Annotated in this window: 51 protein-coding genes and 1 tRNA gene (1 of these 52 running past the window's edge); 12 read left to right on the top strand and 40 right to left on the bottom strand. The window is 62.4% G+C overall.

Features of this window, described 5'->3' with window-relative positions:
* Window positions 1–149 carry the final stretch of an asparagine synthase (glutamine-hydrolyzing) gene (asnB, locus tag M3P27_11530; protein MDP9268938.1) on the top strand. It extends 1837 nt beyond the left edge of the window, so 149 of the gene's 1986 nt are visible here — the last part of the coding sequence; its start codon lies off the left edge, out of view; its stop codon occupies window positions 147–149.
* Window positions 150–179: 30 nt separating this feature from the next.
* Here asnB and M3P27_11525 read toward each other — a convergent pair whose 3' ends face one another.
* Window positions 180–1175, bottom strand: a complete 996-nt coding sequence (locus M3P27_11525) for an NAD-dependent epimerase/dehydratase family protein (protein MDP9268937.1) — start codon at window positions 1173–1175, stop codon at window positions 180–182.
* Between the two features lie 262 nt (window positions 1176–1437).
* Here M3P27_11525 and M3P27_11520 point away from each other — a divergent pair, with 262 nt between their 5' ends.
* A complete protein-coding gene (locus M3P27_11520; protein ID MDP9268936.1) occupies window positions 1438–5457 on the top strand; it encodes a hypothetical protein in 4020 nt (1339 codons plus the stop codon).
* 32 nt (window positions 5458–5489) lie between these two features.
* On the opposite strand, the gene M3P27_11515 is transcribed toward M3P27_11520, so the two are convergent.
* The 32 genes from M3P27_11515 to M3P27_11360 all read right to left on the bottom strand — a co-directional run bounded on the left by M3P27_11515 (window position 5490) and on the right by M3P27_11360 (window position 41643).
* Entirely contained in the window at window positions 5490–6464 is a 975-nt protein-coding gene (locus M3P27_11515; GenBank protein MDP9268935.1) for a GDP-L-fucose synthase, read from the bottom strand.
* A gap of 39 nt (window positions 6465–6503) precedes the next feature.
* Window positions 6504–7598 carry a GDP-mannose 4,6-dehydratase gene (gene gmd, locus M3P27_11510; protein ID MDP9268934.1) on the bottom strand — a complete coding sequence of 365 codons (1095 nt, stop codon included), beginning with the start codon at window positions 7596–7598 and terminating at the stop codon, window positions 6504–6506.
* A gap of 123 nt (window positions 7599–7721) precedes the next feature.
* Window positions 7722–8486: a glycosyltransferase gene (locus M3P27_11505; protein ID MDP9268933.1), complete on the bottom strand. Its 765-nt coding sequence runs from the start codon at window positions 8484–8486 to the stop codon at window positions 7722–7724.
* A 51-nt stretch (window positions 8487–8537) separates the two neighbouring features.
* Window positions 8538–9674, bottom strand: a complete 1137-nt coding sequence (locus M3P27_11500) for a glycosyltransferase family 2 protein (GenBank protein ID MDP9268932.1) — start codon at window positions 9672–9674, stop codon at window positions 8538–8540.
* 149 nt (window positions 9675–9823) lie between these two features.
* Complete coding sequence (gene rfbA, locus M3P27_11495) at window positions 9824–10687, bottom strand: glucose-1-phosphate thymidylyltransferase RfbA (GenBank protein MDP9268931.1); 864 nt, start codon at window positions 10685–10687, stop codon at window positions 9824–9826.
* Window positions 10688–10744: 57 nt separating this feature from the next.
* Window positions 10745–11344, bottom strand: a complete 600-nt coding sequence (gene rfbC / locus M3P27_11490) for a dTDP-4-dehydrorhamnose 3,5-epimerase (GenBank protein MDP9268930.1) — start codon at window positions 11342–11344, stop codon at window positions 10745–10747.
* Entirely contained in the window at window positions 11325–12272 is a 948-nt protein-coding gene (rfbD, locus tag M3P27_11485; protein MDP9268929.1) for a dTDP-4-dehydrorhamnose reductase, read from the bottom strand. Before rfbD ends, rfbC begins: the two co-directional genes overlap by 20 nt.
* 20 nt (window positions 12273–12292) lie before the next feature.
* Window positions 12293–13363, bottom strand: a complete 1071-nt coding sequence (rfbB, locus tag M3P27_11480; protein MDP9268928.1) for a dTDP-glucose 4,6-dehydratase — start codon at window positions 13361–13363, stop codon at window positions 12293–12295.
* A gap of 199 nt (window positions 13364–13562) precedes the next feature.
* Entirely contained in the window at window positions 13563–14462 is a 900-nt protein-coding gene (locus tag M3P27_11475) for a glycosyltransferase family 2 protein (protein MDP9268927.1), read from the bottom strand.
* Entirely contained in the window at window positions 14459–15754 is a 1296-nt protein-coding gene (locus M3P27_11470; protein MDP9268926.1) for a hypothetical protein, read from the bottom strand. Before M3P27_11470 ends, M3P27_11475 begins: the two co-directional genes overlap by 4 nt.
* A gap of 8 nt (window positions 15755–15762) precedes the next feature.
* On the bottom strand, window positions 15763–17004 hold the full coding sequence (locus M3P27_11465) for a Wzz/FepE/Etk N-terminal domain-containing protein (GenBank protein MDP9268925.1): 1242 nt from the start codon (window positions 17002–17004) through the stop codon (window positions 15763–15765).
* A gap of 107 nt (window positions 17005–17111) precedes the next feature.
* The gene (locus M3P27_11460; protein ID MDP9268924.1) at window positions 17112–17861 is read right to left on the bottom strand and encodes a class I SAM-dependent methyltransferase; all 750 of its coding nucleotides are present in this window, start codon (window positions 17859–17861) and stop codon (window positions 17112–17114) included.
* 18 nt (window positions 17862–17879) lie between these two features.
* Window positions 17880–19073, bottom strand: coding sequence for a glycosyltransferase family 4 protein (locus M3P27_11455; protein MDP9268923.1), 1194 nt, complete (start codon window positions 19071–19073; stop codon window positions 17880–17882).
* Window positions 19070–20002, bottom strand: a complete 933-nt coding sequence (locus M3P27_11450; GenBank protein ID MDP9268922.1) for an NAD-dependent epimerase/dehydratase family protein — start codon at window positions 20000–20002, stop codon at window positions 19070–19072. Before M3P27_11450 ends, M3P27_11455 begins: the two co-directional genes overlap by 4 nt.
* A gap of 3 nt (window positions 20003–20005) precedes the next feature.
* Window positions 20006–20896, bottom strand: coding sequence for a hypothetical protein (locus M3P27_11445; protein MDP9268921.1), 891 nt, complete (start codon window positions 20894–20896; stop codon window positions 20006–20008).
* A gap of 29 nt (window positions 20897–20925) precedes the next feature.
* On the bottom strand, window positions 20926–21462 hold the full coding sequence (locus tag M3P27_11440; protein ID MDP9268920.1) for an acyltransferase: 537 nt from the start codon (window positions 21460–21462) through the stop codon (window positions 20926–20928).
* Between the two features lie 83 nt (window positions 21463–21545).
* Window positions 21546–23093 (bottom strand): hypothetical protein, encoded by a 1548-nt coding sequence (locus tag M3P27_11435; GenBank protein ID MDP9268919.1) that lies wholly within the window; start codon window positions 23091–23093, stop codon window positions 21546–21548.
* Between the two features lie 23 nt (window positions 23094–23116).
* Window positions 23117–24544, bottom strand: coding sequence for an oligosaccharide flippase family protein (locus M3P27_11430; protein ID MDP9268918.1), 1428 nt, complete (start codon window positions 24542–24544; stop codon window positions 23117–23119).
* Window positions 24545–24648: 104 nt separating this feature from the next.
* Window positions 24649–25347, bottom strand: coding sequence for an acylneuraminate cytidylyltransferase family protein (locus tag M3P27_11425; protein ID MDP9268917.1), 699 nt, complete (start codon window positions 25345–25347; stop codon window positions 24649–24651).
* Window positions 25344–26393 carry a nucleotidyltransferase family protein gene (locus tag M3P27_11420; GenBank protein ID MDP9268916.1) on the bottom strand — a complete coding sequence of 350 codons (1050 nt, stop codon included), beginning with the start codon at window positions 26391–26393 and terminating at the stop codon, window positions 25344–25346. Before M3P27_11420 ends, M3P27_11425 begins: the two co-directional genes overlap by 4 nt.
* A gap of 71 nt (window positions 26394–26464) precedes the next feature.
* The gene (locus M3P27_11415; protein MDP9268915.1) at window positions 26465–27115 is read right to left on the bottom strand and encodes an acetyltransferase; all 651 of its coding nucleotides are present in this window, start codon (window positions 27113–27115) and stop codon (window positions 26465–26467) included.
* 8 nt (window positions 27116–27123) lie between these two features.
* Complete coding sequence (locus tag M3P27_11410) at window positions 27124–28368, bottom strand: N-acetyl sugar amidotransferase (protein ID MDP9268914.1); 1245 nt, start codon at window positions 28366–28368, stop codon at window positions 27124–27126.
* Window positions 28369–29043 (bottom strand): imidazole glycerol phosphate synthase subunit HisH, encoded by a 675-nt coding sequence (gene hisH / locus M3P27_11405; protein ID MDP9268913.1) that lies wholly within the window; start codon window positions 29041–29043, stop codon window positions 28369–28371.
* Window positions 29036–29905 (bottom strand): imidazole glycerol phosphate synthase cyclase subunit, encoded by an 870-nt coding sequence (locus M3P27_11400; protein MDP9268912.1) that lies wholly within the window; start codon window positions 29903–29905, stop codon window positions 29036–29038. The genes hisH and M3P27_11400 overlap by 8 nt, the downstream gene beginning before the upstream one ends.
* 104 nt (window positions 29906–30009) lie before the next feature.
* Window positions 30010–31209, bottom strand: a complete 1200-nt coding sequence (gene neuC / locus M3P27_11395; GenBank protein ID MDP9268911.1) for a UDP-N-acetylglucosamine 2-epimerase — start codon at window positions 31207–31209, stop codon at window positions 30010–30012.
* A complete protein-coding gene (neuB, locus tag M3P27_11390) occupies window positions 31206–32258 on the bottom strand; it encodes an N-acetylneuraminate synthase (GenBank protein ID MDP9268910.1) in 1053 nt (350 codons plus the stop codon). The genes neuC and neuB overlap by 4 nt, the downstream gene beginning before the upstream one ends.
* A gap of 49 nt (window positions 32259–32307) precedes the next feature.
* Window positions 32308–33474: a LegC family aminotransferase gene (locus M3P27_11385; GenBank protein ID MDP9268909.1), complete on the bottom strand. Its 1167-nt coding sequence runs from the start codon at window positions 33472–33474 to the stop codon at window positions 32308–32310.
* A 13-nt stretch (window positions 33475–33487) separates the two neighbouring features.
* Complete coding sequence (locus M3P27_11380; protein MDP9268908.1) at window positions 33488–34498, bottom strand: NAD-dependent 4,6-dehydratase LegB; 1011 nt, start codon at window positions 34496–34498, stop codon at window positions 33488–33490.
* 55 nt (window positions 34499–34553) lie between these two features.
* Complete coding sequence (locus tag M3P27_11375; protein MDP9268907.1) at window positions 34554–35147, bottom strand: UpxY family transcription antiterminator; 594 nt, start codon at window positions 35145–35147, stop codon at window positions 34554–34556.
* 212 nt (window positions 35148–35359) lie between these two features.
* Window positions 35360–37366, bottom strand: a complete 2007-nt coding sequence (locus M3P27_11370; protein ID MDP9268906.1) for an SLBB domain-containing protein — start codon at window positions 37364–37366, stop codon at window positions 35360–35362.
* A 504-nt stretch (window positions 37367–37870) separates the two neighbouring features.
* Window positions 37871–40489, bottom strand: a complete 2619-nt coding sequence (locus tag M3P27_11365; GenBank protein MDP9268905.1) for a phosphatase PAP2 family protein — start codon at window positions 40487–40489, stop codon at window positions 37871–37873.
* A 167-nt stretch (window positions 40490–40656) separates the two neighbouring features.
* The gene (locus M3P27_11360) at window positions 40657–41643 is read right to left on the bottom strand and encodes a hypothetical protein (protein MDP9268904.1); all 987 of its coding nucleotides are present in this window, start codon (window positions 41641–41643) and stop codon (window positions 40657–40659) included.
* A gap of 567 nt (window positions 41644–42210) precedes the next feature.
* Between M3P27_11360 and M3P27_11355 the strand changes: the two genes are divergently transcribed.
* Complete coding sequence (locus M3P27_11355) at window positions 42211–43239, top strand: hypothetical protein (GenBank protein ID MDP9268903.1); 1029 nt, start codon at window positions 42211–42213, stop codon at window positions 43237–43239.
* A 366-nt stretch (window positions 43240–43605) separates the two neighbouring features.
* Window positions 43606–43679, top strand: a tRNA-Gln gene (locus tag M3P27_11350).
* 70 nt (window positions 43680–43749) lie between these two features.
* Here the strand turns inward: M3P27_11350 and M3P27_11345 are convergent.
* Entirely contained in the window at window positions 43750–44769 is a 1020-nt protein-coding gene (locus tag M3P27_11345; GenBank protein ID MDP9268902.1) for a YncE family protein, read from the bottom strand.
* 95 nt (window positions 44770–44864) lie between these two features.
* Between M3P27_11345 and M3P27_11340 the strand changes: the two genes are divergently transcribed.
* Genes M3P27_11340 through M3P27_11330 form a run of 3 tightly spaced genes read left to right on the top strand, consistent with a single transcriptional unit; the run spans window position 44865 to window position 50222 of the window.
* The gene (locus M3P27_11340; protein ID MDP9268901.1) at window positions 44865–46082 is read left to right on the top strand and encodes a TolC family protein; all 1218 of its coding nucleotides are present in this window, start codon (window positions 44865–44867) and stop codon (window positions 46080–46082) included.
* Window positions 46083–46119: 37 nt separating this feature from the next.
* Window positions 46120–47157 (top strand): efflux RND transporter periplasmic adaptor subunit, encoded by a 1038-nt coding sequence (locus M3P27_11335; GenBank protein MDP9268900.1) that lies wholly within the window; start codon window positions 46120–46122, stop codon window positions 47155–47157.
* Entirely contained in the window at window positions 47154–50222 is a 3069-nt protein-coding gene (locus tag M3P27_11330; GenBank protein MDP9268899.1) for an efflux RND transporter permease subunit, read from the top strand. Before M3P27_11335 ends, M3P27_11330 begins: the two co-directional genes overlap by 4 nt.
* Before the next feature lie 29 nt (window positions 50223–50251).
* Here M3P27_11330 and M3P27_11325 read toward each other — a convergent pair whose 3' ends face one another.
* The 4 genes from M3P27_11325 to M3P27_11310 all read right to left on the bottom strand — a co-directional run bounded on the left by M3P27_11325 (window position 50252) and on the right by M3P27_11310 (window position 52129).
* Window positions 50252–50752, bottom strand: coding sequence for a DinB family protein (locus M3P27_11325; protein ID MDP9268898.1), 501 nt, complete (start codon window positions 50750–50752; stop codon window positions 50252–50254).
* A gap of 61 nt (window positions 50753–50813) precedes the next feature.
* Window positions 50814–51269, bottom strand: a complete 456-nt coding sequence (locus M3P27_11320; protein MDP9268897.1) for an SRPBCC domain-containing protein — start codon at window positions 51267–51269, stop codon at window positions 50814–50816.
* Window positions 51266–51628 carry a metalloregulator ArsR/SmtB family transcription factor gene (locus M3P27_11315; protein ID MDP9268896.1) on the bottom strand — a complete coding sequence of 121 codons (363 nt, stop codon included), beginning with the start codon at window positions 51626–51628 and terminating at the stop codon, window positions 51266–51268. The genes M3P27_11320 and M3P27_11315 overlap by 4 nt, the downstream gene beginning before the upstream one ends.
* Before the next feature lie 72 nt (window positions 51629–51700).
* A complete protein-coding gene (locus M3P27_11310) occupies window positions 51701–52129 on the bottom strand; it encodes a response regulator (protein ID MDP9268895.1) in 429 nt (142 codons plus the stop codon).
* Window positions 52130–52333: 204 nt separating this feature from the next.
* On the opposite strand from M3P27_11310, the gene M3P27_11305 reads away from it, so the two are divergent.
* Together M3P27_11305 and M3P27_11300 are read left to right on the top strand one after the other, a co-directional pair.
* Entirely contained in the window at window positions 52334–52957 is a 624-nt protein-coding gene (locus M3P27_11305; GenBank protein MDP9268894.1) for a hydrolase, read from the top strand.
* A gap of 76 nt (window positions 52958–53033) precedes the next feature.
* Window positions 53034–54407 carry a PLP-dependent transferase gene (locus M3P27_11300; GenBank protein MDP9268893.1) on the top strand — a complete coding sequence of 458 codons (1374 nt, stop codon included), beginning with the start codon at window positions 53034–53036 and terminating at the stop codon, window positions 54405–54407.
* Between the two features lie 10 nt (window positions 54408–54417).
* Here the strand turns inward: M3P27_11300 and M3P27_11295 are convergent, their stop codons facing one another.
* Complete coding sequence (locus M3P27_11295) at window positions 54418–54990, bottom strand: ATP-binding protein (protein MDP9268892.1); 573 nt, start codon at window positions 54988–54990, stop codon at window positions 54418–54420.
* 232 nt (window positions 54991–55222) lie between these two features.
* Complete coding sequence (locus M3P27_11290) at window positions 55223–55957, bottom strand: hypothetical protein (GenBank protein ID MDP9268891.1); 735 nt, start codon at window positions 55955–55957, stop codon at window positions 55223–55225.
* Between the two features lie 30 nt (window positions 55958–55987).
* Here M3P27_11290 and hpt point away from each other — a divergent pair, with 30 nt between their 5' ends.
* From hpt to M3P27_11275, 3 genes are all read left to right on the top strand, one after another.
* Window positions 55988–56545 (top strand): hypoxanthine phosphoribosyltransferase, encoded by a 558-nt coding sequence (gene hpt, locus M3P27_11285; GenBank protein MDP9268890.1) that lies wholly within the window; start codon window positions 55988–55990, stop codon window positions 56543–56545.
* Between the two features lie 127 nt (window positions 56546–56672).
* The gene (deoC, locus tag M3P27_11280) at window positions 56673–57326 is read left to right on the top strand and encodes a deoxyribose-phosphate aldolase (protein MDP9268889.1); all 654 of its coding nucleotides are present in this window, start codon (window positions 56673–56675) and stop codon (window positions 57324–57326) included.
* A gap of 62 nt (window positions 57327–57388) precedes the next feature.
* Window positions 57389–57671, top strand: a 283-nt coding sequence (locus tag M3P27_11275) for a serine/threonine protein phosphatase (GenBank protein ID MDP9268888.1), incomplete at its 3' end; no start/stop codon positions are given.

Raw genomic sequence — 57671 nt, 5'->3', positions numbered from 1 at the left:
TCGACCCTGCGCCGATCGTTAAGAAGTGGCGCGAGCATCTCGAGGGTGTGCACGCTTGGGAGTCTCAGCTGTGGAACGCGCTGATGTTTCAGTCCTGGCTGGCATCCCAGCGTGCCGGGGCGGTCCCGGAAATAGCCGCACGTGCCTGACAATCTCTGCGAGTGGGCAACCACATCGGTTTAGGCGCTGTGGAGGTTTGCGGGGGGCGTCGCCGCTTGTCCCTGCTGGTTTCCCCGCGCGGCCAGATATGCATCCGCTGTCGCTTGCAGCCCTTCGTGCAGCGTGCAAGGTGGAGTCCAGTGGAGCATCTGCCGGATGCCGGCGCTGTTCACCCGCAGTGACTTCAACAACCGTTCCGCCTCTTCTTGACGGCGCAACAGGGCTGCGACCGCCTCCAGCAGAAGCGGCGGGAACGGAATCAGTCTACTGCGACGCCCCAGAGACTTCGCCAAGAACGCGATGAGGTCAGGGGTAGAGACATCATCCCCATCGCTGACCAGGAACGTGCGGCCCGCAGCGGCCGGATGCTGCAAACACGCTCGGATCGCGTCGCACAAGTTGGTAACGTATATGAAGCTGCGCTGGTTCTTTACCGAGGCAAAGGGGAGGGGGAAACCCCGGTCGATGATCTTCAACAGGCGCATGAAGTTCCCCGGGGCGCCCGGTCCATAGACCAGAGGGGCCCGAAGCACCACAACCTCCAAGCCGGTCCGCTGCGCCGTTTGCCACAAGGCTTCTTCGGCTTGCCATTTAGAAATGCCGTAAAAGCCGCTCGGCTTGGGAACGTCAGACTCGGTAAATGCGAATCCCTTAGTCCGCTCTCCATTGACCTTGATGGAACTCATATAAACGAGCCGGCGCACCCCGGCTTCGGCAGCCATCATCGCCAGGCGGGAGGTCCCTTCGCTGTTGACCTGGTGGAAAGCGGAAGCGGGATCGGGGTGGTACTCGCGCATGACATGGACACGGGCTGCAAGGTGAACCACGGCATCCACGTCACGCAAGGCTTCCTTCCAGTCCGTTGCTCCGTCCACCGAGGGGATGGGTACCGTTTCCGTCCCCGGAAACGCAGAACCAGAACGGATGGCCGCTCGCACCGAGCAGCCGCTCTGCAGCAGATGCTCGCAGAGCGCGCGACCGATGAATCCATTTGCTCCCGTGACTAGAACCTTCATCTTTATGATCTACGATCTTCAATTCGATCGCTGTGCTGGAATACCGTTGCAACGTGCAAGTATAGCTCGGCTGAGTTGGACGAAAGCGCGGGCGCGACCGCCGCTCCCCGAGCTTCAGCCCTGCGATTGACACCACCGCCGCGCAGGACCATACTTCTATTCCCCCCAGCTCCCCCAGGATTCTGCGGTGTCGAGGTGAAGAGTGTCCCGAGGCGTTCGCACTCATACTTCTGTGTCCCCTGGTCTCCTCTTACTGGTCTTTGTGCTGAGCCTTCTTCTGCCGCTGTCTTCTTCCGCGCAGAAGGGCCGGGTGGAAGGCGATCCCGACGCGACGAACGCGAACCCCAAGGCTGGCCACAAGGACGATCCGGCGGCTCGCGCGGCGTGGTTCATGCGCGGCCGTACAGTGAAGGGTGAGATTCCTGCGACGCTTCTCCACCGCGCCTTCCGGCAGAAGATTCGGATGCGGCAGGCGGCGCAACAGGCGGCGCAACAAGCAGCGCAACAGGCAGCGCTGGGTCAGAGTGCTTCCTCCGGCACCACCTCCGCGGTCGCCCCCGGCGGCGGCCAGCCCATGACGCAGCCACAGCCGGTGTGGCAGAACCTCGGGCCGACGCCGATCACGGGAATGGGACAGTCCGGCGATGCCAGCGGCCGCATCACCGCCGTCACCATGGACCAGAACGATGCCACCGGCAACACCGTCTACATCACCGGCGCCGGTGGCGGTGCGTGGCGGTCCACCAACGCGGCCAATCCGAGTCCCGCGCTCGTCACCTGGGCGCCGCTTTTTGACACCGATCCCGCCGCCGCCACGCTCACCACCAACGCCATCGCGCTCCAGCCCGGCAACAGCAACCTTATCCTGGTCGGCACCGGCGAACCGAACAACGCCGGCGATTCCTACTACGGCATGGGGATCATGCGCTCCACCGACCACGGCGCCAGCTGGACGCTCATCACCTCCGCTGATTCCGGCGCGAATTCCTTCCGTGGCATGGGCGTGAGCAAGATCGCCTTCAGCACCGCGAATACCAACCTTGTCATCGCCGGCTTCTCCAACACCCCGCTGGGGTCCAGTCTGAATGCGGGTAGCAGCACCGCGCAGGGCATCTATTACTCCATCGACGCCGGCGCCACCTGGCACAAGGCTACTTCTCCCGAGACCATCTTCGGCTCGGTCAGCGACGTGGTCTACAACGCGAGCTTGGGAAAGTTCTTCGCCGCGCTTAGGAAAGAGGGTTTCTACTCCTCCACCGACGGGATCAATTGGACGCGCCTGGCGTTCCAGCCCGTCAGTTTCACTGCTAACTGCAACACTTCTGCCACCTGCGACATGCTGCGCGGCCAGCTCACCGTCCGCCCCGGCAGCGCTGACATGTATGCCTGGGCCGTCGGCAGTAACGGAACGACCAACCGCGGTATCTCGAAGACGGTGAATGGAGGCACCAGTGCATGGACTGTGCTCGCCGTTACCGGCATCACGAGCTGCGGTGACCCGCAGAGCCAAGGCTGCGGCACCGGCCAGGGCTTCTACGATCTCTACCTCTCGGCCGTTCCCAACGGGACGGGAACCGATCTCTACGCCGGCGCGGTCAACCTCTACAAGTGCAACATTCCCCTCGGTCAGGCCGGCACATTGTGCGGTACCACCATGGCCGGCGCGACCGTCAATAAATGGCTGAACCTCACGCACGTCTACGGCTTCAACTCGTGCAATGCGGGCTACCACTCGATCCATCCCGACCAGCACGGCATCGATTTTCTGCAGAGCAATCCGCAGATCATCTACTTCGGCAACGATGGCGGCGCCTACCGCACTTTGAACAGCGCCGGCATGACAGTCATCGCCTGCACCGCCGCGACCTCCAACCCGTTCGATGATCTGAACACATCGACCCTGGGTTCGCTCAGTCAGTTCGTCTCTTTTTCGCAGCATCCCACCGATGCCAACATACTTCTCGGGGGCACGCAGGATAACGGCTCACCCGCGATCGCTCCCGGGCAGAGCAATCCGTCGCTCGATCCACCCAAGTGGTACGAGGCTTGGGGCGGGGACGGTGGCTTCAACGAGATCGATCAGACGAATCCGAACAACTGGTACGTCACCAACACCGACGTCACCATCCAGCAGTGTACCGGCGGCACGGACTGCATCGAGCTGCTCGGGTTCAATCAGATCGTCGGCAGCGCGCAGGTCGGTGGTGACCATGGCGCGTTCTATACGCCCTACATCCTCGATCCCGCCGACCAGACCAAGATCATCGTGGGTACCTGCCGCGTCTGGCGCGGCCCGAACACTTCGGCCGGCTGGCCGGCAAGCGCTCTAAGTCAGAATTTTGAGACCGGCGCAGGCGGTGTATGCAGCGGCAGCGAAGTCAACCTGGTGCGCTCGCTCGCTGCCGGCGGCACTCCCGTAAGCGGGGTGTCGCCTGTGATCTATGCCGGGACCGATGGCGGCTCCGGCTCCGGCGGCGGCCACATCTGGGTAACGACCAACGCGAACGCTGCGACGCCGACGTGGACCGACGGGACTGCGGCCATCAATCCCGGCAACTTCCCCATCTCGTTCGTCGCCATTGACCCTACCGATGCCACCGGCCAGACCGCCTACATCACCGTGATGGGCTTCACCGGCAATCCCAACGGTGCCGGCCACGTCTTCTACACTACGAACGCTGGCGGGAGCTGGACCGACGTCGGCATCGGCTTGCCCGATGCGCCAGCGGACGCGATCGCGATCGACCCCGATGATCACACCATCGTCTACGTGACTATGGACGTCGGTGTTTTTGTGCGACAGAGCGGCATCTGGACCGAACTTGGTACCGGACTACCGAACGTGACGCCGTTGTCGATGCGCATTTTCAAGAACGGCGCCGTAAAGAAGCTTCGTGTAGCCACATACGGTCGAGGTTTCTGGCAGACCGACCTAGCTGGCACGCCTCCTGCGACAGCGCCCACGGCCGTATCAGTTACGCCCAGCTCGGGCAGCGGCGCGAGCCAGACGTTTTCCCTGCTCTACTCGGATGCCAACGGCTTTGCCGACATTGCTCACGCCTACGTGTTGATCAACACCTCGGCAGCATGGGCCGGAGCCTGTGCGATGTATTACGACAGCGCCAGCAATTCGGTGTTCGTCAACCAAGGCAGCGGAGGCAGCTGGAGCGGCCCGCAAGTCATCGGGCAACCCGGAACGCTCTCCAGCGGTCAGTGCACGGTCGATGTGGGAGCGTCATCGGTTTCCGGGTCGGGCACCGACCTGACGGTGAACTTTGCCATCACCTTCCAGCCCGGTTTTACCGGTGCGAAGACGGTCTTCATGTACGTGGACGACCAGGGTGGCCTGGCACCCTCCGGTTGGCAGACACGCGGCACCTGGACTCCCACCAGCTCTGCGACCGCGCCCACGGCCGTATCAGTTACGCCCAGCTCGGGCAGCGGCGCGAGCCAGACGTTTTCCCTGCTCTATTCGGATGCCAACGGCTTTGCCGACATTGCTCACGCCTACGTATTGATCAATAGCTCGGCGGCGTGGGCGGGCGCCTGCGCCATGTATTACGACAGCGCCAGCAACTCGGTGTTCCTCAACCAGGGCAGCGGCGGCAGCTGGAGTGGCCCGCTAGTCATCGGGCAGCCCGGAACGCTCTCCAGCAGCCAGTGCACGGTCAACATAGGAGCGTCATCGGTTTCCGGGTCGGGCCCCGACCTGACGGTGAACTTTGCCATCACCTTCCAGCCGGCGTTCGTAGGTGCGAAGACGGTCTTCATGTACGTGGACGATCAGGGTGGTCTGGCGACCCCCGGTTGGCAGACGCGCGGCACGTGGGTACCGGGTAATGCGGCGCCGCCCACGGCGGTCTCGGTGACGCCCAGTTCGGGCAGCGGCGCCAGCCAGACCTTCAGCTTCCTGTACACAGACGCCGACGGCTTTGCCGACATTGCGCACGGCTACGTGATGTTCAACACCGCGGTGGGTTGGGCCGGCGCCTGCGCCATGTATTACGACAACGCCAGCAACTCGGTGTTCGTCAACCAGGGGAGCGGTGCCAGCTGGAGCGGTCCGCAAGTCATCGGGACGCCGGGAACGCTCTCTAGCGGTCAGTGCACGGTCAACGTCGGAACCTCGTCGGTCTCGAAGTCGGGTAACAACCTGACGGTGAATCTTGCTATCACCTTCCAGCCCGGTTTTACGGGTGCGAAGACGGTCTTCATGTATGTGGATGACAATGAGGGGCACGGCTCCGGCTGGCAGACGCGCGGCAGCTGGACAGCGCCCTAGGACGAACGTCAGCCTTGTGTGTTGGTCAACGATCAGGGATGGTGGACCATTGTGCGCGCGAGGAACTCCTCGTACATCGCGCGCAGGCCCGCCTCGAGGCTGATGCGCGCGTGCCACCCGAGCCGCTGCAGGCGCGAGACATCGAGCAACTTGCGAGGCGTTCCGTCGGGCCGCGACGCGTCGAACACGACCCGACCCTGATATCCAACGATGGTGCGGATGCGTTCGGCCAGCTCGCGGATGGTCAGGTCCTCGCCCGTCCCGATATTGATAAGCGGCGGTCGGTCATCGGCTCGCACCAACTCATCGAAGTGGTCGTCCGGAAGCGACATCAAGAAGAGGCACGCGTCGGCGAGATCGTCGCTGGACATGAACTCGCGCCGCGGCGTGCCGGTGCCCCAGAGCACGACCTGGTCGTCTCCATTGATCTTGGCCTGGTGGATCCTCCCCAACACTCCTGGGATGACGTGCGAATTCTCCGGATCGAAGTTGTCACCGCGCCCGTAGAGGTTGCAGGGCATCGGGCATAGGAACCGGGTGCCGTACTCCCGATTCAGCGATGCGCACATCTCCACGCCGGCGATCTTGGCGATGGCATAGGCGCGGTTCGTCGGCTCGAGCGGCCCGGTCAACAGGTACTCTTCCTTGATCGGCTGTGGCGCAAGCTGCGGATAGATGCAGCTGGAACCGAGGAACAGCAGCCGCCGGACGCCCGCTTTCCACGCCGCGCGGATCACGTTCAGCTCGATCGCCAGGTTCTCGGTGATGAACTCCGCCGGGTAAGTGTTGTTGGCGACGACGCCGCCGACGCGCGCTGCCGCCATGACCACGTACTCCGGCTGCTCGCGATGGAAGAACTCTTCTACCGCGGCAGGGGCGATGAGATCGAGTTCGGCATGGGTACGCAGCAGCAGGTTCTCAAAACCGGCTTCCGACAGGCGCCGCGTGATAGCCGAGCCCACCAGCCCGCGATGCCCTGCCACGTAGATCCTTGCGCTTTTATTCATTTGCATCGGGGAACACTCTGTCGCACCAGGTGAAGCCGTCTAGCGGGTCGTCTCGGCGCGCGCGAAGCTGACATATCCGCTTCGCCGGGCCAGCGCTTCCCGCTCGGCGTGTTTCAGGTCCGCGGCCGCCATCTCCTCGACCAGCTGCGGGAAGGTCACCTTCGGCCGCCACCCCAGCTTCGTTCGCGCCTTGGTGGCGTCGCCGAGGAGCGACTCTACTTCCGCCGGGCGCATGTACCGGGGATCGATCGCGACGATCACGCGACCCTTCTCGTCCACCCCCTGCTCGCCCAATCCGGAACCGCGCCACGTCAACTTCATGCCCAACGCCGCTGCGCTGGCCTCGACGAACTCGCGCACGCTGTGTTGTTCCCCGGTCGCGATAACGTAGTCATCCGGCTTATCCTGCTGCAGCATAAGCCACTGCATCTCGACGTAGTCGCGCGCGTGCCCCCAATCGCGACGCGCCTCAAGGTTTCCTAGGTATAGGCATTCCTCCAACCCGACCTTGATTCGCGCCAGTCCGCGCGTCACCTTGCGGCTGACGAATGTCTCGCCTCGAACCGGCGACTCGTGGTTGAACAAGATCCCATTGCAGGCGAACAGTGAGTAGGCCTCGCGGTAGTTGATCGTGATCCAATGGGCGTAAAGCTTGGCCACGCCGTAAGGCGACCGCGGGTGGAACGGGGTCGACTCCGTCTGCGGCGCTTCTCGCACCATGCCGAACAGCTCGGACGTGGACGCCTGGTAAAAGCGCGTCTTGTCCTTGAGGCCCAGGATCCGGATCGCCTCCAGCATGCGGAGGGTGCCCAGGGCGTCCACGTCGGCGGTGTACTCCGGCTCCTCGAATGACACGCCGACATGGCTCTGCGCCGCCAGGTTATAGATCTCGTCGGGCTCAGTGTCTTTGATCGTCCGCAACAAGCTGGTCGCGTCGCTCATGTCGCCGTAGTGCAGGTGGAAGTGGCTGTTCTGCACGTGCGGGTCCTCGTACAGGTGGTCGATGCGATCGGTGTTGAACAATGAGGTGCGCCGCTTGATACCGTGCACCTGGTAACCCTTCTTCAGCAGGAACTCGGCGAGATAGGCGCCGTCCTGGCCGGTGACACCCGTGATTACAGCGACCTTCGTCATGTTGGACTATTGCAACCCTTCTTTACGGCTTGCGGAGATGCGCTTAAAAACAACAATAACATCGTTCGCGCCGCCACGTAAGGTCTCCGGACCCCGCTCCACGGAATGCATTCCCTGTCGGCCTCACACACGCGGCCGCTGCCAAAATTGCGGTGCACGGCTCATCAGCTTCTGAACCCAAAACACGATCGGGTTTCGCAGCTGGATGCCGTTCTTGACAGCCGCGCGCCGGATGGCGACATTCTGCTGCCAGATGGTCGACCACTTTGCGTTGGAGACACCCCCGAGAAGCATCCTTACGAGGACCTCGGGAAGATACGTGGTTCGAATCCCTTCCTGGCTCAGCAAACGGAACATCAATTCCACGTCTGCCGCAAGCGGATAGTCAAGGTCGAACGATCCGAAACGCCGGTAAAGGTCGTTGCGCACGAAGAAGGCCGAGTGGGGTGGAAACCATCCTTCGCGCAGAAGAGCAGGAGTGAACGGCCGCGACTTCCAATAGCGCACCACCCGCGACGGATCATCACGACCGACGAAGACGACTTCGCCGTAGCATGCATCACAGCCGCCCTCTTCGAAGGCTTGCACAACGCGCGCAATAACATCGTCATGAGCATAAACATCGTCGGAATTCAGGATGCCGACGATCTCCCCTTTCGCCAGCCCGATCCCTTTATTCATGGCGTCGTAAATACCGCCATCCCGCTCGCTGATCAGCTTGTTCACTCTGGTGCCGCTGCGACGAACGATCGCGACGGTCTCATCGCTCGAAGCCCCGTCGATCACGATGTGTTCCAGGTCAGGGTAGGTCTGAGCAGCCACGGAGCGAAGCGTTGCCTCGATCGTGGAAGCGCTGTTGAAGCAGACCGTGATGATTGAGACCTTCATGATGATGGGATGACCCTTTCAGGGTGGAGCGACTCGCGAAGCCGGAAGGTATCACCTGGTCGGTTGCTTGTGGATTTCGGCTGGTGACCCGCTGTCCGCGGCGCTCGTCGTTTCGGGGGAGCGCAAGTTGCGAGCGGGCGCTTCCAGCACCTTGACCTGTGGCTTTTCCGCACCATCTGGTTGGGCGCGGTTGAAAACGATCTCCCGCAGGATGTTGAGGTAGAGCCGCGCCGTTGCCGCGCGCGGCCGGCGGGCTTGCACCGCGGTGGAAGGCGCCGCCCGATACCGGCTGTTTATCGTCCCGATCTCTGATTGCGGGTCCCTGATGCAGAGGCTCGCGAGACGGAGCAGCATGTCGGCTGCCAAGATGCCCTTCAGCGCAGCGGTGTGCAACCATCCGTGACACCTGCGGTCAAAGTAAAGGCGGCTGCGGTTGTACTCCAGCAGCATCCGGTCGGAAGCGGTGCGCGTGCTCTGTCCGCCGAAGTGCACCACGCGTCCCTCCGGCAAGTAGTACACGCCAAAACCGTGTTGGTGGAGGCGGTAGCAGAACTCCGCTTCCTCGGAGTACATGAACATCCGATCGTCGAGCATGCCCACCTTCTCGAGCGCGGAACGCCGGACCATGAGGCAGGCCCCGAGCAGGAAATCCACCGGAGTCACGGCCTTGAGTTCGGTCAGCACGGCAAGGTTCCTGGACGAGAGCTTGGGCAAGAGCCGGCTGCGGCTGATCCTGTCGCGAACCCATCGCCGGTCGAGACGCAGCAGGTGCCCGAAATCTTTGAGGAGTGTCGGGAAGCCAAAATACGTAGGCTGCAAGGAGCCGTCCTCGTTCAGCACGCGGCACCCGCACGCCCCGGCAGAGACTTTCTCATCCATGAAGCGGACCATGCGGTCGATGGCGTTATCGAGCACCAAGGTGTCCGGATTCAGCAGTAGCAGGTACTCGCCTTGCGCGGCAGCGATGCCCTGGTTGTTGGCATGAGAAAAACCACCATTCACTTCGCTCTGGATCCAGCGCACCTGCGGAAAGCGGGCCGGCACGACCTTCGCGGTGTCGTCCGGCGACGCATTGTCCACCACGATCACCTCGTAGCCGGTCTGTGTCGGGGCCGCATACACCGACTCCAGGCACCCTATGAGGTAGTCCCGGCAGTTGTAGCTGACGATGATGATGCTTACGCGCACCGCTCCCACACACTCCTCCGCGTCCTGATCGCTAAAACAACGACCACAATCTGATGATACCTTAGGCGTCGATCGCTCGTACCACGACTAGTCCAAGGCAAAACTCGCTGGTGAGGGTCTTGCGCGGGGGAGCAAGGAATCGAGCAACGCTAGTCGAGCAGCCCTAGCAAGTAACGCCCATAGCTGCTCTTGCTGAACTCTTCTGCTATGGCGCGCAGCTGCTGGGCATCGATGTATCCCAGCCGATAGGCGATCTCCTCGGGGCACGCAATCTTAAAGCCCTGGCGCTTTTCCAACGTCTGGATGAACGACGAAGCTTCGAGCATCGAATCATGCGTTCCCATGTCGAGCCACGCCATGCCGCGGCCCAAGGTCACGACCTGGAGTTCCCCACGCTCGAGGTAGAGGCGGTTCAGGTCGGTGATCTCCAACTCGCCACGATTCGACGGCCGCAAGGTCTTGGCTAACTTCACCACATGCTCGTCGTAGAAGTACAAGCCGGTGACGGCGTACCGCGACTTGGGATGCTTGGGCTTCTCTTCGAGGCTGATCGCCCGACCATCGGCGCCGAACTCAACCACGCCGTAGGTGCTCGCATCCTGCACGGGATACGCGAACACGATCGACCCGCGCGTGAGCCCCGCCGCTTGGCGAACGCTCTGCGCCAGATCGTGGCCGAAGAAGATATTGTCACCCAACACCAGTGCCGAACGCTGGTCACCAATGAACTTCTCGCCGATCAGGAACGCTTGCGCCAGCCCCTCGGGCCGCGGCTGTTCCGCGTAAGCGATCTGGATGCCCCACTGCGAGCCGTCGCCGAGCAGCTGCCGGAAACGGGGCAGATCCGACGGCGTCGAGATAAGTAGGAGTTCGCGGATACCGGCCAGCATCAGCGTGGTCAGCGGGTAATAGACCATCGGCTTGTCGTACACCGGGATCAGCTGCTTGGAGATGGCGAGGGTCGCGGGGTACAACCGGGTGCCGGAACCACCGGCCAGGATTATGCCGCGCATGATCCAGCAGGCTTCACGCAGAGGTGGGAGGGCTCGATGACGATCACAATGCTCATCTCAGGCACGGCTTCCCGGACCATCGGGCATCGCCGCGCTGCGCGCCGGCCGATAGACCGGCAAATGTTCCGGCGCGACTGCGGCCAGACACGGATATGCCGAATCTCTTGCAGAGAGTAGCGGCTCCCGCAATGGCCAGTCAAGCCGGAGGGCCGGATCGCTCCATAGGATCCCGTGCTCATCCTCCGGATGGTAGAAGTCGCTGCACTGATAGAGGAAGTCGGCAGAGTCGGAGAGCACCTGGAAGCCATGGGCGAAACCGGCAGGAACGTAGATCTGTAAGCGGTTCTCGGCGGAAAGGATCACCTGGAACGCTTTGCCGAAGGTCGGCGAGCCGCGACGGATGTCCACCGCTACATCCACTACTTCGCCATGTGCAACGCGGCACAGCTTCGCCTGCGGATGAACAAGCTGGTAGTGCAGCCCGCGTAACGTGCCGCGGACGGAGTGTGATTGATTGGCCTGGACGAAGTTATCGCTGATGCCGGCCTCGCGCAGGCGATCGGCGCGATAGGTCTCCAGGAAGAAGCCGCGCGCGTCCTCGAAGACCTTGGGCTCGAGCAGCAGAACGCCAGGCAGATCAGTTGTTCGCGTTAGCAACGATTATTCTCTCCGCTGAGGTGTCGACGGCGCCGCACACCTGGCGCATGACCGAGCCCAGCTGCTCGCGCCAGCCGGGAAGCTCGACCCCGAATGTCTTCCGCACCTTGTCGTTCGCGAGCACCGAATTGGCGGGTCGACAGGCGCGCGTGGGAAATTCCGCCGAAGCGATCGGCGTGATGCGCCGCACGGCGAGCGAGGGATTCCCTTGCGCGCGCCGGAACTCTTCAACGATCGCTTCGGCGAAACCGAACCAGCTCGTGGATCCGGCTGCGCTAAGATGATAGACGCCTTGCCGCTCGCGCAGCTTGGCGATCAGGTCGCCACTCTTCAGCGTAGCGAGAATGGCCGCCGTGCCCGCCGCGATCATGCGCGACCATGTCGGTGCTCCGACCTGGTCGGTGACGACGCGTATCTCCTCGCGCGACCGCGCCAGCTCCAAGATACGCAGCATGAAGTTGTTTCCCTGAGCTGCGTACACCCACGAGGTCCGCAGCACCAGGTAGGCCGCGCCGCTCGCCGCCAGCGCCTTCTCGCCTTCCAGCTTGGTCCTTCCGTAGACGTTCAGCGGGCCCGTGGAATCCGATTCTACGTAGGCTCCTGCCTTCCCGCCGTCGAACACGTAGTCGGTGGAGTAGTGAACGACCCCTGCGCCCAACTTCTTCGCTTCGGCGCCGATCACGGCGAGCGCGTCGCGGTTGATGCGCGTCGCCATTTCCGGTTCATCCTCTGCTCGATCCACTTGCGTGTACGCGGCGGCGTTCACGATCAGCGCCGGGGCCAACTTGCGCAGGACGCTGCCCAGGGCATCGGCGTTGGAGAGGTCCGCTTCGGCGCGTCCCAGCGGCACGACCTCGCCGGCCGCCGCCAGCGTGCGCTGCAGCTGGCTTCCAACCTGCCCATCTTTGCCTAATAGGACGATCCGCATCGGAGTTGTTTGCGCCCGGGCTAGCCCAGCGCTCCGGAATACTGCGTCTTAATCCACTCCTTGAACTCACCCCCGGTAACGTCTTGCAGCCAGTGATAGTTATCGAGGTACCACTTTACCGTAGTGCGTACGCCGGACGCGAATGTCTCGTTCGGCTGCCAGCCGGTCTCACGCTGCAGCTTGGAACAGTCGATGGCATACCGCCGGTCGTGGCCGGGGCGATCCTTGACGAACTGAATCAGGCGCTCGTTCGGCGCGCCCGCGGGGCGGAGCTCGTCGAACACACGGCAGATCGTGCGCACAACCTCGAGGTTCGTTTTCTCCGTCTTACCGCCAACGTTATACGTCTCCCCGATACGTCCTTGCCGCAGCACCAGCCGGATCGCATCGCAGTGGTCGATCACGTAGAGCCAGTCGCGCACATTCAGACCGTCGCCGTAAACCGGCAGCGGCAGCCCGCGCATCAGCTGGGTGATGACCAGCGGGATCAGTTTCTCCGGGAGCTGGCGCGGACCGTAATTATTCGAGCAGTTCGTGATCGTGACCGGCAGGCCGTAGGTGTGGAGGAACGCGCGCGCCAGGTGGTCCGAGGCCGCCTTCGAAGCCGCGTAAGGGCTGTTTGGGGCGAACGCTGTCGTCTCCGTGAAGGCCGCGTCGGTGGGACCGAGCGATCCGTATACCTCGTCGGTCGAAATGTGGACAAAGCGGAAGCGCTCGCGGTCCGCGGGCGCCAGCTCATCGCAGTAACGGCGCGCTTGTTCCAGCAAGCGGAACGTGCCGCGGATGTTCGTCTGGATGAACGATTCCGGATCCACGATCGACCGGTCAACGTGACTCTCCGCCGCGAAGTGGACGATCGCCCGCGGCTTATGCTGCTGCAGGAGCCCGCGCACCAGTTCCGCATCGTTGATGTCGCCACGCACGAAGGTATGCGCCGCGCCCTCCGCGATCGGACGAAGGTTCGCCATGTGGCCCGCATAAGTGAGCGAGTCGAGGTTCACGACCGCGGCGCTCTCGCTCTCCAGCCAGCGCAACACGAAGTTCGACCCGATGAAGCCCGCGCCGCCCGTCACCAAGATGCAGTCTTGCATTCCCCTGATTCTTCCCTTCAAGCCGCAGCTCCCGCTCGGCGTCCTGGCCCAGCCTGCTGTCTGGATCCGTGAAGGTCAGACACTACGAAGGTGTGCTTTCGTGGGCTACCAGTTTCTGTTGTACCTTGTAACACAGCTCGGCCCCGCGGAAGTCACGCACTCACTCGGCGTGCTGCAGTGTGCGCGCACATGACAATCTTCATCGGGCGCGCTCCACGTAGGGTCCGTGCTTGCGCGCGGTGTAGTCCACCACGCCCCGCGCGATGGCCCGATAACTGGCCAGTGGATCCGGGTCCAGAAAGCCAATGAAGAAGAGCCGGAGGGTTAAGGCGATCACCGACTTGAGAACAAACCCCGGGAATTCCAGGAAGTACCGTTCCGCCATGTACAGGAAGTTTCGGTACATGTAGTAGCGCCGAACCGGCGAGTGAAGGGCGTAGTACCTGCGAGCGACGCGCGGCAGATCGAGGGAGTCGCCCAGTTCGTGCTGCATCAATGCGGCCGGCACGCGATGCACCGCATAACCAGCGCGACGGAGGCGCAGACAGAAATCGAAATCGATGTAGTCCACGAAGAAACCCTCGTCATATAGCCCGATCTCATCGAACAGGCTGACGCGCACGAGGTTCCCAGAGGTGATCGCGTAGGTGGTCGCCCCGCCCACCACGCCTTTCCCGCTGCTGTTCGTGGTGATCCGCGGTGTTAGACACACTCGGCTCGGATCCTCATCGACCGCTGCCCGATACGCCTCGATCAGGGAACCATCCACCACACTGTCCTGGTCCATGGTCAGCAGCCAGGTGCATCCGATCTGTCGCGCGCGCTGCACTCCGCGATTCAAAGCGCATCCAACGCCCCGGTTCTCTCCCAATCGCTCGACGGTGATACGCGGCTCCCGCTCCAGCGACGCCAGGACATCAAGCGACTCCGCATTCGAGCCGTTGTCCACGATGTGAACGTGCCCAACCTGCCTTCGGAGCGCGTCCGCGGTCTGCCTGGTTTTCTCGAACCCGTTGTAACTGACGACGACCGCCAGCACGTCCTCGAGATTCATGCGCCCTGGCGGTCGGACTGGAGCGGGTTCCTCGGCGATGATCACGTCGCCACTCCCGCTGCCAATCGGGGCTGATCGAATCCCTGCTGGAAGGTGGAGAGGTAGGGCAGCAGACCGACGAAAAAGAGGGTGTCGAATGACCCCAGGTAGGGATCGGAATACGCACCAACGAGCAAACAACCGAGCGCAATGATCAGTCCGAACGGGATAGCCGATCCATCCTTGAATCGCCGCAACAGCTTGAGAACGAACCAAAGGTAGATGGAAAACAGTGCCAGGAGAAACGTCGCCCCCACCAGCCCCGTGTTGAAGAGCAGGGTGTGGTAAGTCAGTTCGTATGTCCAGGGCCGTTGCGAGTTCCGCAGGTAGCCAGCATACCCACCGAAACCCACTCCGAGGATCGGCGATTCCATGAAGCCGTTGATCAAGTACGGCGCCAAGATCGTTCGCTCGTCCTTTGACGAGAAAGCGTACTTGAGATGTTCCACGGACGGAATATCCAATGCATCGTCCGGGAGTATGAACAACATGCTCAGCCCGATGACACCTGCGGCGGCGTAAGCGAGTAGAAAACGCCTTCGGCCTGCCTTCATCAAACCATAGCCGCCCGTAAGCCGAGACAGCAGAAGAACCGCGAACGGCGTGAAGGCGACCAGAAGCCACAACGCCCGCCGACCCGATATCGCCACCAGGATGAGCGACAGCACCAGCGCAAGCTTCGTGAGGATGGAGTTGGCCTTGGAGTCGCCTTCGTCAGTCCGGAACTGCATCGACAGGAGGTACGGTGCGATAAGGAACATGGCGCCGATATTGTGACTGCTTATCACGATCAAGTTGTCACCGATCCCGAACTTCATGGAGAGTTCCTGCCGCATGTCTTCTGAGATCAGACCCGCGTGGTTGATCTCACCATAGAGCCCCACAAAATTAATGATGGGGATCAGGATGCCGGCGATGACCATCGCGGCGTGAATGAGCCGCAGCGATGGCCCCACCCGGAGAAGCGTGTAGAGGACCACAAAAGCGGCGCTCCAAACAACGTAGAGCCTCAAGGCGTCGGTAGCGCCCTCAGCAAAGTTGTCAGGGTGAAGCAACCCTATGACCGCCCACACCGCAGCCGCCAGGCCGAGCCACAGATAGAACAACACTAGCCGGCGATAGACGACAACCTGGGGCCTCCTCAGCGTGATGGACAACAGGGAGGCGATAAGGAACAGCAGCAAGAAGAGGAGCTTGATGGCGACGTAGGAACGAAGCAGCGTCGCCATGGACGCAACGAACATTACGGCCGTCACGGTGGGCCATCGCTCCAGCGCGATAAAGCTTTTCAACTTCATCTGTTCTGCTACTTATGCCAGGCGGGACTTAAGAGGTAGAACTTAAGCAGCCGCAGACGGGCCACAAAATCGGGGTCTTCCCTGGCCTGCTCCAGGGCCTGGGCAAGAAATGCCACGGCAATCGCCACCAGCAAGGCCAGCAGGGTCACGGCCAACACAATGATGCTGCGTTTTGGCCATGAGCGAATCTCGGGCGGCACAGCCTTGTCCAACTGCTGCACCATGACGGGGTCTCGGCCTTCATCGATTCGCGCGAGCTCATATTCTTTCCACAGCAGGTCGAGCAGCGCCTCTTGATACTTCACCTCGCGCACCTTCCGGGCATACTCCAGTCCGGCGGCCGGCACGGTTCCCAGGGGCACTTCTGCGACACCTGCATATCCCCTTTGGCCGGATTCCAGCTTCGCCGCCTGCGCGCGCAACGCAGCCAGCTCCTGCTGGGCACGCTGTAGCTCCGGGTTCTCGGGGGCGGCATACGAGCGCATAGCCTGGAGGGCAACTTCCTTGGCGGCCAACCGCGCGCGCGTCGACGCCAGCGCTTCGATCATCGATTTGGACTGCTCGCTCAACAGGATGAGACCGGTCTTCTCTTGTGTCTCCTTCAGGGACTGCTCCGCCACTACCAGGTCCTCCCTGGACTTCTTCATTGACGCCTCAAAAAACAATCGTCGCTTCGACGCCTCTGATACGGCCAGGGTCTTGAACAGTTTCGACAGTTCATCCGTATACCCATTGGCGAGATCTGCGGCCCGCCGGGGATCGCGATCGGTCACCGAGATCGAGATCACGCCGTCTTTCCCGCTCATGATCATCGTCGCGGCCGCCAACCTGAGGCGGGCTTGCTCATGCAATTCCACCTTGTACACCTGGAGCAGAGAAAAGCGATCGATCAGCGCGTCTCCCACGGTGCGGCTTTGCAGCATCGTGGCGTAAAGATCGCTCCGCGCCTGGCCCATGCCAGACAAGGTATCCAGACTGACTCCCTGGCTCAACAGTCCCAGATTCAACGACTGGCGTTGCTCCGGCGGCATGATCTGCGCCTTGGCGGTGTAGGTCTTGGGTAATAGGAGGGAGAAGATTGCGGCCAAGATAGCGGCGGCCCCTACAAACTTGAGGATGAACGACTTCCGTCTTGCCAGAATGATCAACGGCTCGAGGAAGGATACGCCCGCTTCTTCGCCGCTAGACACCACGGCCACCGGCTCTTCGGCGACCCTAAACTTTTGTTCCGCTTTTTCGGGTTTTCCCATGGACTCCTAGATTCGCAATGAGAATCCCGGCGCGTAGCTGCTGTGCAAGTACGTCTCGCAAGGGTTCAATTTCGCCAAGCCTCAAAGTTCAGTAAAGATCGATCAGGTCAGGCGAATTTGCCAGAATCACCTGCACAAGCGGAGACCACCGATTCAAGGTTTCTGCGGAGTACAACAATAATCTCGTTCTGATTCTGCTCGAAATGCTCAGCATGAAAACCGCCGAGATAGGTTTGGGCGCGTGTAAAGAAATCGAACAGCGCCTGCCTGTCCCATACATGGAAGTGGATGCTATAGTTCGTGGCGACCATTTCCTGCACCCACTTTGCAGCTTTCTCTCCGCTAAACTTGTTGACCAGCGTTGCCCACTCCCAGTAATGCTGCTCGCGGCTCCACTCGGGGCCTTCCTTGTCATCCCGGACCAGATGCTCAAACGGCGTGACCGGCCGCTCACTGTCAAACGTCTGCGTCTTTTCAGGGATGGCATAGTAAAGTACGCCACCAATCTTGAGTTTAGATGAATGGTTGCGAATTGTCCCGAGAGGATTCTGACAATGCTCCAGCATGTGATTAGCAATGACAAAATCTAAGCTGGCGGGGGCGAGGCTAGATAACACTTCTCCATCATCCACCGCTTCAACGTTGGCGATGCGTCTCCACTTGAGCTCGGGATACCGCTTGCGGAGCTGGGCAGTAGTCTGATAGTCCACGTAGCGAACGCGAGACTTGCTGCCTACGGGCAATGCCCGCTGTAAAGCGCCGATTTCGATGCCTTCGCCGGCAAGGAACTGATCGCTGACCCTGCGCCGCGCGGCGCGGAACTCGAAGTGGCGCCGGGTTCTGGCTAGCAACGACAACCGGAGTTCCTCCCGCTGTTACAAGCTAGCATTGTTTATAAGCGACTCGTTGATGCGCACGATCATCTCGGCGGCCCGCCCCGGCGTCAGCTCAGCCACGTATTCGACGCCCACCCGCCCCATCTCGGCGGCAAGGACTGGATCTCGGAACAGACGGCAAACCGCATCCGCGATCTGTTGCGGCGAGCTTCCGTCGATGATGAACCCAGTCTTCCCGTCGAGGATGGCATCAGAAACACCGCCCGCATTGCCGCCAATCACAGGTTTGCCGTTCGCACTGGCCTCCAAAAAGACGGTGGGACACCCCTCGGTTTCGCGGGTTTTCGGCAGGAAACGGTGAGGCATCACGAAAACGTCAGAGATCTGGTAGAGGCACGCGAGCTCTCGGTCGTCGACCCCGCCCAAAAACAGGACGTGGTCCTGAAGACCGGCTTGGGATACGTGGTGGCGTAGAGTCTCCTCCTCGGGCCCTTGGCCCACAATCACATACCGAGTCTCCGGGAACGACTGCAAGATCTGGGGCAGCGCCTCAACCACCGAAGCATGCCCTTTGCGGTTTACCAACCGGCCAACGGTCAACAAGACACGATTGCCCTGCAAGCCGTGTCGGCGACGAACGGTTTCGATCTCATCGGCGCTCGCAACGATGACCTTTTCCAGGCCGACACTAGGCAGAACCTTGTGAATGCGCTGGGGCTGAACTCCCCGCTCGACGAGCAAGTCACGCGTGTAGTCGCAGACGGTGACCACCGCACCCGCGTTTCGCAGGATCCGAAGATAAAGAAAGTAGTGTATGGGCCGGGTGCTCAGATACGTGATCTCCTCGGCGTAAGTGTACACCAGGTAAGGAACGCCCAGGATCCGGTTCGCGACCAGCGCCGCCAACCCAGCGACGTTGTGCTCCCCGACGTGCACGACCTGCGGCGCCTCCCGCAGGATCAACCAAAAGGCAGCAACTGGCCAGAGGACATATTCCAGGAGACGACGCAGTTTGCCCACATCGTAGGCCTTCGCTACATGGATGATGAATCTGTGCCTGACGACGCGCTGGGGAAGCCCGCGGTCAAATGCCGGGGCGTGCTCCGGCTCTGCATCCGCGGTCTGCACGACCACGCTGTGCGGTGGCAGATGAGACACGATCGAGGACAGGTACTGGGAAGAACCAGCGGCGGCAGGCGGCGGAAAGCTCGCTGCGACAAGCAATATCTTCAAGAAAGCACCGACGCTCGCTGCAGGTTCATTTCCGCGAGCCAGCGGACGGTCCTTGCAAGGCCTTCTTCCAGCGAAACCTCTGGAGCGAACCCGATCTTGCGGATCTTAGAGATGTCCGCGTACCAGCGAAGCACCTCGCCCGGAAGTGGCTCGCCGCTGGGAGAGATGGGGATATCGGGCTGTCCCATCAAGCCCGCAACTTTCCGGGCCAGGTCGATGACCTTGACCGCGATCCCGCTGCCAAGATTGTAGTTCTCGCCCGGTTCCCCATGAGTAGCGATCCGAACCAGACCCCGAACAGCATCATCTATATACAGGTAGTCCCGGACCTGCGTGCCGTCTCCCAGAATCGAAAGCTCCGAGGGATTGTTCCGTAAGCGCTGCACCAGGTCGTAGATCACAAAGCGATTCATCCCTATGCCGTAAACGCTGAACATTCTCGCTACCTTCACATTGAGTCCGTACGATCGGTGATAGGCCGCGGCATAGGCTTCGCCGGTCGCTTTGCCGGCCGCATAAGGGGAGGTCGGACGAACATAGGCCGTCTCGGACAGGGGCGATCTGCTGCTCGGGTCGAAGACGGAGCCCGTCGAGGGAAAGATCACCTGGCAATCCGCCTTACGCACGGACTCCAGAACCTCGAACCAGGCGCAAACACCATCCTCAAAGTCGGCTCTTGGGCTGTGCACGGAGCGTGGAACGCTCCCCCCAGCAGCCAGATGAAATACTACCGTATGCTTGTCGAGCAGGTCGTCCAGCACTCCCTGCCGTGTCACATCCAGGACGTGTGCAGGACAACCAAGGTCCGGCAGTGGCCGCCGGCTGACAGCCACCACTTCCCTCGCTGTCCCTTTCAAATATTGGACCAGGGCGCTGCCGATGAAGCCACCTGCGCCGGTGACTACTGCTCTTTGAATGGACCTTTCCATCAGTTATACGGAAATGCCTAACTCCTTGATCTTCACCACGCGTCCATCATCGAGGCTGTAGACCTCCAGGTCTTCGATCGCTTTCAAGTTTGTCTGGAAATCTGCGAAGGTCAGCCTGCCGGCACGATCATGGGCTTCACGAAACTGGGAACGACGGTAGGCATCGGCAGGGGCGACGGGCAGATCCCCGGCCAGATCGTCGCGCACAAACAGCGCGTTATTGCCGGCCCGGTTCGAACCCACCAGCGAATACCCCTTCCGTCGTCCCAGGGCGTGGAGAGCTGCAAGCGAAGCACCGTAATAGAGGTGCGAGAAGTGCGCCTCTCTCCGCGTAAACGACGGAGTATAAGGGATCGTCACTCGCGCAGACCGGCCGAACAGGCTGTTGTACTCGCAAACCAAGATCCTGGGGGAAACGCAGTCGATGGCTTCCCACACCCAATAATCGTTCCCGTCAATGTCGATGGAAAGCAGGCCGATGTCGCCACTGATGCCATGTTGGGTCAGTAGCTCGTTTATATTCTCACGCGTCACAAACGAGCATTCTGCTTTCAGATTGTAGCCCCAGTAGATAGGGTCTCTGCGAATGAAGGCGACGTTCTCTGCGCTGCCATCCATGACCAGACCCGACCACTGCCGATTGACCAGAAGAAACCGGGTATTGGACTCGAGATAATTCTCCACCCCAAATTCCACGAACACTTTGTTTGCGATCGGGACCTTGTTCAGCAGAAACTCGATCAGCCCGTCCTCCCCCCATTGGGAGAACACGCGGAATTCCGCGTCGTTCAGTGTTGCCGGGGGCTGGGTGGCCAGCTGGCGGGCCTCGATCCGACCGAGTGCCTCCTGGACCCGTTGCAGACGCCGATGGTTGTCGCTGATGGTGGCGATCACCCGCCGAAGCCTCTGGACGATTGTCATGTCTAGATTTCGCGGATTCGAACCGCCGGAATACCCGCCACTATAGTGTAATCAGGAACATCTTTGGTCACCACCGCATTGGCTCCCACGATCGCGTTCCTTCCGACCGTGACACCGGGCAGGATGACCGCTCCGATCCCGATCCAACAGCCGGAGCGCAGCAGGACTGCACCCTTGAACGAGTCTCCCTGCTGCACGATGGGAAGATCCCGGTCGCCGAAGTTGTGATCTGCATCGCTGATGTAGACGCGATCGGCGATCAGCACGTGGTCTTCCAACACCACTTGCTGCCAGGCGTTGATGTGCGCGAAACGCCCGATGTAGGTCCCGCTTCCGATCACCAGCGACGGTCCGCCGTCGCTGCGTCTTCCTTTGCTGTTGAGCCACGAGTACTCACGGATGAGCACGTTGTCGCCAACCTGGATGCCGCCAGGGCCGACCACCGTCGCCGGTGGCCGGATACGCGATCTCTTGCCCCAACTCGCGACTCTGCGGCCGATCATCCAGCTGTAGAGCAACGTCATCACACGCGAGAACAATGTCCAAGTCCTCCTTCGAGGGCTACGGCTTCGCGCAGTCGTTGGTCGTTGGCGTCATGCGCCTCCGCCACGGTACCGCGGTGTCACTTCGCCATCGCTTTCGGTCTGCGGTGCTGGGGCAATTGCAGAAGGGCGATGGGAATATTCTCATCGATGGCGGTCAGCACGTCCTGAACGACTCCGCTCCTATACAACTCTTCGGGAGGCAGGTTCCCCCAGGCCGCGAAACTTTCGGGGCCGAAATCGCCCGCAACCCAGTTCGAGCACTGTGCGAGGTAGTAGCAGCACATGGCGGTCTCGGCTTGTTCGTTCGTCACTGGGTGCGCGCCGTGGATCGCCTGGCCCAGCATGTCAAAGTACTCTTTCCGGCTGCCTGCCTTAAGCACAAATCCCAGTGCGGCATAATACGAGTCCGAGGCGGTGAGGACCGTCTTCTTTATTGCCGCCGCTTCTATGCCCACCGTGGAGGTATGCACCAGGACCACCTTCGCGCGCTCCAGCAGCTCGTACGTGTTCACTGGATCCGACGGGGCCACAAACCTCAGGCGGGGATGAGCACCGACGCTGCTCGATAAGAGCTTGCGGTAATCATCACTGGTACGCGCGATCTTCAAGCGCTCCGCCGGGTGCTGTCGCACCACCACCGTTTCCTTCGTGTTCGCCAGCAACCACTCCACCGTCTCCACCAGCCATTGCGTGCTGTTCTCGAAGACCGGGTTCCGGCCGAGTGCCGATGTATCCCACGAGGAATTCAAAGCGATCACGACCGGGCGGTCATCGCCCGGGAGCGTGGAACCCAAAGCTGCGACCTGGGATCCGAACTTGTCCACGCCGGCGCGGCGGCGATGCAGTTCCGCGGATGCCTCGGTGAGGATCGCTTCGCGAAGCGTCGGCTCCTGCGGAAGCTTTGCCAGCGCATGTGGCACGTCAGTGAGTTGGGCCGCGATGCCGTCGGTAGACAGCATCGACGTGCCCGGCCCTCCGGAGTCAAATGTGCAAACGCGAATGGCTCGCTCTCGTCCGATCTCATACCACAATCCACTCGAGCTATACATCCCGCCCGCAACCACAAGGTAGTCGAACCGGCGCTGCGCCAGCAGGCTCGCAATGCCCGCTTCGGCGTTTCGCAGTTGCGCCTCGGTCAAGGCACGATAGTGCTCCCTACCCTCTTGTTTGGTCTCGCCGCGCAGAAACCAGATCGCGTTGAAGATTGCGAGGCGCCGGCTGCGCGGAGAAGGCGGCAGCCCTTCCCCGGCGGCGTGGGCAAAGTCACTCAGCCAGAGGACGGGAAACCGTTCTCCCACCAACGTGAGGACCTTGCGGATGCTGTCCAGCACTATCTGCCATTCCCGCGCTTGGTTGCCGAACGGCAGGTCGTCGCAAATAAATGTCACGGCCTTGCCTGTTCTCTGGGCAAGGAACAGCCCGAGAGCGATGGAGTACCAGGGCACAGCGGTCATCAGCCAGGGTTGGACCACGACCGCGCCCCTCGCACTCGCATCCTGCGTCCGCGCGTTAGCTGCAAGCCAGCTGCGCACGAACCGCTCAAACGCGGCCGCGTTGCGACGCCAGATCTGGCGTCCTCGCGTGAAGCGGCGAAGCTTGTTGATATAGGCTTTAGCTCTCAGCATAGGCCCGCTCGAGGTTCCATCCATCAGCCAGTCGAACTCGCCGCGGCACCAGAGGCAACCGGGCGCAGCCGCCTGACGATTGGAGTCACCAGCAGTCCGACCAGCAAGAACTTTACCAAGAGACCTGGAACCATCCCCAAACGACCGTTCAGGAACACGCTGAACGCGACGACGGCTGCGGAGCCCAGCACATACCACCAAAGCGACGCCTCGATGCGAAAGGCCATCATCTTCCGCGCCACTAAGAACGTCGCCATGGCGACAACCGATGAGGTCAAGAGGACAGATAAAACCGCCCCATAGATCCTCAGGGAGGGGACCAACCAGACGTTCGAGAGTACCGAGACTAGACCCCCCAGCAGCGAGATAGAGAGCGACAGATTGGGGCGATGGCAGTACAGAAGCACCGAATCACTGAGCATGGAGAACGAATAAATCAAGTTTGAAGCTGCCAGGATCAAGAACAAGTAGTAGCTATGGCCGTACGAGCGCGGAGCCACGATCGACAGTGCTTCCGAAGCGAACGATAACACAACTGTCGTGCCCAACAGCATGCAGGGAAAATAGATCCGGCCCAGACGAGAGACGATCTCGGCGACGCCGTCTGCGGGCGCCGAATAGATGATCGGCTGAAACGTCTTTCCAAATGCCAGGCTGACCAAGGTGATGACAAGTGCCAGTTGCTGTGCCAGGCCGAAAAAGCCGACCTGCGCCAGGTCCACATGTCGCTGCAAGAACACGATGCTGAACTTGTTGATGAAGAAAAAGGCAAAGTATCCAACCACGACCGGGATCCCGAACTTGAGCGAGACCGCGACGTGCTCCCACTGAAAGCGCCAACGCAATCTCGGCAAGAGGAGTACCAGCACCACCAACCAGGTCACCAGGCTGGTCAACACCACGCCGTAGAGCAAACCGATGACGCCCGCCTTGAAGACGACCAACAGCAGCACCACCAGGAGCGTAAGCAACAGCGCTGAGCCCGCCTGGATGGCGACGAAATACCCGGCTCTTTCCTCCAGCCGCAGCAAGATGGTGAACAGGGCGGGCACAAAGGCAAAGAAAGCAAGCGCGAAGGCAAACCACATGAAGGGCTGCGCGGGGACGCCGGGCGAAAGCAGGCGCCACACTGGGCCGCCCGCCAGCCAGAACAGCGCGAAAACCACGGCAGCCAGCAGAAACTGAAAGATCAAGATCGAGCCGAGATACTCAGCCTCCTGCTGCTTGGCCCGATAGATGAAGTAGACGCGAGAGACCGCGGAGATCAATCCGAATTGCAGGAGGTAATTAAAAATGTCGGAGTTGGTCTTGGTGACGACGAAGACTCCATACGCCGCCGGGTCCAGATGCCTGGTGTACAACGGCAGTAGAAGCAGGCCTCCCACCGCCAGCACGAGGAAGTCTCCTCCACCGTAAGTCACAATGCTGGTGATGAGTCTTTTTCGGTCCATGTCGCTCGCCGTTCAGGCTTCGGTGCGGAGGGCGCAGCCGGCACCCAGTTCGCAAGGTACTGCGTCGAGCGCCTCGGGACACCGCTGCGCTTCTGCCGGATGAATCACAGTGCGGTTGTGGTTCCTTCAGCATGGTCGCGCTGCGACAGCAGGAAAGCCGCGTAGGCAAGATCGGCTTCAGAGTCAATGTCGACGGAACGGCCGCAGGGCATCTCGTACCCGATCGCCTCCGGGGTCAAGAAACTTCGATTCGCCAGCAGCCAGCGGCACTCAGCCACGTACACCGCGCCATTGAGTCGCCACAAGGGCATGCCGGTATGAGCGGCCGGCTCCACCGGGAACAGGCGCCCGCTGTCTTCCATCCTATAAATCACCTGGGCACCATGTTCGAGGCGTGTCACCGAGACGCAGGCCGGAGCCTTGCGTGACAGACACAGCGAGATGCAGCCGTCGATGTCTTCCGCCACCCGCAGCGGCGAGGTCGGCTGCAGCAGCACCACGTAGTCAAAATCCGGTAGTTGCGTGATCGCATGGATGACGGTGTCGACCCCAGGAGTAAGATCGTCCGCCAATTCCCGCGGCCGCACGAACGGGGCCTCGCATCCCCATTGCCGCGCCGTCGCGATGATCTCTTCGTCTTCGGAGGAAAGGATTAGGCGGTCGAGCCGCTGCGACCGCTTCCCTGCCTCGATGGCCCAAGCCACCAAGGGCCTGTCTCCCAGCGTCCGGAGGTTCTTGCGAGGGATCCTCTTGGAGCCGCCGCGCGCAGCGACCACACCCAGAAACGTGCGTCCATCCATCATGGGAACACGGTGTCGAATTCGCCGATGGCTTTCGCCAGGTCGGAATGCTGCCCGACGTCGAGCCAATATTCCCTCAGCGGGAACACAACCGTGGAGCGGTTTTGCTGGACCAGCCCCTCGAACAGACTCGTCATATCGAAGACCTGGTTCGGCGGCACCAGTTCTAGCGCCTCGGGCTCGAGGACGTAAATACCGGCGTTCACAAACACCTTCCGTGACGGTTTTTCCTCGATCTGCAGGATCTGGTGCCCGTTCAGATGGATCACGCCATAGGGAACCTGCTCGGTATGTTCACGAACGCACATCGTGCCGCGGGCGCCGCACTGCAGATGAAACTCCAGCAGTTGAGCGAAGTTGACCTTGGTGAGCACGTCGCCATTCATCACAATGACGGGATGTTTCGGAGGTTGCGGCAAGAGCGACAGCGCCCCTGCAGTCCCGAGCGCCGCCTCTTCCCGCAGGTACTCGATGGAGACACCCCAGCGACTCCCGTCTTGAAAATGTTCCATGATCGTTTCCGCGCGATAATTGACGCCGATGTAGAACTGGTGGAATCCGTGGCGGATGAAGCTGGCCAGGATCGTCTCCAGGATCGGGCGTCCGCCGATGTGCAGCATGGGCTTCGGAGTCTCTTCGGTCAGTGGGCTCAGCCGCCTGCCCAGTCCGCCCGCCATCAGGATCACCCAATTTGGACGGCTCGGCGGATTCATCAACTCATCCAGCACTTCGAGCCCCACCAGCCGCCCCGCACCGTCCACGATGGGGATCTGGTGGATCTGTTTCTGCCGCATGGTGGCCAGGATCAGGTCGCGATCGCCCCCCGGACCGATGCACGTCGGGCTCGCGTTCATGACCTTCTCCACCGGCTCATCCAGCGACACGCCCTTGAGGAGTCCGCGACGGATATCGCCATCCGTTACGGTCCCCAGCAAGCGACGGTCTGCAGTCACCACCAGCGCGATTTGCAGAGAACTCTCGTCGAGCGTGCGGATGGCCGCACGCAACGAGACGCCGGGTTGGATACAGGCTGAAAGCCACGCAGACACAGCTATACGCTCCCTCGTACAAATCGCGGAATGGTCGCGGAAACAATCACGGTTTTCTCGACCATTATCGCCTACGCACGGGACAGGGGCTTAGCCGGTACGCCCACCACCGTGGCCCCCGGCGGCACGTCTTTGGTGACCACCGCACCTGCGCCAATCGTTGCGGCGTCGCCGATTTTCACGTACTGGAGGATTTGAGCGCCCGTTCCGACGAGGACTCCCCTCCCCATCTCGACACCACCTGAAACGTTAACGGTGGGATTCAAACAGCTGCCTTCGCCGATAATCGCCTCATGCCCGATCGTACAGGACAGGTTGACCATCGAGTAGCGGCAGAATACAACGTCAACGGTCGCAATATTGCCCGCGCAAAGCGTCACTCCAGGTTCCACGCGGCAGGAAGCGGCCTGCCAACGGATCGAGGGGTGCACCAGCGCGGGGAGCGCGTCATCGCCACGGCGTTGCGTGATGAGTTGACCGAGTCTCAGGCGTAGCGCCGGATCGCCCAACCCAAGCGCGGCGGCCGCTCCCTCGGGAGCCCGCTCCAGCCACTCGTCTTCCGCAGTCAGTTCCGTCACTGACTCGTGCGCAGCCGGGTGCGAGGGATCGCGCACCACGTATCCGCTGAACACCCAGGGCGCGCCGGCAGCGGCGAGGTCCTCGATCAGCCATCGCACTTCGCGGGCAAAGCCGCCTGCTCCAAAAACCGCTATTGGGCGCATCGACACTCCTATTCCACCTGGTAGCGCAGCTTCCACTCGCCTTGCTCTTTCTTCCACAGGTGGGGCGAGCGGAAGCGGTCCGCGTTGGCCAGGAATTCCTCTTCGCTCATGCTGAGGTATTCGAGGATCTCCTTGAAGTACCGTTTGGGAAACTCCCCGTCGAAGCGACGGACCAGCGCCACACCTTCTTCGCGCGTGAGGTGGCGGTTACGGATCTCCTGAGAGGCGTCATACGTCGCGCGGCCGATGCCGAATTTCAAGAATGTTGTCCAGTAGTGGAAGCCATCGATCTTGTCATCCAGGCTGTTGTACTTGCTGTACGTTCCCTCGGTGCGTTCCTGGTTGGCCTGGAAGCCGGTGTGTTCGACGGCGCAGTAATACGCCTCTTGCGGCACCCACTTCACGTAGTAGCCGAGGTAGTGGAATTCGATCCCGGCCTCTGCCAGTTGCTCCGAAGGAGCGGGCAGGTAGGGATTCAGGTCGTTGGGTGTGAGCCCGTGCGTCCCCAGGAGCTCCTTCATTGCCACGCCGCCGAGCGACAGTTCGGAGCGGCCGTCGTAGCGCAGCTGGAACCCGGGGCTGAGTTTCTCGTCGCCGAAGCGACTCTTAGTGAACGGTACACGTTCGCCGTACTGGCCCGGCATCTCGCCGTAGAACACCAGTTTGAGACCGAACTTCAGGGCCATCTTGGGAGCGAACGTCTTCTGCCCTACGATAAAGGGTTGGAAGGGATGCAGCAGGTTCAAGACGGCGAGCCGGGTCAGCAGCCGATGGACCCGGCCGTTGGGGGTGAACAAGAAGTTATCGAAGCCGCCCTTGTGCACCCAGTTCTGAAAGTTCTGCCAGCCGATATCGGTGTACAGATGCGGGGCCCACGTACACGTGAGGGGATGCATGCCGTAACGATGTTTCAGCAGGTATGAGGCCATGGCGCTGTCCTTGCCGCCGCTGCCGGGCACGAGCACGTCATAGGAGCCGTCGCTACTGCGAAAACGGTCCAGCAGTTGCACCAACTCATCCTCGCGCTGCTTCCAGTCGATCTCGTCGAAGATCACGTCCATCTGGCGACAGGCGAGGCAGATGCCGTCCTCGTCGAACTCCAAAGTCTCTTTCTTGGACTCGCGCGTGTGGGCGTACTCGTTGCTAGAGAGCGGGCGTTGGTTAGAAAAGACGCATCGCTTGCAGAACTTAACCTCAGGGGGCAGGCCGAAGTACGCTTCCCGCTTTTCTACCTTGGATACTTGCTGAGACATCTATTGTGCGGCTCCTTTTTCGATGCGCTCACCGACTCGCGCACGCAGATTGCTGTAAATCAGCAGACCCTCGGCGCCGCTGCGCTCGGGGTGAAACTGGCAGCCGAAGACCGAGCCCGCGGCCGCGCTCGAACAGAACTCTACGTCGCCGTAACGCGTGGTGGAAAGAACCACTTCCGGCGCCGACGGCTCGACGATGTACGAGTGAACGAAGTACATGTAGCCTCCGTCCGCGACGCCGGCTAGCGCGGTCCCCTCCCAACTGCCGTCACCGGCGCTCCGCACCTGGTTCCAACCCACCTGCGGCACCTTCAGCCGGCGCCCTTTTTCCGTCGGCGCGCCCAGCGACCGCACCCGACCCTCGATCACGCCGAGGCCGCGATGGATGCCGAACTCCTCGCTCTCACTCATCAGCAGCTGGAAGCCGAGGCAGACTCCGAACAGCGGCTTGCCCTGCGCCACCGCGTCGAGGATGACCGCGACCAGGTCGAGCCGCTCCAGCGCGGCCATGGCGTCACCGAAGGCACCGACGCCCGGCAGGATGACCGCGTCGGCAGTCAAAATCTCGCGCGCCACCGAAGTCACCGTCGCTGCCATCCCCACCTGTTCACATGCCATGCGCACGCTGAACAGGTTTCCCAGCCCGTAATCCACGATTGCGACGCTGTCAGGCATGGACCGCCTCGCTCACCGGACGGCACTCGATGCCCTGCTCTGCCAGGTGGCGCTTGATCTCCGGCAGCGTCGCGCCCGCCAATCCCCGGAAACTCTTCCCGCTGACGAGGTAGTCGCGATTCCCTTCGCCCAGGAACTCGTCCGGAGCGGCCGGATGCTCGCGGACATAGCGGTAATGCAGCATCGAAGCGAGCGCGACGGCATCGGCGTGGCCCTCGCGGATGACCTCCGTCACGTGTTCGACCTTCCCCGCGCCGCCACAGGCGATCACCGGGATGGGAACGCTGGTGGCGATGCGCCGCGTCAACTCCAGGTCGAATCCCTTCGCCGTCCCTTCGCGATCGATCGCGGTGACCATCAACTCGCCGGCGCCGAGATCCGCAGCGCGCATCGCCCACTCGCAAGCATCGAGACCGGTGTGCTCGCGACCGTTGTCAGTGTACGCCTCGTAGCTGCCGTTGGATTTGCGGATCGCTTCGATGGAGACGAGGATGGTCGAAGCTCCGAACTGCCGGGCGGCCTCGCGGATGAACTCCGGCTTACGGATGACAGCTGTGTTCAGCGAGACCTTGTCGGCGCCCGCCCGCAGGACGCGGCGAATGTCGTCCAGCGTGCGCAGGCCGCCGCCGACCGTGAGCGGGATGAAGATCTCGCGCGATGTCCGCTCCACGATCTCCAACAGGCTGTTCCGGCCGTAGAGACTGGCCACAACGTCCATGTACAACAATTCATCGGCGCCGCTCTCGCTGTAGAAGCGGGCGAAGCGCTCGGGCCGCCCCAGGACCCGAAGTCCTTCCAGGTGAACGCCCTTCACCAGGTTCGGGCCCTTGATGTCGAGGCGCGGTATGAGCCGGATATTCATTGCGCGAAATGGATCGACGTAGCTTTATTTCGACACCGGGTCTCATGCCTTCGCCGGAGAAGCAGCGCAGGCTTAGGTATCGACTCCGATGTAGAAGAGTTTACTCATTTCACTATGGATCTGCCGTCTGCGTCAATCCGCGACACCGGGAGTGCCGTGAGGTCAGAGAACTTCTTGTGCACCAGCTGGTCGAGCGCCGCGCGCTTCAGCACGTCCACGATCCTGCTCGCGGCGTGGCCGTCGCCGTACGGGTTGCGGATGCCCCGCAGCGACTTCCGGAACTCGGGTGCGAGTACCTGCTTGATGGCGGCCGAGATCGCACCTCGCTCCGCCGGAACGTGCAGCACGTTCTGGGCGTGAACACGTCCGCGCTGGCGGTCGCCGATGTTGACCACCGGCAGCGCGAAGCTGGCGGCCTCGATGATGCCACTCGACGAGTTTCCCACCATCACCGCTGCCAGCTTCATCATGGAGAAGTAGGCCTGCGTCCCCAGGTTCACGACCAGGCGCGTGTTGGCACGGGACGCCACGAATCGCTCGATCGCTTCGCGGATCTCCCGGCCGGCGGTGTCAGCGTTGGGCGCGGTGAAGACAATGGGCATCTTTATCGAGTCCAGCGCCGCCAGCAACTCCTGGACGTGGTGCGACGTCCGCTGGTAGTCGAGCGTCTCCGGATGGAGAGTGACTAACATGGGCGACGGCTCCAGTTTCATCCCGAACAGCTGTTCCAGTGCTTCGCGCCCCAGCAGTTCAAGTGCAGGGATATGGTCTAACCCAGGATCGCCGGTGACGTGTATCCGCCAAGACTCCTCGCCCATCTGCAGCACCCGGGCCCGTGCCGCTTCGGTGGTGACGAAGTGCAAGTGGCTCATCTTGGTGATGGCGTGGCGCATGGCGTCATCGATTGCGCCCTCGGTGAGGTCGCCCCCGGCGATGTGCGCCACCGGGATGAGGAAAGGCAGCGCCGCCGCCACCGCCGCCAGGATCTCGAAGCGATCGCCCAGCACCAGCAGGAGATCCGGCTTCTTGCGGGCGTAGACCTGGCTGAAGCCCACTACACCCAGTCCCATGGAGCGCGCAATGCCTTCCGGCGTGTCGGCGGAGAGCTCGATGTCGACACGCTCAGCGATGGGAAAGCCATCCGACTCGATGACCTTGACCGTCATGCCGTGCTCCTCCGAAAGGTGCATGCCCGTGACGAACAACCGTAGTTCGAGTTCCGGATCCGTGCAGATCTTCCGCAGGATTGGCACGTAGATGCCGTAGTCAGAACGTGCCCCGGTGACCACGCCGATGCTTCTCATGAAAACATTTCCAGGGTCAGCAACGTTCCGGGCGCGATGTCGTGCAGCGCCCGGCGCCCGATCAGCCGCGCCCTCTGCGCCGGCGGCATCCCGGTTCCGGGACGCAAGATGGCGACGTGCTGTTCTTCGACCACCGTGCCCGCGGGCAGCGCACAGGCGGCGACCAGGCTGCGCCGGGCGACGCGCGCGGTGTCCTCTTCCTCTGGCATGCGACGTTTCCGCCCATCGCCCAGTGCCGATTCCACCAGACGGATGCCGCGCACCAGCGCGGCAAACTCGTCGGGCGGGAGCGACGCGCGGTGGTCCGGCCCGGGAAGATCGCGGTCCAGGGTCAGGTGCTTCTCGATGATGCAAGCACCCAGTGCCACGGCGGCGAGTGCGACTTCGATGCCGAGGGTGTGATCAGAAAAGCCGATGGGAACCTGGAATTGCTGCGCCATGGTATGCATCGCCCTCAGGTTCGCGCTCGTGGCCGCAGCCGGATAATCGCTCACACAATGCAGCAGTGCGAGCTTGGTGTTGCCTGCGCGACGGATCACTTCGACCGCACTCTTGACCTCGTCCATCTCCGACATGCCGGTCGAAACGATCATCGGCTTGCCTTTGCGGACCAGGTATTCCAGGAAGGGCCAGTTCGTGATCTCGCCCGAGGCCACCTTGAATGCCGGCACACCCAGGCCGTCGAGCAGGTCGGCGCTCTTGGGGTCGAAGGGAGTGGAGAGGAACAGGATCCCGAGCGCTCGGCAGTGCGTGGCGAGTTCCGCGAACGCTTCCGGCGACAGCTCGAGCCGCTGGACCATCTCCAGTTGCGTCCCGGCCTCGCCCGTGGCCTCGATCTGGTACTTCGCCTTTGCCGCGGCGGGCGAAACGACTTCGTCAGCCTGGAACGTCTGGAACTTGACCGCGTCGGCGCCGGCGGCACGAGCAGCATCCACGAGCTGCTTCGCCTTCTCCGAGCTGCCGTTGTGGTTCACCCCCACCTCGGCGATCACGAAGCACGGCGCGCCTGGCCCGACTTGGCGTCCGGCGATCTCGATAGGCTTCAGCATCGTTCGGCGCTCACAGGATCCGGCGTGCGCCCGCCGTTCACGACCCACCTCACATCTGCCTGCCTAGGACCGCGCTGCTGGGAATACTGACCAGGCGGGCCTCAATATCCTCAGCTACGCTCAGATCCATCTTGGGGCAGTCGCGGAACATGGGCAGGTGGTGCATCAGCGTCCATGCCGGACGGGTCATGAGGCCACTCTCATTGGTGGCCTGCACCAATGCATCGCGCTGGTGTGCGTATTCGCGATCCAGAAGAATACAGTTCAGCCAGTAATTGCTGCGGCTGTTGGCCGGCTCGGTGACGAACCGCACGTTAGGAACGTCCGCGAATAGCTGTTGATAGCGCTCGCTGAGTGCGCGCTTCGAGCGCAGAAAATCAGGTAACTGCTCCATCTGCGCGCACCCCAGCGCAGCGTTGATGTTGGGCATCCGGTAGTTGTACCCGACCTGATCATGGACAAACGCCCACTGGTGCCGCAGCCGCGCGGTCGTGGTCGCATGCTTGACTTGCTGGGCCAGCTCTTCGTCGTTGGTCAGGACTGCGCCGCCCCCGCCGGTGGTCACGATCTTGTTGCCGTTGAAGCTCAGTGCGGCAAGCCGTCCCACATTCCCGGTGTGTTTCCCCTTGTAGTACGAACCGAGCGACTCGGCCGCGTCCTCGACCAGGGGAATGGAGAACTGACGGCAGACCTCGCTCAGGGGATCGAGATCCACCGGGTGCCCGAAGGTGTGCATGGGCATCACCGCGGCAATGCGCGACCCGGTGAGCCGGTTGCAGCAAGTGCCTTCCTTGACCTCGGCAATGTCGCGGAGATAGTCCTCCAGCTTCCGGGGATCAAGCCCGAGTGTCGCTATTTCGCTGTCCGCGAAGTGGGGTTTGGCGCCGCAATAGGCGACCGCGTTAGCGGTGGCTACGAACGTCAGGGTCGGAACGATCACCTCGTCGCCGGGCTGCACGCCCACCGACCGGAGGCAGATGTGCAGCGCCGCAGTACCGTTGGTGACAGCGATGGCTCGCCGCGCGCCGGTGAATTCGGCCAGCATCTTCTCGAAGCGCTCGACGAAGGTACCTGCCGAAGACACCCACCCGGTATCCAGGCACTCCTTGACGTAGCTCCACTCGCTGCCGGCAAAGCGCGGCTCGTGCAGCGCCACGTCCTTAGCCTCAGGCGGCAGCGCCTGGCGGATCGTGGCGACGACGCGCGGGATATCCACGCCCGCTGTGCGTTTAGAGGTTGTAGATGTCAGACTTGAAACCCTCGAGGTTGTGGGCATCTGTGAACCAAGCGATCGTCTCTTTCAGGCCGCGACCGAATCCTTCCCGTCCTGCGTACTCTGGTTCCCATCCCAGCACTTGCTTGGCCTTTCTATTGTCAGCCCAGAGTCGCTCCACTTCGCTTTTTTGCGGGCGGAGGCGAACGGCATCCGTCTCGATCTCGACCTTCACTCCCATGATCTGGGAGATCAAGTCCACGGTCTCGCGGATCGAGATCTCGAAATTGCTGCCCAGGTTCACGACCTTGCCTACCGCTTCGTCTGATCTGGCCATCGCCACGATGCCGCGCACGGTATCTTTGACGAAGCTAAAATCGCGGGTTGGCAAGACCGAGCCCAGCTTCACCCGCTTCCCCCCGTTGGCGATCTGCGTGATGATGGTTGGGATCACCGCTCTCGCGGACTGCCTAGGTCCGTAGGTATTGAAGGGACGGACGATGGCGATGGGGACGTTAAACGAGCTGTAGAACGACATCGCGATCTGGTCGGCGCCAATCTTCGTGGCTGAGTACGGCGACTGCCCTTGCAGTGGGTGCTCCTCGGTGATGGGGACGAACTGCGCCGTCCCATAAACTTCACTGGTCGAGGTGTGGACTACCTTCTGGACGCCGAGATCCTGCGCCGCCTGCACGATGTTCAGGGTCCCACGAACGTTCGTCTCTACGTACATGCTGGGCGAGTGATAGGAATACGGGATCGCGATCAGCGCCGCGAGATGCAGGACTACGTCGCATCCCCGCATCGCGACTTGAACGCCATGGGGATCACGGATGTCGCCGGCGAAGACGTCGAGTGATTTCTTGATCTCGGGCGCGGCGTGGTCCAGCCAGCCCCACGAATTGAAGGAATTGTAGAAAACGAAGGCGCGAACATCACAGCCCTGCGACACCAGGTACTCAGCGAGGTGTGAACCGATGAAGCCGTCGGCGCCGGTCACCAGGATCTTCGCGCTCTTCAGATTCATATGTGGATCAAATAACTGAGTTCACTGCTTTTCACGCGGTCGTGCTCCCACAGACCTATTGGAAATAACCTTCGCCTAGCGGCTGTCGCCGAAGCGGAAGCGGTTCGACTTCCATCCCGTCGATGTCGAGACTCACAGACCGCATGATCAGATCGACGGAGAGCACCAAACGAGACTTCCCTCGCTTGCGTTTGAGTATCCCCGCAAGACCCTGGAAGGGTCCGGTCTTGATCCGTACCCGGCGGCCCACCCGCAAGTACGGATGGGGCTCGACGCGGACCTGATCGACAAGGCCGTTGCGCAACGCCTCGATCTCTCCGGCGGGGAGAGCTACCGGGCGGCTGCCAGACCCGACCAAGCGCACGATGCTCGGGATCTGCAGGACCTGCAGCCGGTCGCGCAAGGCGATCCGCACAAACACATAGCCTGGAAATAGGGGCAACAACACCTTGACCCGGCGGTCCTTCCACCGGTGCACGGTCTCATAGAGCGGGAGAAGGTGCTCGACGTTCTTTTCGCTCAACTGCGCGGCCACTCGCTTTTCATGACGTGCGCAGGTGTGGGCGGCATACCAGTTGGCCTCCAGGTACTCGACCGGTGGAGGAGCGACGTGGTGGGAGGGATCGAGTTTTGCGTGACCGTTCACCATCTGCTGGACACAGCTTCGCCCCGTCACTTACAGAGCCACTGTGACCTAACTGCCTCTTAGATCAATCACTTAAGGAGCAGTTAGCTGATTTTATATCATACGCCTTGCAGGGGTTGGCTCCCGAGCTACCGCGGTGCCATGACGGCGTGCCCGCCCCTACACCAACCGCAGTTCTCGGGCGGACTCGCCCCGCGGACTCGGTGATTCAGGCGTCAGTTGTTCCCTTGTATGATCACCCGGATCGCCGCGATCCCCAGCCCGAATTGGCCGAGCACGGCCGACCAATCCTTTAACGTTGTGATCAGTGGGACGTGATCAAAGTTCTGCGGCACCACGATCGCGTCGCCCGGCATCAAGCGCAGATTGCGGAAGCTGCCCGCCAGGTAATCCGGAGTAGATCTGCGGCTACGTACCGCGCCGCTGGCTCGGATCACGTACATCCGTCCTGAGTCCGCCTCGCGCGTCGGACCTCCCGCCTCCCGCAGGTATTCGCCCACCGTGGTCGTGGGGTGATAGACGAAGTCGGCGGTGTTGTATACCGACCCGACCACCGACACGGATGCGCTCCGAGCGCCGATGGTCAATACGTCCCCATCCTCCAGCGCCAGATTCGGCAGAGAAGCCACGTCTGCGATCGTAGGTTTCAGATCAAAGACCACGCGACCCGTCGCCTGTGCACTCCGGAGCTGCTGCACCAGTCTCGACTGATTCTGGGTGCGGGTCTGGAGCAGCGCGCCCGACTCCGGCTGCAGTTGCTGGCCTCGCGTGGTCGCGTTGACAATGTCGGCCTCGAGCCGATCCACAAATTGGTTCAAGCTCTCCTGCTGTCGTGCGCGCACTGATTCGCGTGTGAACTGGGTCCCAAACAGATATGCGTTCAAGGTCAGCCCGCCGGCCCGCTCGATCACGTCGAGCAGACGTTCGCCTGGCGACACCTGGTACACCCCGGCACGCGCGAATTCACCCTCCAGGCGCACGAATGTGGTGCGCTTCGCCATCGGCACCGAGAAATCGGCCTGGGAGAAGATCGTGACCACGTCGCCCGGCCGCAATACCAAGTTCGCCGCCGATTCCGTCGAACTGATCGCCTCCCCCAGCTTGAATGGAATGAGCTGCGTCGTCAGATCCTCCAGGTTCGTACGTTCGACCACCGCGTAGTCCCAATTAATGTCAGGCGCATCGCGCTTGATCTGGGTGCGAAACTTCTGCTGGTTCAACTGCCGGAGTTTGCGCTCTTCCGCGCGCTCGCCTTCGGTGACCGCGCTGTCCTTCGTTGGGAGCGTGGGCCGGATCGCAACTGCGTTCCTGCCTTCCCAGAAGTCCGGCGTGATGAGCGCTTCGCGCGACGGGATGAGATCGCTCACCCGCATGCCCTCGTGCCAGGGATAGCGCCCCGGCCGCGCAACGTTCCCGCGCAGCGTCACCGCGTTCTCGAACTTGGGTAACAGCGCAAAGACGTTGACCACGTCGCCATCCTGCAGCGGTTTCGCCAGTCCTTCACGGTCGAGCTTGAACTCGTCCACGCGCCGGATGGAGTGGTCGGTGATGCGGTCGAGCATCACCCGCTTGGCTTCCGCCGTCGTCGTCAAGCCGCCCGCCAGTTGCAGCAGGTCGTCGAGCGTCGACCCGTCTTTGATCTCGTAGATCGCGGGCACATTCACGCTGCCCGCTATCGCCACCAGGCGTCCCACCGGCGGGATGAAAATGACGTCGCCGTTCTGCAGCTGGACATCCTTCGACTTGTCGCCCTTCAGCAGCAGGTCGTACAGGTCAAAGTCGGTGACTAGCCGGTTCCCGCGCTTCACCTGGATCCGCCGCATGGAGCCGTTCGACGACGGTCCGCCCGAGGCGAACAAAGCATTCACCAGGGTGCTCAGGGCACTGATCGTGTAGTTCCCGGGACGGCTAGCCTGCCCCACGATGAATACCTGGATGGAGCGCAGCTGCCCCATCGTGACCGCCAGGTCGAAATTGCGGTATACCCGCGAGATCGCGCTCTTCAGATAATCGTGCAGCTGTCCGTACTTCACCCCGGCTACGTTGATGTTCCCCACATCCGGGATATAGATGTTGCCGCCGCGGTCGACCACCGCGCTGTAATCGATATCCACCTGGCCCCAGGCACGGATCATGATCTGGTCGCCCGGACCGATGGCGTAATCCGCGGTCACCGGGATCTGGTCGGCCGGGGCGAACGTCGAGGGCACGTTCTCGAACAAGGTAGAACCAAAAATGGGGAGCGGTCTCCCCAGCGCGCGCTCCACGAAGCGCTCGAAATCACTCTGGGGCGGCGCTCCGATCCGGCGACTGCTGGGGGACACCTGGATCGGCGCTTTGCGGTCGCGAGGTGATTCCTCGTCTCCACGCTGGCCATTGTCGCTAGTGGAAGGGTTCCGGGTCGTAGACACAACACATTTCCCGTCGGGCGTCCGCCCATAGCGGCAGTCGGCGATCCGCGGGTTCGTTGTTTCCTGGTCTTGAGCCGGCCAAGCCGTCTGTGCGGGCGCGCCTTGCGTCAGCATCGCCAGTATCGCCAGGGACGCTATCCCACGCCGCACGCACTCCAGCCCGATCCTTTTTGCAGTGGAGCCGCGATGCACACGATATCGATCTGCAACCAACACGCCCTCCTGAGACTCTGGGTTTCCTTCAGGGTGAAAAGCCAAGAATGTGTTCTATCGAACGATGCGCCCTTTATATCACAAACCGCTTCCACCCTTTGCTCACGGCAAGGGCTGCGGTTCCGCTTCCTTTGCGCGTTTCCCGAGATGCAATCTGGGGAAGACTTCGACCTGCACGTACCCGGTCCAGTTGTGCTGGGTGCCGGCCGCTAGCAGGGGGATCTTCCACGATTCCGACTGCAAGAACGCCGTCAAGCTCACTTTGCCACGCAGCAGGATGTTCGCCTTCCCGAAGATGTCATTTTGCGTTCCCCCTCCGGGCACGAAGCCGGTGCTGATCTTCGAATTCCGCCAACCCATCTGGAACGTGTTGCGGGGCGTGTGCCAATAGGTCGTCCCGACCTGGAAGCCTTTCGCCTGCCGTCCGATCCAGCTGCCAAGCAGGTTGCCGTTGCTCGTATACCCATTGCGATAGACAGTGTTGAAGTAGATGAAATGGCCGCCCCCATTCAATGCGGGCACGTCCGTATACACCGACTCGGCTCGCAGATCGACCTTCGGCAGACCCGGCAAGTGGGAGAGGTAGAAGCCAGGATTAAACGCGGCTCTGCGCGGTGCGGCCAGCGGCGAGGGATCATCGTCCACGTAGGAGTCGCTGTAGATGGTGAGCCAGTCCCGCAACTTGGGGACACGATAGCTGAAGTCCATCTGTCCGTGGCGGTCTCCCGGGTCACTGCCCGGCTGGTTCGGGTTCACGATCTGGTCCCCGACGCTGAAAAAACTAGTCCCCAACGTGCCAAACGTGAACGGCGACTGCCCCGCTCCCGCAAACGTTACCGTTCGCGAGAAGCCGATCTCCAGGTTCGCCGTTGGCTTGATGGTGATCTTCTGCCCGTGGATGAAGGGACGCGGCACGAACGAATGCCCTTGCAGCTTTCCAATGAAGAACTCACCGCGGATGTCTCCCAGCAATGCGAGCGGGCCGGGCAGGCGGAATGGGTGCGGGTTGGTGACGCGGAACATGTAGAGCGGTTCCGCGTTGTCGCTGAAAATCATCGCGCTACCGCGCGCCGGCCCCCACCACAGGCTCTGCTTCCCGAAGGTAAGATCAAAGTTCCCCAGCGTCAGCCCGGCATACGCTTCCACCACTCGGAAGCGGTCGCGCTCCTCGATGGTTCGCGCCGGTTGCAGCGGCAGCCCATCCACGCTAGCGATGAACTCCCGTGCCGCGAGCGACAGTGGCGGCAGTGACGGCGTGTGCTGATACTCCCCGCGCATGTAATACGAGAAGCGCCCGTTCACCGCCCGCGCGCTGAAACCTGTGACCACGTTGTTGCCTTGGCTGAAGGGCCGCCCGAAATCGTTGATCACCGTCTGGCCGAAATGGTAGCTATTGGTCAGCGGCGTTCCGGAGATGCGCGTGTAGCGGAAGTACACCGAGTCGAGCACCAATTCGCGCTCGCGCGTACTCTCGGCGAAGCCTTGCTCGTCGGTGAACTCCCGTCCTAATTCCTTGATCAGGGCAGCCGCCTCCTCCGGCTCCTCGTCGAGGCCGGAGAGCCGCGAGCGCGCCTCCATATACTGGCGGTAGCACTCCAAACGGGTCCAGGGCTGCATACCCGCAGTCTGCGAATCGATGAAGCCCATCGCCGCCAGCCGCAACAGCACGGGATAGATCCAGCTGTCGAGCGGTACGTAAGTCGATGCGATCGGAGCCGGCGCCCGCTCCGCCGAGCGGGTAAACACTCCGATGTTGGCGCCGCCCAGATCCGGATCATGGTGCGCCCGATATACCTGCCGTCCGATCATCCAGCCGAGCGCGCTGCCGACAACGACATCCGAGGGAAAGTGTTGGCGCCCGCTCACACGCGCGATGCTGACTGCGGTCGCGCCGCCATATGCCAGGACTTGCGTAAGCCAGCCGGGGTACTCGTGCGCGATCACCGAGGCTGCCGACCATGCCAGCACTGCGTGTTCAGACGGAAAGGAGCCATTCAACACTTTCCCCGTTGCCAAGAAATCGCCTCGTCCATTCCCGACGTCAGGACGCTCCCGGCTGGTCACCACCTTCAAGAACCCGACCACGGGCACGCCATCGAGCATCGCTTGCGCGGTCAGGATCCCCGTTTCCCTGGCATGAGGGTTCCTTTGCAGCCGACCCCAAAGGTAGAGTCCGCCGGCCAACCCTCCAAACGCGGCGAGCCCCCCATTGGCGACCGTATTGCTGCGACTCACGGCGGTAGCGGGCGACTGCTCCAATTGCATGGCACGCGCGTCGCTGGCAATCAGCGCGCCGGTGATCGCCCCGAATGGGACCAGCCAGCGCGCATCCTTTCCCTTAAGGCGGAACGGGCTCGTCCAGATCTGCTCTTGGTCATAGACGAGATTGCGGAAGAAATTCTTCTCCGTGCCGAGTCGGTTCGCAGGGACATTGAGCTCGGGCTCCGCCCTCTTGCTTCCGGCCGGCTTCTTGTCGCCAGCACCCGCGGTCCCCGGCGTTCCGATCGAGGACGCACTCGAGTACGGGTTTGAGTACGCATTAAAGAAGCGCACCGGCAACTGGGCCGCGATGACGTCGGACTCAGCTTCGATCGGCGTCACCGCATGGTAGACCTCTTGCCGGGTGCCAGGCAGCAGATCGCGCACACAGGCGGGATCACGCGCCCAGCACAGCACAGGGCAAACCACCAGCAGCAACATGACGTTAGCAGGACGCAGCATAGATAAGGGCTTACGTTAGACGAAGGATCGGCAGCTCTGGGACTCTCGTTTCGGTTGCACTCGGCTTAGGCTGCCTCGTAGTACCAGATAATATCGTACCCAGACCCGAGCAGGGGGTACGCTGTAGAGTCCCCAGGCGACGTGTGGTTGATCCGGATTTAGGAGCTTTATCGGGATGTTGGCGCCGGCACGAGCACATCGACTCGCTTGTCGGACAGGAAGATCCTGACCGGAAGGCTCCCGACTATCTCGCCGTCGGCCTGGGCGAGGATCGGAGGATCCTGCTCCAGCTGTTGAGGGGCAAAGCACGTCACCTGCTCCACTCGCACCGCCTCGATCTCGGAAGCCGAGCCCACGACCTGCCCCCACAAGTATGCCAGTTGCCGCATTCCGTAATTCACGTACATCGTCCGTCGGCCGCTCTTGAACAGCACCACTCGAAGCTGACCCTCAGCGAGCATCGTGGCGCCGGGTCCCTCGATGCATGGCCCGAAGTAATTGATTCGCTCGATCAACACCTGAGTCACGACCTGGGTGCGCAGCTCGCCGTTCTCCCGCCGCCACTCCACCGAGAACGGCTGGAGGGCACGACGACTGACCAGCACACGACGAACCGCACCGCCATAATAGGCGAGGATCCCGAAGCGTGATTTGTGACGCCCTGCCAGGGACTGCAACACGTCAGCGTCGACCCCGGCTCCCGCGGCCGCGAGCCAATACCTCTTTTTCTGGTCCGACTTTCCAGGATTCGACGCGGGCAACGATTCAATGCCGCCCAACGGCAAGCTCCTGCGCTGGGCCTTGAGGAGGGTCGCGGCGGCTCGACCGCCTCTCTGCACGATTCCGAGCTCTCGCGCCAGCAGGTTTCCTGAGCCACGTGGGATCACTCCCAGCGCGACCGGACGGCTGCTGCGGGCGATCCATTGCAACACGGTGTTCACTGTGCCGTCACCCCCGACCGCGATCACCGCATCCAGATCTTCGGGGACCGCTCGCAGTGGATCGCCTTCGCTCGGCAGTGTTGCCAAGGTCTCGACGGGCGTGCTCTCCACGCCGGCGTCCGAGAAAACGGTCCTGATCTCATCCACCTCCTGAGCGAGGTTGCCCCTTCTCATCCCCGCGGCCGGGTTGTAGACAATGGCTATTCGCCGCAAAGTAATCGTTCCTCGCGCGCAGGACTCCACCGGTCTCGAGATCGGGGGGCCGGTTACCTGAGTACTGTTGACATCGTCCTTACCCTACAGGATACTGCTGCACTCTGTGAGCACCTTGCACCCGGTAAATCGGGGTGGGATCGGCCTCTGTTCTGATTTCAGAACAGAATCCACCCCTGCCGCTCTCGCTGCCGCTCCCCGGCCCATCCCCGCCGATTTCGAGCCGGCGCTCTCCGATCTGGAAAGACTTGCAGCCTCTCGCAAACGCGAATTGGTCGCCGAACGAATGATGCAGTTGGTGCAGTCGGTCGAGCAAGGTCAACTTGAGGGGCGTCATGGACAGGCGATGAGAGCAGCCGCAGCTTCTCCATCCGCCGTCTATCAAACTCCACCTTCTTTATAAGGATGACCGGCAGCCCATCACCTGAGACACGCGGGCGGCCCGACTCTCCGTCCGGGCGATGAGTGGCCAATACAACATCGTTGATTTCGCGGGTTCCGCCGAATAACATCCATCTACTCGGGAAAAAGGTTCGAGGGTGTCCAGTTCTTGGATAGGAGTCCGTATTGACGTCTGTCTTACTTGCCGCCGCGCTCTTTGCTTCTACGTCACTGGTTACTGAGATCACGGAATCAACCACTGCGGTGATCGGACCGAACCGCGAACAGATTTCCGTGACCGCCTCTCAGCCAGAGAACGAGCCGGAGATCCAGCCGCGTCCCTTCAAAGTCTCGGTCTACAGTTCCAGCCGGAGCATGGCGACAGATCTCGACGGTGCCGATCCACGCCCAATCTCGCTCCCCATCCAACCTGCGACTGGCGCTCAGAGCGAGATATTGCAAGTGCGGAAATTCCATTGGGATTCGGCTTTGCGTCAGTCCGGCCAATTCTTAGCGATCATGCACGCGTTTCGCTTTGCGACGGAGCACTCGACCCGGGACGAAATGGGCGGGCCTTTTTGGGGAGACTATTTCGACTCCGTCCTGGGAGGCGATGGCTGGGACGACGGCGATCCATTCTTTGTGAATTACATAGGACATCCGATCGAGGGTGCGGTAGCCGCTTATATCTACATTCAGAACGACGACAGCAGCCGAACCCTGGAGATCGACGGCTCGGGTGAGTACTGGAAGAGCAGGCTCCGCGCAACCGCGTGGGCATCCGTTTTTAGTATCCAATTCGAACTCGGGCCCATCAGTGAAGCCTCTTTGGGGAATGTTGGGATGCATCCGGACCGCTACGGGCAGACCTACTTTGGCGCCGTCGATCTCGTGGTCACTCCCGCCGTGGGCCTGGCGTGGACGATCGCCGAAGACTCCCTCGACAAATACGTCGTAAAAGCGATCGAGCGCCGCACCACCAGTCCCGTCAAACGCGCGCTGGCACGCAGCTTTCTCAACCCGAGCCGCAGTTTTGCCAATCTGATGCGCGGAAAACATCCTTGGTTCCGGGACGATCGGCCGCTCAAGGGTGGCTTAGTAGGATGGCCAACCGCGCCACCGCCGAAGGCACGCCCGGCCGATGGCTTGGTGGGCGGCTCAGCTGCAACCGAACCGGTACGTAGCCCTGACTCGCCCGTGGAACCCATCCGCTGAGTAGTTGGGCGTCCATTTCTCGCGGTTGGACTCAGCCAAAAGGCGACGCCGGCGGTCCAGCTTAGGAAGTCCTCTGCCCACTTCGGCACCACAAGCTCATTTCTGAACATCCGCGCATCCCGCTCAACAGAGTGCGAGATTGGCGTCGGCATGGAGATTCAAACTGATCAGCGCCTGGAGTGAGGCGGCAACAACCTTCGTTCGAGATGCGCATTCTCGGTCGCCAGACCGGCTAAGTCAATGGATTTCGGAGGTGACCCGTTTCCGCTCGAGCCACTAGCCACTGACCATCGGCATCCATTAGAATCACAGAGATGAGCAGCTTTGCTCGTCTTTAGTGTTCCGCGCGGGTTTCCGCGCGTGAACTGCCCCCTCGTTCAATGGTAGGACAGCCGCCTCTGGAGCGGCATATCGGGGTTCGAATCCCTGGGGGGCAGCCAAAACTTCGGCAGCCAAACCTCGTCCGCGACTTCCCTTCCTCGCCGCAGCCCCGCTACTACTTCAGCCCCGCTACTTCAGCCCAAAGACCAGCACACTGAACGTCCCTGGCTTCACCGTGGGGCGACGCTGTCCGGCGGCCGGCGGACCTAGTTCCGCAGTCGGCAGGAAGATGTGGTGCGTCCTGGGATCGAGCGCCATGGTGCGCGCGCCCCGCTGCGTGGTGACGTTCTCCGCCAGCTCGTAGTTCCCGTCCTTGTTCTGGCGGACAACGCTGAGCGTGCCTTCCCCGTTGGACGCGAAAGCGAGATGCAGCTCGGGATCGTAAGCGGCGGCGTCTGTGCCATCGCCGGTCGCGACCGTGGCGATGAGCCTTCCGGTGCGCGCGTCCACGATCTCCATCTTCTTATTACCGCAGACGGTGAAGAGACGATGGCCGTTGGCGTCGAGCGCCAGGCCGGAGGGCTCTTCGCAGTCGGCCAGCTTCCAGCGCTGGGCCAGCTTCCAGGTGCGCGCATCGATGTCGGCGATCTCAGCAGTATCTTCCACGTTGACGTAGACGTGGTCCTTATCGGCAGCAGCGAATTCCAACTTGCCGCCGAGCGGGATGGTGGCCACCACCTTCATCGCCGCCGGGTCGATGACCATCACGTCCTTGCTGCGGCCGTGCATCACGATCACACGCTTGGAGTGCGGGTCATAAATGATAGCGTCGGGACCCTCCCCGACCTTGATGTCCTGGATTCGCTTGAGCGTCTTCAGGTCGAACACGGTCACGGTGCCGGCGCGGCCGTTGGTGCTGAAGCCGCGCCCCGCTTCCTGGACCAGTGCGACGCCGTGCGCGCCGTCGGCGGGGATCTCACCCAGCTTCTTGCCGGAAGCGGCGTCGACCACCATGATCTCCTTACCGTGGGCGACGAACAGCCGGTTTCCGGCAGGGTCGAAGGTGACGTAGTCCCAGCCACCCTCGCCGCCGAGTGTGAAACTCGCGACTTGCTTGAAAGCCGGCTGCGGCTTCGGCGCACCCACTGCGCTCGTGACCACGAACAGCACGCTGAAGAATAAGAACGTTATTGACCGGCGCGTCGACACTGGTGACCTCCTGCTGGAAACGATAACTATACGATACAGCCTGGGCGGACAGCTTCCCACCCTAGCCCATGTTCTAATAGACGATTGCGCGCCCGATGCGAACGCTGCCTTTAGCCCGTGTCTTCGTCGTGCTTCTGCTCGGCGCCGCATTGGGTGCCGCACAGGAACCGGCGCTCGACTTGAAAGCCACGCTGGCTGAGGCCGCGAGCAACAACCTTGAGGTGCGCGCCGCGCGTGAACAGAGAGCGCAAGCGATCGCCGGCCTGAGCATAGCGCGCCAGATCCCGAACCCCTTCTTCTCCTTCGCGGCCTTGCGCGACACGCCGCACGAGAGCGTGGTTGTGGATCAATCCATCGAACTCGGCGGAAAGCGCGGACAACGCATCGGGGTGGCGCAACAGGAGCAGCGCGCGATCGAGATCCAGATCGATGTGCTCACGCGGCAGGTGCGGCGCCGGACGCGCGAGGCGTTCTACCGCACGCTCTGGGCCCGCGCCGCGCGCGACCAACTCAAGGCCGCTGAGGCCATCGCCGTGCGCACTCGCGACATCGTGAAAGACCGCTTCGAGGCGGGAGACGTGGCGGAGTTCGATGTGCTGCAGGCAGACGTTGAGTCCACGCGGGCGGCGGTGGATGCGGAAGCGGCGATACAATCGCTGCGCTCGACCGACGCACTACTCGCCGGCCTGCTGAACCGCAAGCTCGACCAGCCGCTGCCGCTGGCGGGCAGGCTCGACGAAGTGCCTCCGAATCCCACACTCGACGGCGCCACGCGCCTCGCACTCACCTCGAATGCCGGGGTGCAACTCACCGCGCAGGAACTAAAGACCGAAGAGCGCCGGCTCGGGCTCGCCAAGGCGCAGCGCATCCCCAACTTGGAATTGCAGGCGGGTGTGGACTTGAATTCTCCGCCCGACTTCAACGTGGGCCCGCGCGGGCAGGTCGGCGTCACGCTGCCGCTCTTCTATCATGGACAAGGCGAGGTCGCGCTCTCCAATGCGAAGCTGCGCTTCCTGCGGCTCGCGCTCGAAGCGCTGCGAACCACCACGTCGGCGCAGGTCGCCGCCGCTTACTTCGACTACCAGGCCAAGGCCTACCAGGCGCAGCAGTACAAGGCGCGCATCGTGCCGGCAGCATCGCGGCTGGAGCAGATGGCGGAAGACAGCTACCGTTCAGGCAAGACCAACTTACTCACGCTCATCGACGCGCAACGCAAGCTAAACGAGATCCAGCGCGCGTATCTCGACACCCTGCTGGCGGCACAGACATCGTTTGCGAACCTGGAAGAGATGGTAGGAGCCGACCTTGATTAGTGCGCGCTACAGTGCGGTGTTGCTCGCCGGCCTTGCCATGTCTTTGTCCGGTTGCGGCAAGACGACCCCGGAGGCGAGCGGTCCGACGCCCGAGGTCACGGTGGCGAAGGTGGAGCGCGGCGTGATCGCGCAGGAGCTCACCGTCAGCGGCAACCTGACGGCCGTACCCAACCGCGACGCCAAGCTGGCCGCGCTTGTCGCGGGCCGGATCGCAAAGATGCTGGTCACGGAGGGTGACCGCGTCCAGCAAGGCCAGCTCCTGGTGGTATTGGAGAGCCAGCCACTGCTCGACCAGGCGCGCCAGGCCGAAGCGACGGTGGCGCAGGCCAAGGCGAACCTGGAGAACGCGCGCCTCGCGGCCCAACGCGAAGAAGGTTTGCTGCTGCGCGGCATCGCGTCGCGCAAAGAGGTGGAGGACGCGCGCACCCAGCTCGCGGTGAACCAGGCGGCGGTACGGCTAGCAGAGGCGGCGCTTTCGGCCGCGAGAGCGCAGGTGGGGCGAGCGATGATCCGCGCACCCTTCGATGGCACCGTCGTCCGTCGCTTCCTCGGCATTGGCGAGCAAGTGGACGGTACCGGCGCCCAGCCCGTCATCGAGGTGGCGAACATCGATACGCTCGAACTACTGGGGTCGGTGCCGTCCTCGCGGTTGCAAGTGCTTCACGCGGGGCAGCAAGTCACCTTCCAGACACCCGAAGCAACCGACACCAGTTTCACTGCGACGGTGGCAGCGGTGCTACCGGCGGTGGACCCGGCAACCAACAACGGCACGGTGCGTCTCGCCATCGACAACCGCAAGCATCAGTTGAAGCTCGGCACGTATCTCTCGCTGGCATTGCCGGTTAAGGAGAGCGGGACGCAACTCATCGTGCCGCGGCAGGCGATCTACCCGGACGAGAGTGGCGAGCCGCACGTCTACAAAGTGACTGGCGATAACGCCGTCTCGGTCGCAGTCGAAGTTGGGATAGAAACGAAAGACAAAGCGGAGATCCGCTCCGGCGTCAACGAGGGCGACACCGTGATCGTGAACGGCGGCTACGGGCTGCCGGAGAAGTCGAAGGTCCACGTAAAGTGAACCTCGTTCGCCTCTGCCGCCAGAACAGCCGCGCCGTCTTCCTGCTCACCGCGGCGCTCACCATCGCCGGCCTCTTCGCGCTGTTCCAACTCCCCAGCAATATCTATCCCGAGCTCACCTTCCCACGCATCGTCGTGCTGGTGCATGCGGGCGACCTCTCGCCGGAAGCCACGCTGCTCACCGTCACGCGTCCCATCGAAGAGCAGGTGGGCACGGTGCTCGGAGTGCGGCGCGTGCGCTCGCGGACGATTCGCGGAGGCGCGGAGATATCCGTGATCTTCGCGGACGGCAGCGACATGCAGGTAGCGTTGCAGCAGGTGCAGGCGCGCGTGAACGAGGCGCGTCCGTCATTGCCTGCCAACACAGAAATACAGGTGGAACGGCTTACGCCTACCGTGTGGCCCATCCTCAGCCTGGTGCTGAACGGCAACGTGCCTGACGCCGACCTGCGCGATTACGCCACCTACAACCTGAAGCCGGCGATCAGCCGCGTCCCGGGAGTGGCGCAGGTGGAAGTGGACTCCACCGACACGCGCGAGATCTCGGTCATCGTGGATCCGCAAAAAGCCCTCGCGCACCGGCTCAGCCTGCCCGAGATCGCGGAACGGCTTCGCGCCACCAACAACGTGACCAGCGTAGGCCGGCTCGATAGCGGCTACCAGCAGTTCCTGGTGCTCACCAACTCGCAGTTCAAGACGCTGGACGACGTGGGCAACACGGTGCTGAGCAGCGATCCGGCCGACCCTGTCCGGCTCAAGGACGTTGCCGCCATCGCGCAAGGCACCGCTGACCGCCGCATGCTGGTCACCGGCAACGGACGGCCCGCCGCGGTGATCAGTGTGACGCGCCAGCTCGGCGGCAACATCATCAGCGTCTCCAATCAGGTGAAAGCGATCGCGCTGCACAGTCGCAACCTCATTCCCGAGACGCTGCACCTCTCGGTGGTGTATGACCTGGCCGAGTTCGTGCAGGAGTCGATGGCGAGTGTGCGCGACGCGATCTTGATCGGCGCGTTGCTGGCTATCGTGGTGCTGTTCCTCTTCCTGCGCAACCTGCGCATCACCATCGTGGCGGCGGTGAGCCTGCCGCTCACGGTTGCGGCTACCTTCTTCTTCGTGAAACTGCTCGGCGGTACGCTGAACCTGATGTCACTGGGCGGCCTGGCCATCGCCATCGGCCTGGTGATCGACGATGCCGTGGTGGTCGTCGAGAATATCTATCGGCATCTCGCCGCCGGCGAGACCGCGGTGGACGCCGCCGAGAAAGGCACCAGCGAATTGATCGGGCCGGTGGTCGGCTCCACCCTCACCACCGTCGTCGTCTTTTTGCCGCTCGGCCTGCTGGGCGGCGCGGTGGGTGATTTCTTCGCCGCACTCTCGCTCACGCTCACCGCGTCGGTGCTGCTCTCGCTGGTCTACGCGGTCACCTTCGTGCCGCTGCTGGCGGAATACCTACTGCGCAATCCGCAGAAGATGAGCGATTCCGCCGCGACCTTCATCGAACCGGTGAACCGTGTATACGAGCGTGGCATCCGCTGGTCCCTCACGCACCGCAAGCTCGTTGGCCTCACGGCGGCGGCGCTCGTCGTGGTAGCGGTGCTCGCGTTCCTCAAGCTCGGCAGCGGTTTCCTGCCCGAGATGGATGAGGGCGGCTTCGTCATCGATTACCTCACGCCGCCGGGCACCTCGCTGAACCAGACCGACACGCTGGTGAAGCAGATGGAGGCGAAGGTGGCCGCGCTGCCGGAGAAGACGGCATTCTCGCGGCGGACGGGCGCCGAGCTTGGTCTCTTCGCCACCGAGCAGAATAAAGGTGACATCCTGGTGAAGCTGAAGCCGCGGTCGCAGCGCAAGCGCCACGCGGATGAGATCATCTCCGGCCTGCGCGAGCAGATCACCGGCGGGATCCCCGGCGTGGACGTGGAGTTCATCCAGATCCTGCAAGACATGCTCGGCGATCTTGAGGGCGCCCCCGAGCCGGTCGAGATAAAGATCTTTGGGTCGGATAGCAGCACGTTGAATCACGCCGCCGACGAGATCGGTCCGCAGATCGAAAAGATCGCCGGCGTAGTGGACTTCAAAGGTCCCCGGCGCGGCAATCCCGAACTGCTCATCAACGTGGACCCGGCGCTTGCCGCGCACGTCGGATTAACGGTCGACCAGGTGGCGCAACAGCTGCGTGCCGGACTGCTGGGCGATTCGCCGACCGACTATCGCATGAGCGACCGCTTGATCCCCATCCGTGTGCGCTATCCGGATGACTTCCGCTTCCAGGAACAAAACGTGCGCCAGTTCCCCATCGTGACGCCGACCAAGCAGACGGTGCGGCTGGAATCGATCGCCACCGTCGCGCGCGACCGCGGCCAGAACGAGCTGTTGCGCGAGAACCAGCGCCTGATGGTCGTGCTCACCGCGCGTCTCGAGAATCGCGACCTGGGAAGCGCCATCGCCGACGTAAAAAAGGTGTTGGCCGGCGCGAAACTCCCGGTGGGATACACCTACGAGATCGGCGGGCAATACGAGACGCAGCAGAGGTCCTTCCGCGATCTGCTCTTCGTCCTGGCGCTGGCGCTGGCGGCGGTGTTCACCGTGCTGGTCATCCAGTTCCGCGCGTTTCTTCCCGCGCTGGTCATCATCTCGGCGGCGCCGCTCTCACTCATTGGAGTATTCCTGCTTCTGCTCGTCACCGGAACGCCGCTCAACGTCTCTTCGTTCATGGGGATCATCCTCATGGTCGGGCTGGTAGTGAAGAACGGCATCATCCTGTTCGAGTACTACGAACGGCTGCACGGCACCATGCCGGTGATGGAAGCGCTGGTGCAGGCGGGAAGGATCCGCTTGCGACCCATCCTGATGACCACGCTCTGCACGCTCTTCGGATTGCTCCCGCTCGCGCTTGGCCTGGGCTCGGGCGCGGAATTACAGAAGCCGCTGGCCATCGCGGTCATCGGCGGACTCTCCGTCTCGACCTTGATCACGCTGGTCGCCATCCCCGTCTTCTACAGCTGGACGCAGCCGACGCAAGAGCCCCCGGAACATGCGGCTAGCGAAGGCGTCGCCAGCTAGTTCTCTTCCCCGGAGCCCGCACCCGTGTGCTAGAGGAACGGGTTCTCATCTGCCGTCGGCCCGTAGACCACCGGGACCGGCACATCCAGCAAGCGGAGGTAGACCCCCATCTGGCCACGGTGGTGATACAGGTGGTTCAGCAAGGTGGTCCGCAGCACCGCGACGCGCGGCTTGCTGAAGATTTCCTTCCCCTTGAAGACCAGGCGCCAGTTCCCCAAGGCCTCTTCCTCGGTCATCTTGCCGAGCAGCTCCTCGGCGGTGCGCACGTTCTTCTCGAAGTTGGCGCGGATCTCTTCCACGTTGTCGGCCGCGACCGGCGGAGCTGTCCCCGGGCTGAACTCATCATGTTTCGCGATCCACTCCGCCATGCCCGGGATGTTGGCGATGTGGTTGGCCAGCTCGCCGAGCGAGCGCGACTTCGGATGCGGTTTCCATCCCAGCTTGTCTTGCGGCACACGCTCGAGCACGCGCCGAATGGCAGGCGTCTCCTCGCGCAATTCATTCACGATCGGTTCGATCATCGGGACCATCTTGCTCCTCCTTTTTGTCCAAGCTCTCCGAACTGTGGGTTGGGAACGCTCTCTCCTTCCCTCAGCGGCCTTCGGCACGCGCGCGGATGCGTGCACTGATGTGCGTCCAGCCTTTGCCGATGTTTTGCCGGTAATCGTCGGGAATGGCGCCGAGCGCGAAGTGATGGAACACGATGAGCGTTCCGCCCTCGACCTCGCTCAGCCGGTACTGCAGATTCGAGACCACAGCATAGGACATGAACAGCGGCCCGCAGATCTCGAGCAGCGTGGGACGCTTGATCGCCTGCACGTGTCCCCAGAAGTGTCCGTTGCCGTCGCCCAGGTCGCGATACCAGCGGCCACCCGGCCACGCTTCGAGCTTCATCGGCATAGCCTTTCCTTCGGGCGTGTCGCTACCCGGGCCCAGCTGTTCGAGCAGAGCGGCGAAGGTGGTTTCGAGCGAGGCGTGTACGCGCATCTCCTGGTTAAGGTTGAGGACGAGGTTCTCTACCGTCGGTGCTGCTATCACGGAACTCATGGCTTCTCCTTTTGTGGTGTGTCTGGATTGGATGTCGCTTGTTTCGCTTCGGCGCGTTCCTTTACGCGCAGCAGCTGATGTTGCCAGAACCGCTCAAACGTCTTCGTCCACTCGTGCAACGGGCGGATGGCAGCTCCGTTGGTGCGGTACAGCATCGAGCGGCCGTGGCGGCGCACCCGCACCAGGCCCACGTCGCGCAGCACCCGCAAGTGCTTCGAGACCGAAGGCTGCGCCAGTCGCAGCCGCACCACGATGTCGCCGACCGAGCGCTCCTCGACCGCCAGATAGCTCAGGATCTTGCGGCGACGAGGCTCAGCGATGGCGTTGAAGGCATCGGAGGTGGTGGCGGCTCGCGGCATGAAAGGAATATACATTCCTATATGGGAATATGTCAAGCGGGATCTTCTTGCCTTGCTCCGACGCTGGATACCTCAGGCCGCCCTTGCCCTCTCGGGATGGGCCACGATCTTCACGATCTCGGCGAGCAGTGCGGTCGGGGGATCATCCGCCCGGACGAGTCCGCTCACCAGCTTCGTGATGCTCTCTGGTACGGTCGCCGGATCCTGCGCCACCATCAGGATGGGGATTGCGGGCCGCGTGATCTTGAACTGAATGGCGATCACTTCGCCGTTGGTCCCGGGCGTACGGTAGTCGAGGATAGCGGCGTGCACCGCCTGCTTCGATAGGATCTCGATTGCTGTCGTCCCGTCGGCAGTGAGCACGCGGTAGCCGAAGGTTTCCAGTACGAAGCGCCGCATCGCCAACACTCGACTGCTGTCGCTGACGCATAGCAGCACTAGGCCCGCTTCTCGGGCACGGAGTTCTTCCACGTCTTGCCGGTTGGGGATATGGAACTTCATCACTCCACCTCACAGCTTTCAAGGGCACTTGGCTTGCCAATCCATTGCTCTTCTAAGTGCCCGAACCAGCACGACGTATGCTTTGGCGCCCAATGGGCAATAGGTAAGAACTGCTCGGTCGGAGGGGGTCGCGAAGGGTGGGCTGCTGGACGTAACGCCCGCGATTACAATGGCCACGCAGGATCTCAGCAGGAGGTTGGCGCGATGCCAGGCGTTGGACTCATCACCACGACGAACGAGCTGAAGGACGCCGCACGGCAGCCGCTGGCCGCCGAGCGGACGGCGTTGATCGTCGTCGACATCCAGGAGAAGCTGCTCCCTCCCGTCCATGAGAAAGACCGCTTGCTCCGCAACACGAAACTCTTGTTGCGGCTAGCCCAGGTCCAGCACCTGCCGGTGCTGGCGACCACGCAATACGCCAAGGGGCTGGGCGCGACGGTCGCGGAGATCGCGTCGCTCTTCCCCGCTGACACCACTCCCATCGACAAGCTCGAGTTCGGGTGTTTCGCGAGTGACGCCTTCTGCTCCACGCTCCATCGCTTGCCGCGCGAGCGCGATGCGCTCCTGGTCTGCGGCATGGAAACGCATATCTGCGTGTTGCAGACAGTGCTCGGGGCGCTGAAGGAAGGTTATGCCGTGCACGTGGTGTCGGATGCGTGCGGCTCGCGACCCTCCGTTGGCGAAGACAAGACGCTGAATTGGCGCGTCGGCCTGGAGCGCATGCGCGACGCCGGCGCGGTCATCAGCTCGACCGAGATGGCGATCTACGAGTTGCTGCGCGGCTCCGGCACGGCGCAGTTCAAAGAGATGCTGAAACATCTGAAATAGTGCGCTCTCCGCTGTCCGCTCGCTCTCGGCTGCCCGGCCGAAAGCGGAAGGCGGAAAGCCGAAAGCCCTCTCGCTGATGAAGAAGAGCTCTAGACGGCCGAAGAAGATCGCCAGCGGAAGGTCCGCTGGCGGCACGAGCTCGGGCTACGCCATCCGCACGCGCCTCATCCACGGGAAATCGAAGACGCCGAAGTGGGATTACTCGCACCACGTCATCCCGCCGATCACGTCGTCGGCCACGTTCCGGCTGAGTTCGGCACAGCGCGGCGCCAAGGGCTTCTTCGAGTTTGCGTGCGACACCATCGACACCACACGCGAGGTCCCGATCTATATCTACGACCGGCTCGACGAGCCGACGCGCGGCATGCTCGAAGAGGCACTGGCGACGGCCGAAGGCGGCGACAACGCGGTCTGCTTCGCCACCGGCATGGCGGCGATCACCGCGGCCGTCAGCATGCTGATCCGCGCCGGCGATGAAGTGCTCGCGCATCACACGCTTTACGGGTGTACCTACAGCTTCCTCACGAACTGGCTGCCGCGGCAGAGCGTGCGCGCGCGTTTCTGCGATGTGGGTGATCCGGGATCACTGGCGCGCGGCATCACGGCCAAGACGCGTGTGGTCTACTTCGAGACGCCAGTGAATCCGACCATGGAGCTGATCGACATGCGCTCCGTCCGCACCGTCGTCGACCGCGCCAACCGCGGACGCAAGCCGGGCGAGCGCATCCAGGTGATGGTCGACAACACTTTCGCGACGCCTTACTGCCAGCGCCCGATCGAGCATGGCGTGGACATCGTGGTGCACTCGCTCACCAAGGCCATCGGCGGATTCGGCACCGACATGGGCGGGGCCGTCATCCTGCCCAAGGCGCTGCACAACACGCTGATGCTCTATCGCAAAGACTTTGGCGGCGTGCTTTCGCCCAAGGCCGCGTGGAACATCCTGGTCTACGGCTTGCCGTCTCTGGCGGCGCGCATGGCCAACATGCAGCGCACCGCGCGCCGCGTGGCGGATTTCCTCGAACGGCATCCCAAGGTCGCGCGCGTGGCGTACCCGGGATCGGCAAGCTTCCCGCAGCGCGCGCTCGCAGCCAGACAGATGGTGGATTATCGCGGCAAGTTCGCACCCGGCTCAATGATCTACTTCTCGCTCAAGGAAAAGGGAGCGGGCAATCGCGCGGGCGAGCGCTTCATCGACTACATCGCCGACAAGGCCTACTGCATCACGCTGGCCGTGAGCCTGGGACAGATCAAGACGCTGATCGAGAATCCGTACTCCATGACCCACTCGGCATATCAGGCGGCCAAGGGCGCGAATGAACTCGGCGCCAACGAACTCGAGCACGAGAACAAACAGAAGCTCGAGCCCGGCGGGATACGGTTGTCAGTAGGACTAGAAGACCGCGACGACATCATCGCCGACCTGGAGCGGGCCCTGGCCGAGGCGTAGCTCCTACGCCCTACTCGGACTCGGGCGCGCCGCTTCCCTTCACTCGCACCACTACGATCTTCGAGAAGCCTTCGGTGAAGGTTGGCGGCTTCAGCTTGGAAGCCATGCGCCGCATGACGTCTTCGGGCACCACGCGCTCGCGCCGGCGGTTGCGCTCGAGGCACACTTCGACGGGGACATCGAAGAAGACCGCCTCCACTTCATAGCCGAAGCCCTTCGACATCTTGATCCACTGCTTGCGCTCGTGCGGCGAGAGGTTGGTGGCGTCCACGTAATTCCACGGCATCTTGGCGATGAGGCGCGCGCGTAAGAGCGAGCGCAGCGTGGAGAACACGAGGTGCTGGTAACGCTGCTCGGTGATGTTGTCGAACAGGATGGTGCGCAGCAAGTCGCTCGAGAGCGGCGTGATGCCGCGGCGCTTGTACCACGTACTTTTACCCGAGCCGGGCAAGCCGATGGTGAGTACGACCACGCCGCGCGGCGCGCGCTTTTGCGCCGGCTGCGCGGGAATGGCCTGCGCCGAGGGTGGTGCGGCGAGCGATTCGGGCTGCGTCTCGATCTCGATCCTGCCGGGACGTTCCACGCCTCTTCCCGCGCGCTCCGCAGGAGCGGCCCGTCCGGGCGAGACCTCAAAATCATAGGAAGGCACTAAGGGCGCGGCACCGGCCGGACGTTCCTGGCCGATCCTTCCAGTCTGCTCTGTGTCGGGTGATTTTTTGCGGCGTCGCATCAGTCGGTCGCGCACCCATTGGCGCATGGGGTGTAACTTACACAAACTACTGGCAGCACGCAAACGTCATGCCGACCGGCTGGGGCTACGACTTTGGCGCTTGACTGCTGGCAGCGGTGGCAGCCGCGCGCGCCAAGCGTTCTTTCTCCGGCAGCGCTTCATCGAGCGCATAGTCGTGGACTCCGCGCACCAGTTTGTGCGGCGGGATGCGGCGCAATCGATAAAGGTAGCGGCGCGGTGCCGCACCCTGATTCGTCTTGGCAAGTTCGTAGAGCTGGTCCTGGTAGCGGATGGTGGTGAGCTGCGTCCAGAGTTTTGGGCGGCAGCTGGCGATGAGCAGGTCGCTGGCGCCCTCGACTTGCACGACGTCGACGATGCGCGGACCCATTGCCTGCTCGCGGCGGTATTCGCGCGCGCGCGCGTCCAGCAACGAAAGCAGGAAGAGCGGCATGGTGGGCAGCACTTCGCTGTTCACTACCGCAGCCGTGGCGCGCACCACGCCCTCGAACATGAAGTAGAGCAGCACCACGCTGAGCGGCTGGAAGAGATACGCAACCAGCAGCAGCGGACCGAGTCCCATGACCGCCGTCTCACCGCCGCTTTCCGCGGCGGCCATGGTCGCCCTGGTCACTCCGCCGGTGAACTGCGAGCGGACGAACGCCGGATAGCGCCAGCCCAGCGCCGCCAGGCATAGAAGCAGTTGCAGTACGCCGGTCACGATCGCGCCGCTGACCAGGCTGGCGGGAATGCCGCGGAACCAGCGCTGGCGCCACGCTTCCGGAACGAGCGCTAGCCCGAGGCCGGTGAGGTAGGCAAGCATGACTGTGCTTTGTATCATTTATCCATGACCATGGCGACACCCACACTCGACGTGCTGTATTCGCGGCAGCAGATACAGCAGCGTGTCCGCGAGCTGGGCGCACAAATGACGCAGGACTTTCACGGCCAGCCGCTCGTGCTGCTGGGTGTGCTCAAGGGCGCGTGCATCTTCCTCTCCGACCTGGCGCGCAACATCCCGCTCGACTGCTCGTTCGATTTCCTTTCGGTCTCGAGTTACGGCGACAGCACGCATTCCACGGGCGAGGTACGGCTGATCAAAGACGTGGACTGCTCCCTGGAAGACCGCAACGTGGTGCTGGTGGAAGACATCCTCGATACCGGCCTCACGCTCACGTATCTGAAGAAGATGATGCAAGCGCACCGGCCGCGCACGCTGAAGATCGTGACGCTGCTCGATAAGCCTTCGCGGCGCGTTCACCCCATCGCGGCGGATTATGTGGGCTTCACCATCCCCGACCATTTTGTCGTTGGCTACGGCATGGACCACGCCGAGCTCTATCGCAACCTGCCGGACATCTGCATCATGAAGTCTGCGGATCAAAGCCGGCGGAAGGCGCCGAGTAGGTAGCGCCGGCGAATGTCGCTGGCCTGAAGCCGCGGCTTTTGATAGAGTGCGCGCAATGCCTCTGGATTTGTCTCTCGCCCAGACATTGACCGCCGAGCACCCTGCGGCGGTTCCCCGCGACTGGCACTCGGTGGCGCGCCTCCTCGATTCCACCCTGCTCAAACCTGACACTACGCGTGACCAGGTGATCGCGCTCTGCGAAGAGGCGGCGCGCTTCGAGATGGCGACCGTTTTCGTCCATCCCAGCTATGTTGCGTTGGCATTCGATGGGTTGCGTGGAAGCTCGACCAAGGTCGGCACGCCGGTAGGGTTTCCGCTGGGCGCTGCGCTCACCACCACCAAACGGTTTGAGGCGACAGAGGCCCTGCGCCTGGGCGCGCGCGAACTCGACATGGTGATGAACATCGGGGCGCTGCGCTCCGGCGACCGGAAGCTGGTGGAGCTGGACATCCGCGGCGTGGCCGAGGTCACGCACGGCGGCGGCGCGCTGCTCAAGGTCATCCTGGAGACGCCGCTGCTGGCGCTGGAAGAAAAGATCATCGCGTGCGAGCTGTGCGTGCTGGCGGGCGCCGATTTTGTGAAGACGTGCACCGGTTTCGCCGGCGGCGGCGCCACCGTTGACGACATCCTGCTGATGCGGGGCGTGGTCGGAGAGCGCGCGCGGGTGAAGGCGGCGGGCGGTATCCGCACGGCCGCTGACGTCAACCGCATGCTGCAGGCGGGGGCCGACCGCATCGGCACCTCGGCTGCCGCGCACATCCTGCGCGAACTGGGCGCCAGTTAGCGCCACCATCGGACCCATCGGGCCAAGACATTCCACAGCCCACGCCGCTACACTGGTAACAGATGTCATCCCAAGCCCATTCTTCGGCGGAGCCGCGCACCGACCGCGTGCAGCAGTTCCTGGTCGAGGTTGCGGACGTGATCAACACCACGCTCGACCTCGATACCCTGCTCAAGCGCGTGGCGGAGGTGATCCAGCGCTATCTCGACTACGAGATCTTCGCCATCCTGCTGCTCAACGACAAGACCCAGGAGCTGCGCATGCGCTTCGAGGCCGGCCATCAGCCGGGGATAAAGGAAAAGCTGCGCGTGAAGGTGGGCGAGGGCATCACCGGCACCGCCGTAC

Source organism: Acidobacteriota bacterium (assembly GCA_030774055.1).
Lineage (GTDB): Bacteria > Acidobacteriota > Terriglobia > Terriglobales > Acidobacteriaceae > JACPNR01.
The sequence above is the reverse complement of the archived record's forward strand: the minus strand, read 5'-3'. Positions and strand labels throughout refer to the sequence as shown.

Coding starts and splice junctions, on each gene's coding strand:
- M3P27_11465 (MDP9268925.1), bottom strand. CDS start 17,004: ATGGGAAAACCCGAAAAAGCGGAACAAAAGTTTAGGGTCGCCGAAGAG.
- M3P27_11380 (MDP9268908.1), bottom strand. CDS start 34,498: ATGAATCTGAAGAGCGCGAAGATCCTGGTGACCGGCGCCGACGGCTTC.
- neuB (MDP9268910.1), bottom strand. CDS start 32,258: ATGCTGAAGCCTATCGAGATCGCCGGACGCCAAGTCGGGCCAGGCGCG.
- hpt (MDP9268890.1), top strand. CDS start 55,988: ATGGCGACACCCACACTCGACGTGCTGTATTCGCGGCAGCAGATACAG.
- gmd (MDP9268934.1), bottom strand. CDS start 7,598: ATGACGAAGGTCGCTGTAATCACGGGTGTCACCGGCCAGGACGGCGCC.
- M3P27_11415 (MDP9268915.1), bottom strand. CDS start 27,115: ATGCGCCCAATAGCGGTTTTTGGAGCAGGCGGCTTTGCCCGCGAAGTG.
- M3P27_11290 (MDP9268891.1), bottom strand. CDS start 55,957: ATGCTTGCCTACCTCACCGGCCTCGGGCTAGCGCTCGTTCCGGAAGCG.
- M3P27_11365 (MDP9268905.1), bottom strand. CDS start 40,489: ATGCTGCGTCCTGCTAACGTCATGTTGCTGCTGGTGGTTTGCCCTGTG.
- M3P27_11305 (MDP9268894.1), top strand. CDS start 52,334: ATGCCAGGCGTTGGACTCATCACCACGACGAACGAGCTGAAGGACGCC.
- M3P27_11525 (MDP9268937.1), bottom strand. CDS start 1,175: ATGAAGGTTCTAGTCACGGGAGCAAATGGATTCATCGGTCGCGCGCTC.
- M3P27_11515 (MDP9268935.1), bottom strand. CDS start 6,464: ATGAATAAAAGCGCAAGGATCTACGTGGCAGGGCATCGCGGGCTGGTG.
- M3P27_11300 (MDP9268893.1), top strand. CDS start 53,034: ATGAAGAAGAGCTCTAGACGGCCGAAGAAGATCGCCAGCGGAAGGTCC.
- M3P27_11400 (MDP9268912.1), bottom strand. CDS start 29,905: ATGAATATCCGGCTCATACCGCGCCTCGACATCAAGGGCCCGAACCTG.
- M3P27_11335 (MDP9268900.1), top strand. CDS start 46,120: ATGTCTTTGTCCGGTTGCGGCAAGACGACCCCGGAGGCGAGCGGTCCG.
- M3P27_11435 (MDP9268919.1), bottom strand. CDS start 23,093: ATGCTGAGAGCTAAAGCCTATATCAACAAGCTTCGCCGCTTCACGCGA.
- M3P27_11310 (MDP9268895.1), bottom strand. CDS start 52,129: ATGAAGTTCCATATCCCCAACCGGCAAGACGTGGAAGAACTCCGTGCC.
- M3P27_11470 (MDP9268926.1), bottom strand. CDS start 15,754: ATGAAGTTGAAAAGCTTTATCGCGCTGGAGCGATGGCCCACCGTGACG.
- rfbB (MDP9268928.1), bottom strand. CDS start 13,363: ATGCAAGACTGCATCTTGGTGACGGGCGGCGCGGGCTTCATCGGGTCG.
- M3P27_11450 (MDP9268922.1), bottom strand. CDS start 20,002: ATGGAAAGGTCCATTCAAAGAGCAGTAGTCACCGGCGCAGGTGGCTTC.
- M3P27_11325 (MDP9268898.1), bottom strand. CDS start 50,752: ATGGTCCCGATGATCGAACCGATCGTGAATGAATTGCGCGAGGAGACG.
- M3P27_11375 (MDP9268907.1), bottom strand. CDS start 35,147: ATGGTGAACGGTCACGCAAAACTCGATCCCTCCCACCACGTCGCTCCT.
- neuC (MDP9268911.1), bottom strand. CDS start 31,209: ATGAGAAGCATCGGCGTGGTCACCGGGGCACGTTCTGACTACGGCATC.
- M3P27_11505 (MDP9268933.1), bottom strand. CDS start 8,486: ATGAAGGTCTCAATCATCACGGTCTGCTTCAACAGCGCTTCCACGATC.
- M3P27_11430 (MDP9268918.1), bottom strand. CDS start 24,544: ATGGACCGAAAAAGACTCATCACCAGCATTGTGACTTACGGTGGAGGA.
- rfbA (MDP9268931.1), bottom strand. CDS start 10,687: ATGCGCGGCATAATCCTGGCCGGTGGTTCCGGCACCCGGTTGTACCCC.
- rfbD (MDP9268929.1), bottom strand. CDS start 12,272: ATGCGGATCGTCCTATTAGGCAAAGATGGGCAGGTTGGAAGCCAGCTG.
- M3P27_11425 (MDP9268917.1), bottom strand. CDS start 25,347: ATGATGGATGGACGCACGTTTCTGGGTGTGGTCGCTGCGCGCGGCGGC.
- M3P27_11410 (MDP9268914.1), bottom strand. CDS start 28,368: ATGTCTCAGCAAGTATCCAAGGTAGAAAAGCGGGAAGCGTACTTCGGC.
- M3P27_11340 (MDP9268901.1), top strand. CDS start 44,865: ATGCGAACGCTGCCTTTAGCCCGTGTCTTCGTCGTGCTTCTGCTCGGC.
- M3P27_11320 (MDP9268897.1), bottom strand. CDS start 51,269: ATGAGTTCCGTGATAGCAGCACCGACGGTAGAGAACCTCGTCCTCAAC.
- M3P27_11315 (MDP9268896.1), bottom strand. CDS start 51,628: ATGCCGCGAGCCGCCACCACCTCCGATGCCTTCAACGCCATCGCTGAG.
- hisH (MDP9268913.1), bottom strand. CDS start 29,043: ATGCCTGACAGCGTCGCAATCGTGGATTACGGGCTGGGAAACCTGTTC.